The organism is Nocardioides sp. (assembly GCF_036405735.1).
Lineage (GTDB): Bacteria > Actinomycetota > Actinomycetes > Propionibacteriales > Nocardioidaceae > Nocardioides.
The window spans coordinates 1-57,671 of record NZ_DASWXC010000015.1; the positions used below are offsets into that span (position 1 = coordinate 1).

General features: G+C 71.5%; 49 protein-coding genes. 30 read left to right on the forward strand and 19 right to left on the reverse strand.

The annotated features are described in order from the left end of the window. Together VGE38_RS02565 and ilvA are read left to right on the forward strand one after the other, a co-directional pair. Window positions 1–450, forward strand: a 450-nt coding sequence (locus VGE38_RS02565) for an NAD(P)(+) transhydrogenase (Re/Si-specific) subunit beta (protein WP_331140969.1), incomplete at its 5' end; no start/stop codon positions are given. Between the two features lie 66 nt (window positions 451–516). Then, window positions 517–1,761, forward strand: coding sequence for a threonine ammonia-lyase IlvA (ilvA, locus tag VGE38_RS02570; protein ID WP_331140970.1), 1,245 nt, complete (start codon window positions 517–519; stop codon window positions 1,759–1,761). Between the two features lie 39 nt (window positions 1,762–1,800). Here the strand turns inward: ilvA and ppgK are convergent, their stop codons facing one another. Then, window positions 1,801–2,559 (reverse strand): polyphosphate--glucose phosphotransferase, encoded by a 759-nt coding sequence (ppgK, locus tag VGE38_RS02575; RefSeq protein ID WP_331140971.1) that lies wholly within the window; start codon window positions 2,557–2,559, stop codon window positions 1,801–1,803. Window positions 2,560–2,689: 130 nt separating this feature from the next. On the opposite strand from ppgK, the gene VGE38_RS17520 reads away from it, so the two are divergent. The 6 genes from VGE38_RS17520 to VGE38_RS02610 all read left to right on the forward strand — a co-directional run bounded on the left by VGE38_RS17520 (window position 2,690) and on the right by VGE38_RS02610 (window position 11,103). Further along, window positions 2,690–4,117, forward strand: coding sequence for a fatty acid desaturase (locus VGE38_RS17520; protein ID WP_349257073.1), 1,428 nt, complete (start codon window positions 2,690–2,692; stop codon window positions 4,115–4,117). 139 nt (window positions 4,118–4,256) lie between these two features. Further along, window positions 4,257–4,883, forward strand: a complete 627-nt coding sequence (locus tag VGE38_RS02590) for a TetR/AcrR family transcriptional regulator (RefSeq protein WP_331140972.1) — start codon at window positions 4,257–4,259, stop codon at window positions 4,881–4,883. Window positions 4,884–4,937: 54 nt separating this feature from the next. Continuing rightward, window positions 4,938–6,203, forward strand: a complete 1,266-nt coding sequence (locus tag VGE38_RS02595) for a M15 family metallopeptidase (protein WP_331140973.1) — start codon at window positions 4,938–4,940, stop codon at window positions 6,201–6,203. Between the two features lie 52 nt (window positions 6,204–6,255). Next, the gene (locus VGE38_RS02600) at window positions 6,256–8,226 is read left to right on the forward strand and encodes a M13 family metallopeptidase (protein ID WP_331140974.1); all 1,971 of its coding nucleotides are present in this window, start codon (window positions 6,256–6,258) and stop codon (window positions 8,224–8,226) included. Window positions 8,227–8,496: 270 nt separating this feature from the next. Further along, on the forward strand, window positions 8,497–8,946 hold the full coding sequence (locus VGE38_RS02605) for a pyridoxamine 5'-phosphate oxidase family protein (RefSeq protein ID WP_331140975.1): 450 nt from the start codon (window positions 8,497–8,499) through the stop codon (window positions 8,944–8,946). A gap of 45 nt (window positions 8,947–8,991) precedes the next feature. Next, window positions 8,992–11,103: a RecQ family ATP-dependent DNA helicase gene (locus tag VGE38_RS02610; protein WP_331140976.1), complete on the forward strand. Its 2,112-nt coding sequence runs from the start codon at window positions 8,992–8,994 to the stop codon at window positions 11,101–11,103. A gap of 176 nt (window positions 11,104–11,279) precedes the next feature. Here VGE38_RS02610 and VGE38_RS02615 read toward each other — a convergent pair whose 3' ends face one another. The 3 genes from VGE38_RS02615 to VGE38_RS02625 all read right to left on the reverse strand — a co-directional run bounded on the left by VGE38_RS02615 (window position 11,280) and on the right by VGE38_RS02625 (window position 14,732). Further along, a complete protein-coding gene (locus VGE38_RS02615) occupies window positions 11,280–12,242 on the reverse strand; it encodes a putative endonuclease domain-containing protein (RefSeq protein ID WP_331140977.1) in 963 nt (320 codons plus the stop codon). A 309-nt stretch (window positions 12,243–12,551) separates the two neighbouring features. Next, the gene (locus VGE38_RS02620; protein WP_331140978.1) at window positions 12,552–14,153 is read right to left on the reverse strand and encodes a DHA2 family efflux MFS transporter permease subunit; all 1,602 of its coding nucleotides are present in this window, start codon (window positions 14,151–14,153) and stop codon (window positions 12,552–12,554) included. A 90-nt stretch (window positions 14,154–14,243) separates the two neighbouring features. Next, complete coding sequence (locus VGE38_RS02625; RefSeq protein ID WP_331140979.1) at window positions 14,244–14,732, reverse strand: glutathione peroxidase; 489 nt, start codon at window positions 14,730–14,732, stop codon at window positions 14,244–14,246. 65 nt (window positions 14,733–14,797) lie between these two features. Between VGE38_RS02625 and VGE38_RS02630 the strand changes: the two genes are divergently transcribed. Both VGE38_RS02630 and VGE38_RS02635 read left to right on the forward strand, forming a co-directional pair. Beyond that, entirely contained in the window at window positions 14,798–17,557 is a 2,760-nt protein-coding gene (locus VGE38_RS02630; protein WP_331140980.1) for a DEAD/DEAH box helicase, read from the forward strand. Beyond that, window positions 17,554–18,222: an SWIM zinc finger family protein gene (locus tag VGE38_RS02635; RefSeq protein ID WP_331140981.1), complete on the forward strand. Its 669-nt coding sequence runs from the start codon at window positions 17,554–17,556 to the stop codon at window positions 18,220–18,222. Before VGE38_RS02630 ends, VGE38_RS02635 begins: the two co-directional genes overlap by 4 nt. A gap of 40 nt (window positions 18,223–18,262) precedes the next feature. Here the strand turns inward: VGE38_RS02635 and VGE38_RS02640 are convergent, their stop codons facing one another. After that, complete coding sequence (locus VGE38_RS02640) at window positions 18,263–18,829, reverse strand: SACE_7040 family transcriptional regulator (protein ID WP_331140982.1); 567 nt, start codon at window positions 18,827–18,829, stop codon at window positions 18,263–18,265. A 63-nt stretch (window positions 18,830–18,892) separates the two neighbouring features. Here VGE38_RS02640 and VGE38_RS02645 point away from each other — a divergent pair, with 63 nt between their 5' ends. The 6 genes from VGE38_RS02645 (at window position 18,893) to VGE38_RS02670 (ending at window position 26,210) form a co-directional block, all read left to right on the forward strand. Then, complete coding sequence (locus tag VGE38_RS02645) at window positions 18,893–20,461, forward strand: carboxyl transferase domain-containing protein (RefSeq protein WP_331140983.1); 1,569 nt, start codon at window positions 18,893–18,895, stop codon at window positions 20,459–20,461. A 97-nt stretch (window positions 20,462–20,558) separates the two neighbouring features. Further along, on the forward strand, window positions 20,559–22,340 hold the full coding sequence (locus VGE38_RS02650; protein WP_331140984.1) for an acetyl/propionyl/methylcrotonyl-CoA carboxylase subunit alpha: 1,782 nt from the start codon (window positions 20,559–20,561) through the stop codon (window positions 22,338–22,340). Then, window positions 22,333–23,292: a hydroxymethylglutaryl-CoA lyase gene (locus VGE38_RS02655; RefSeq protein WP_331140985.1), complete on the forward strand. Its 960-nt coding sequence runs from the start codon at window positions 22,333–22,335 to the stop codon at window positions 23,290–23,292. Before VGE38_RS02650 ends, VGE38_RS02655 begins: the two co-directional genes overlap by 8 nt. Window positions 23,293–23,326: 34 nt before the next feature. Continuing rightward, window positions 23,327–24,436 (forward strand): hypothetical protein, encoded by a 1,110-nt coding sequence (locus VGE38_RS02660; protein ID WP_331140986.1) that lies wholly within the window; start codon window positions 23,327–23,329, stop codon window positions 24,434–24,436. Next, window positions 24,433–24,999: a hypothetical protein gene (locus VGE38_RS02665; protein WP_331140987.1), complete on the forward strand. Its 567-nt coding sequence runs from the start codon at window positions 24,433–24,435 to the stop codon at window positions 24,997–24,999. The genes VGE38_RS02660 and VGE38_RS02665 overlap by 4 nt, the downstream gene beginning before the upstream one ends. Then, window positions 24,999–26,210 carry a hypothetical protein gene (locus tag VGE38_RS02670; RefSeq protein ID WP_331140988.1) on the forward strand — a complete coding sequence of 404 codons (1,212 nt, stop codon included), beginning with the start codon at window positions 24,999–25,001 and terminating at the stop codon, window positions 26,208–26,210. Before VGE38_RS02665 ends, VGE38_RS02670 begins: the two co-directional genes overlap by 1 nt. Before the next feature lie 3 nt (window positions 26,211–26,213). On the opposite strand, the gene VGE38_RS02675 is transcribed toward VGE38_RS02670, so the two are convergent. Then, window positions 26,214–26,909 (reverse strand): EcsC family protein, encoded by a 696-nt coding sequence (locus tag VGE38_RS02675; RefSeq protein WP_331140989.1) that lies wholly within the window; start codon window positions 26,907–26,909, stop codon window positions 26,214–26,216. Window positions 26,910–26,946: 37 nt separating this feature from the next. On the opposite strand from VGE38_RS02675, the gene aat reads away from it, so the two are divergent. Next, on the forward strand, window positions 26,947–27,630 hold the full coding sequence (aat, locus tag VGE38_RS02680; protein WP_331140990.1) for a leucyl/phenylalanyl-tRNA--protein transferase: 684 nt from the start codon (window positions 26,947–26,949) through the stop codon (window positions 27,628–27,630). Window positions 27,631–27,655: 25 nt separating this feature from the next. Here the strand turns inward: aat and VGE38_RS02685 are convergent, their stop codons facing one another. Further along, the gene (locus VGE38_RS02685) at window positions 27,656–27,997 is read right to left on the reverse strand and encodes a rhodanese-like domain-containing protein (protein ID WP_331141041.1); all 342 of its coding nucleotides are present in this window, start codon (window positions 27,995–27,997) and stop codon (window positions 27,656–27,658) included. After that, window positions 27,997–28,383 (reverse strand): ArsR/SmtB family transcription factor, encoded by a 387-nt coding sequence (locus VGE38_RS02690; RefSeq protein ID WP_331140991.1) that lies wholly within the window; start codon window positions 28,381–28,383, stop codon window positions 27,997–27,999. The genes VGE38_RS02685 and VGE38_RS02690 overlap by 1 nt, the downstream gene beginning before the upstream one ends. Window positions 28,384–28,470: 87 nt before the next feature. On the opposite strand from VGE38_RS02690, the gene VGE38_RS02695 reads away from it, so the two are divergent. Then, window positions 28,471–29,592: a HupE/UreJ family protein gene (locus VGE38_RS02695; protein WP_331140992.1), complete on the forward strand. Its 1,122-nt coding sequence runs from the start codon at window positions 28,471–28,473 to the stop codon at window positions 29,590–29,592. Next, window positions 29,589–30,653, forward strand: coding sequence for a cation diffusion facilitator family transporter (locus VGE38_RS02700; RefSeq protein WP_331140993.1), 1,065 nt, complete (start codon window positions 29,589–29,591; stop codon window positions 30,651–30,653). The genes VGE38_RS02695 and VGE38_RS02700 overlap by 4 nt, the downstream gene beginning before the upstream one ends. Before the next feature lie 5 nt (window positions 30,654–30,658). On the opposite strand, the gene chrA is transcribed toward VGE38_RS02700, so the two are convergent. Together chrA and VGE38_RS02710 are read right to left on the reverse strand one after the other, a co-directional pair. Further along, the gene (gene chrA / locus VGE38_RS02705; protein ID WP_331140994.1) at window positions 30,659–32,020 is read right to left on the reverse strand and encodes a chromate efflux transporter; all 1,362 of its coding nucleotides are present in this window, start codon (window positions 32,018–32,020) and stop codon (window positions 30,659–30,661) included. 53 nt (window positions 32,021–32,073) lie between these two features. Next, window positions 32,074–32,946: an Fpg/Nei family DNA glycosylase gene (locus VGE38_RS02710; RefSeq protein WP_331140995.1), complete on the reverse strand. Its 873-nt coding sequence runs from the start codon at window positions 32,944–32,946 to the stop codon at window positions 32,074–32,076. 206 nt (window positions 32,947–33,152) lie between these two features. Between VGE38_RS02710 and VGE38_RS02715 the strand changes: the two genes are divergently transcribed. The 3 genes from VGE38_RS02715 (at window position 33,153) to VGE38_RS02725 (ending at window position 36,168) form a co-directional block, all read left to right on the forward strand. After that, on the forward strand, window positions 33,153–34,283 hold the full coding sequence (locus VGE38_RS02715; protein WP_331140996.1) for a hypothetical protein: 1,131 nt from the start codon (window positions 33,153–33,155) through the stop codon (window positions 34,281–34,283). A 92-nt stretch (window positions 34,284–34,375) separates the two neighbouring features. Next, window positions 34,376–35,176, forward strand: a complete 801-nt coding sequence (locus VGE38_RS02720; RefSeq protein ID WP_331140997.1) for a glycerophosphodiester phosphodiesterase — start codon at window positions 34,376–34,378, stop codon at window positions 35,174–35,176. 32 nt (window positions 35,177–35,208) lie between these two features. Then, window positions 35,209–36,168, forward strand: a complete 960-nt coding sequence (locus VGE38_RS02725; protein WP_331140998.1) for a DUF5926 family protein — start codon at window positions 35,209–35,211, stop codon at window positions 36,166–36,168. 18 nt (window positions 36,169–36,186) lie between these two features. On the opposite strand, the gene VGE38_RS02730 is transcribed toward VGE38_RS02725, so the two are convergent. The 4 genes from VGE38_RS02730 to VGE38_RS02745 form a co-directional block, all read right to left on the reverse strand. After that, a complete protein-coding gene (locus tag VGE38_RS02730) occupies window positions 36,187–37,164 on the reverse strand; it encodes an adenylate/guanylate cyclase domain-containing protein (protein ID WP_331140999.1) in 978 nt (325 codons plus the stop codon). 8 nt (window positions 37,165–37,172) lie between these two features. Beyond that, window positions 37,173–37,556, reverse strand: coding sequence for a Crp/Fnr family transcriptional regulator (locus VGE38_RS02735; protein ID WP_331141000.1), 384 nt, complete (start codon window positions 37,554–37,556; stop codon window positions 37,173–37,175). A gap of 73 nt (window positions 37,557–37,629) precedes the next feature. Beyond that, window positions 37,630–38,232 (reverse strand): TMEM165/GDT1 family protein, encoded by a 603-nt coding sequence (locus VGE38_RS02740; protein WP_331141001.1) that lies wholly within the window; start codon window positions 38,230–38,232, stop codon window positions 37,630–37,632. A 36-nt stretch (window positions 38,233–38,268) separates the two neighbouring features. Continuing rightward, window positions 38,269–39,132, reverse strand: a complete 864-nt coding sequence (locus VGE38_RS02745; protein WP_331141002.1) for a prephenate dehydratase — start codon at window positions 39,130–39,132, stop codon at window positions 38,269–38,271. 23 nt (window positions 39,133–39,155) lie between these two features. On the opposite strand from VGE38_RS02745, the gene VGE38_RS02750 reads away from it, so the two are divergent. After that, window positions 39,156–39,587, forward strand: coding sequence for a DUF4446 family protein (locus VGE38_RS02750; RefSeq protein ID WP_331141003.1), 432 nt, complete (start codon window positions 39,156–39,158; stop codon window positions 39,585–39,587). Between the two features lie 16 nt (window positions 39,588–39,603). Here VGE38_RS02750 and VGE38_RS02755 read toward each other — a convergent pair whose 3' ends face one another. From VGE38_RS02755 to VGE38_RS02765, 3 genes are read right to left on the reverse strand one after another with little or no spacing between them, the layout of a single operon-like run. Next, complete coding sequence (locus VGE38_RS02755; RefSeq protein WP_331141004.1) at window positions 39,604–40,515, reverse strand: hypothetical protein; 912 nt, start codon at window positions 40,513–40,515, stop codon at window positions 39,604–39,606. Further along, window positions 40,512–40,790: a type II toxin-antitoxin system RelB family anti-toxin gene (relB, locus tag VGE38_RS02760; protein WP_331141005.1), complete on the reverse strand. Its 279-nt coding sequence runs from the start codon at window positions 40,788–40,790 to the stop codon at window positions 40,512–40,514. Before relB ends, VGE38_RS02755 begins: the two co-directional genes overlap by 4 nt. Window positions 40,791–40,844: 54 nt before the next feature. After that, window positions 40,845–42,416 (reverse strand): bifunctional phosphatase PAP2/diacylglycerol kinase family protein, encoded by a 1,572-nt coding sequence (locus VGE38_RS02765; protein ID WP_331141006.1) that lies wholly within the window; start codon window positions 42,414–42,416, stop codon window positions 40,845–40,847. 71 nt (window positions 42,417–42,487) lie between these two features. Here VGE38_RS02765 and serS point away from each other — a divergent pair, with 71 nt between their 5' ends. The 4 genes from serS to VGE38_RS02785 all read left to right on the forward strand — a co-directional run bounded on the left by serS (window position 42,488) and on the right by VGE38_RS02785 (window position 52,248). Continuing rightward, on the forward strand, window positions 42,488–43,762 hold the full coding sequence (serS, locus tag VGE38_RS02770; RefSeq protein ID WP_331141007.1) for a serine--tRNA ligase: 1,275 nt from the start codon (window positions 42,488–42,490) through the stop codon (window positions 43,760–43,762). Continuing rightward, window positions 43,762–44,610 carry an HAD family hydrolase gene (locus VGE38_RS02775; protein WP_331141008.1) on the forward strand — a complete coding sequence of 283 codons (849 nt, stop codon included), beginning with the start codon at window positions 43,762–43,764 and terminating at the stop codon, window positions 44,608–44,610. Before serS ends, VGE38_RS02775 begins: the two co-directional genes overlap by 1 nt. Before the next feature lie 7 nt (window positions 44,611–44,617). After that, window positions 44,618–45,106 (forward strand): GNAT family N-acetyltransferase, encoded by a 489-nt coding sequence (locus tag VGE38_RS02780; RefSeq protein ID WP_331141009.1) that lies wholly within the window; start codon window positions 44,618–44,620, stop codon window positions 45,104–45,106. Window positions 45,107–45,231: 125 nt separating this feature from the next. Next, window positions 45,232–52,248: an RHS repeat domain-containing protein gene (locus tag VGE38_RS02785; protein WP_331141010.1), complete on the forward strand. Its 7,017-nt coding sequence runs from the start codon at window positions 45,232–45,234 to the stop codon at window positions 52,246–52,248. An 896-nt stretch (window positions 52,249–53,144) separates the two neighbouring features. Here VGE38_RS02785 and VGE38_RS02790 read toward each other — a convergent pair. Next, a complete protein-coding gene (locus VGE38_RS02790; protein ID WP_331141011.1) occupies window positions 53,145–54,209 on the reverse strand; it encodes a sensor domain-containing diguanylate cyclase in 1,065 nt (354 codons plus the stop codon). Between the two features lie 92 nt (window positions 54,210–54,301). Here VGE38_RS02790 and VGE38_RS02795 point away from each other — a divergent pair, with 92 nt between their 5' ends. The 3 genes from VGE38_RS02795 to VGE38_RS02805 all read left to right on the forward strand — a co-directional run bounded on the left by VGE38_RS02795 (window position 54,302) and on the right by VGE38_RS02805 (window position 57,079). Then, complete coding sequence (locus VGE38_RS02795) at window positions 54,302–55,111, forward strand: HAD family hydrolase (RefSeq protein ID WP_331141012.1); 810 nt, start codon at window positions 54,302–54,304, stop codon at window positions 55,109–55,111. A gap of 34 nt (window positions 55,112–55,145) precedes the next feature. Further along, window positions 55,146–55,736, forward strand: coding sequence for a hypothetical protein (locus tag VGE38_RS02800; RefSeq protein WP_331141013.1), 591 nt, complete (start codon window positions 55,146–55,148; stop codon window positions 55,734–55,736). A 95-nt stretch (window positions 55,737–55,831) separates the two neighbouring features. Then, entirely contained in the window at window positions 55,832–57,079 is a 1,248-nt protein-coding gene (locus VGE38_RS02805) for an HNH endonuclease signature motif containing protein (RefSeq protein ID WP_331141014.1), read from the forward strand. A gap of 5 nt (window positions 57,080–57,084) precedes the next feature. Here the strand turns inward: VGE38_RS02805 and VGE38_RS02810 are convergent, their stop codons facing one another. Beyond that, window positions 57,085–57,639, reverse strand: coding sequence for a bacterial proteasome activator family protein (locus tag VGE38_RS02810; RefSeq protein ID WP_331141015.1), 555 nt, complete (start codon window positions 57,637–57,639; stop codon window positions 57,085–57,087). Window positions 57,640–57,671 lie beyond the last annotated feature (32 nt).

Sequence of the window (57,671 nt, forward strand, 5' to 3'; positions counted from 1 at the left end):
CAGGCGCAGTACCCGGTGGCCGACCTGACCCGCAAGCTGCGCGAGCGCGGCGTCGACGTGCGGTTCGGCATCCACCCGGTCGCCGGGCGCCTGCCCGGGCACATGAACGTGCTGCTGGCCGAGGCCAAGGTGCCCTACGACATCGTCCTGGAGATGGACGAGATCAACGACGACTTCGACGACACCGACGTCGTGCTGGTCATCGGCGCCAACGACACCGTCAACCCCGCCGCGGCGGAGGATCCCACCTCGCCGATCGCCGGCATGCCGGTGCTCCGCGTCTGGGAGGCCAAGGACGTCGTCGTCTTCAAGCGGTCGATGGCCGCGGGGTACGCCGGCGTGCAGAACCCGCTCTTCTTCCGCGAGAACACCCAGATGCTGTTCGGCGACGCGAAGGAGCGGGTCGAGGACATCCTCGCCGCGCTGACGAAGGTGCCCGCCGGGCGCTGAGCAACGCCGCGAGGGCGCGGAATCCCCGGTGAGCCGGGGATTCCGCGCCCTGCCAGACTGAGCGCCGTGACCGTCACCCCCGAGGGCATCGCCGCAGCCGCGGCGGCCACCATCGCGACCCGCACCCCGCTGGAGCGCTCGACCCGCCTCAGCGAGCAGTACGCCGCCGACGTACTGCTCAAACGGGAGGACCTCCAGCTGGGCCGGTCGTACAAGGTCCGCGGCGCGTTCCACCTGATGAGCTCGCTCGCACCCGAGGAGCTCGCACGCGGGGTGGTCTGCGCGAGCGCCGGCAACCATGCCCAGGGCGTGGCGATCGGAGCGGCCCGGCTCGGTGTCCAGGCCCACATCGTGGTGCCGACCAACACGCCGCGTCAGAAGCGTGACCGCATCCTCGCTCTCGGCGGCCGCAACGTCACCTTGGAGCTGGTCGGGACGACGTACGACGAGGCGTCGGCCGCGGCGCACGCCGAGTCGGAGCTGACCGGCGCGACGTACGTGCACCCCTTCGACGACGCGCGCACGATCACCGGCCAGGGCACCGTGGGGTTCGAGGTCACCGAGCAGGCGGCCGGCCTGGGACACGACCCGCTCGACGTGCTGGTCGTCCCGGTCGGCGGCGGGGGCCTGCTCGCCGGCGTCGCGAGCTGGGTCCGGCACGCGTGGCCGCAGACCCGCATCGTCGGCGTCGAGCCGGTCGGCGCGGCGAGCATGAGCGCGGCGCTGGCGGCCGGTCAGCCGGTCCCGCTGGACTCCCTCGACACCTTCGTGGACGGTGCGTCGGTCGGGACCGCCGGGTCGGCGACGTACCCGCTCGTCCGCGATCTCGTCGACGACGTCGTCGCCGTGGAGGTCGGCGCGGTGTGCGCTGAGATGCTGGAGCTCTACCAGGTCGACGGGATCATCGCCGAGCCCGCTGGGGCGCTCGCCACGGCGGCTCTCGGTCAGCTCGACGTGACCGGGAAGCGCGTCGGCGCGATCGTCAGCGGCGGCAACAACGACGTCTCGCGCTACGCCGAGGTCATCGAGCGGGCGCTGGTCCACCAGGGGCTGCGGCACTACTTCCTGGTCAGCTTCCCGCAGGAGCCCGGCGCCCTGCGCGGCTTCCTCGACCACGTGCTCGCCGAGGGCGAGGACATCGTGGTCTTCGACTACATCAAGAAGTCCAACCGCGAGACCGGCCCCGCGCTCATCGGCATCGACCTCGACCATGCCGGCGGCATCTCCGGGCTGCTGCAGCGGATGGCGGCCAGCAACCTGGTGATCGAGAAGATCCCGTACGACAGCCCGCTCTTCACCTTCCTGCACTAGAGGCTCGGGCAGAGCCCCTACCAACGGCCGAGCCCGGAGCTATCGGACCGCGCGGTCCGCAGACTCCGCGGCGTACAGGGCGGCGCCCACCACGCCGGCCCGGTTGCGCAGGGTGGCGGGGATGATCTCGGTGGAGAGGTCGAGCAGCGGCAGGAAGGAGGCGGCCTCCTTCGAGACCCCGCCTCCGACCACGAACAGGTCGGGGGAGAACAGGCGCTCCAGGGTGCGGTAGTAGCGGGTGAGCCGCTGCGCCCACTGCTCCCACGACAGCTCCTCGCGGGTGCGGGCGCTGTTGGCGGCCCGCGACTCGGCGTCATGTCCGTCGATCTCGAGGTGGCCGAGCTCGGAGTTCGGCACCAGCACGCCGTCGTACAGCAGCGCCGTGCCGATGCCGGTGCCGAGCGTGGTGAGGATGACCAGGCCGCGACGGCCGGCGGCCGCGCCGTACCGCACCTCTGCGAGCCCGGCGGCGTCGGCGTCGTTGACGACGTGCACGTCCCGCCCGGTCGCCTCGGTGAAGACGGCGTCAGCGTCCGTGCCGATCCACGCGGGGTCGATGTTGGCGGCCGAGTGCACCACGCCGTGGCGTACGACGCCCGGCACCGTCACGCCGACCGGGCCGTCGCGGTCGGGGAACCGCTCGAGCAGCTCGACGAAGATCTGGGCGACCGCCGCGGGCGTGGACGGCTCCGGGGTCCGGATCCGAACCCGCTCGGCGGCGAAGTCGCCCACCGCCAGGTCGACCGGTGCCCCCTTGATGCCGGTGCCGCCGAAGTCGATGCCGAAAGCGGTGTTCATCAGCCCACGATAGCCGCGCGCGAACGGCCGGCCCGCGCCGCGCAAGGGGTTCATGGGACACGAGTCCCACGAAACCCTTGCGAGCGTCAGTGTTACGTAGGACACTTCCTCGTAACGAGAAGGGGGCGACGTGAACCAGATCGCGAACAGCACTGTGGCGGCCGGCTCGACGGAGCAGTGGCGGGACAAGAAGCGCTATCTCTGGCTGATCGGGCTGGTCGTGCCGAGCCTCGCCTTCGTCGCCATGGGGATGCGCGAGCTGACCGGGTGGAGCGTGTGGCTCTGGCTCGGCCCGGTGGTCATCCTCGTCATCGTCCCCGCCATCGACCTGGCCTGCGGGCTGGACCGGTCCAACCCCCCGGACGACATGATCGAGGCGCTGGAGAAGGACCGGTACTACCGCTGGGTCGTCTACTCCTACCTGCCGATCCAGTACGCCGCGTTCGTCGCGGCGATGTGGCTGGTCGCGCGGGGTGACCTCGGCACCTGGGACAAGATCGGGCTGGCTGTGTCGATCGGCTGCATCGGCGGCATCGGCATCAACACCGCGCACGAGCTGGGCCACAAGAAGGAGAGCCACGAGCGCTGGCTGAGCAAGATCGCGCTCGCGCAGAGTGCCTACGGCCACTTCTACATCGAGCACAACCGTGGCCACCACGTCCGCGTCGCGACACCGGAGGACCCGGCCAGCGCGCGGGTCGGCGAGAACTTCTACCAGTTCTGGCCGCGGACCGTGTGGGGTTCGCTCAAGAGCGCCTGGCGCTTGGAGAAGCGGCGCTACGCCCGACGTGACCAGCACCCGTTCCGGATCGGCAACGACGTCCTCAACGCCTGGGCGATGACGGCCGTGCTGTGGGGAGCGCTGATCGCCTGGCTGGGCGTCGGCATCACGCCGTACCTCCTGATCCAGGCGGTCGTCGGCTTCTCGCTCCTCGAGGTCGTCAACTACATGGAGCACTACGGCATGCTCCGGCAGAAGGTCGGCGTGGGGGAGCGGGAGCGCTACGAGCGCGTGGATCCGAGCCACTCGTGGAACTCCAACAACATCGCGACCAACGTCCTGCTCTACCACCTGCAGCGACACAGCGACCACCACGCCAACCCGACCCGGCGCTACCAGACGCTGCGCGACTTCGAGGAGAGCCCGGTGCTCCCGACGGGGTACGCCGGCATGATCGTGCTCGCGATCGTGCCCGCGATCTGGCGGCGGGTGATGGACCCCCGCGTGCTGGCGCACTTCGACGGCGACATGAGCCGCGCGAACATCGTGCCGCGCAAGCGTGAGCGGATCCTCGCGAAGCACCCGCGCCCGGCAGTCCAGGCCGTCGCGTCGACCGAGACGCCAGGGCAGTCCTCGCCGGTCGGGCACGCGGAGGAGGTGCTGGCGGCCCGGTGCCCCGGCTGCGGGTACACCTACGTCGTCGACGAGGGCAACGAGCTGGAAGGGTTCGCGGCCGGCACCTCCTGGGCGGAGATCCCGGACGACTGGTGCTGCCCCGACTGTGGTGTGCGGGACAAGACCGACTTCGTCCCGGTGGAGCGAGCCGCCCTGGGCTGACTCAGGGGCTGATCGGGGCGCGCCCGGCGGGACGGACTCGGTGGCGCGGAGGACGCAGATCCCCCGCGTTGAGGGCGTGCGTCTGGTTACTGACAGGTATGCACCCGCGACGATGCTCCCTGTCCCTAGGATCGCGGCCATGACCGGCGCGCCCACGAGGAGAGACACCCGCGGGAGGATCGTCGACGCCGCGGCGAAGCTCACGATCGCGGTCGGCTGGTCCAACGTCACCATGACCAAGCTGGCCGACGCGGCCGGAGTGAGCCGACAGACGGTCTACAACGAGTTCGGCTCCAAGTCGCAGCTGGTCCAGTCGATGATCATGCGGGAGCTGGAGCGGTTCCTCACGTTGGTGAGCCAGGCGTTCGACGACCACCCCGGGGACGAACCCGACGAGCTGATCGCCGCCATCCGGCAAGGCGCCCACGACGTACTGCAGCAGGCCGCGGAGAACCCGCTGCTGGTCTCCGTGGTCTCCGCCACCCACGGCGCCGACACGGAGCTGCTGCCGTACCTGACCACCCAGTCCGACTGGTTGCTCGAGGGCGCCAAGGCGGTGCTCCACGAGCGCATCGGCGGCTACCGCACGACGCTCGGTCCGGCGGAGACCGACATCGCGGTCGACGTGCTGCTGCGGGCCGTGCTGAGCCATGTCATGCAGCCGACGGGCAGCCCCGACCAGATCGCGGACGGCATCGCCTGGATGGTGAGCCGCCTGCTCGGCACGGACTTCACGCTGCCCGAGGCGCGGTCGGGCGCCGCCTGAGCGCTCCGCTCCGAAGCCCCACTAGGGTGGGCCGCCGGGGAGGTGGGGATGCGAATGGCACACGGGACGAGCCGGCGGGGTGCCGCGACCGTGCTGGCCGCGGCGCTGACGACCGTGCTGACGACCGGGCTCGCGGGGTGCGCGGCCGGTGACGCCGGTCCGGGTACGCCGTCGGCGTCCTCGCCCGGCTCGACGACGTCGTCGAGCTCGCCCTCGTCCGGATCCACGCCCGCGCCGTCGGCCTCGTCGAGCTTGCGTCCCGCCGATCCCGAGCATGCGGTCGACCCGCCCGGTCCCCGTACCGGTCCGCTGCTCGCCGCGGACATCCTGGTGCAGGCGGCCGAGCCGTTCGCCGACGAGGTCGTCGACAGGGTCAAGGCCGCCAAGGGGGTCACCGGCGTCGCCCGGATCTCGATGGCGCAGGCCAGCCTCGAGGGCCGGGTGCTCAACGTGGTCGCCGCCGATCCCGGGACGTTCCGCAACTTCACGCCGCACCAGACGGCCGAGTCCCAGGTGGTCTGGGACCGCGTCGCCGGCGGCGAGATCGCCGTCGACAAGACGCTCGAGGGAGTGCTGCGGCCCGACGCCGACGGCTACCTCCGGCTCGGCGCCGCCGCCGACGCCCCGCGCATCCACGTCGGTGCGTGGGCGCCGCAGATCGAGGGTGCCGTCGACATCGTCATGAACCCGGCCTGGGGCGAGGCGATGGACATCCCGGAGGGAAACGCGCTGCTGGTCTCGACCACCAGCACCGCGCCGGACCGGGTGGTGAAGCCGATCCGGGACGTGGTCGGGCCGAACGTGTCGGTGCAGCGCCTCGACGTCGTCGCCCGCGAGGGCCTCGACATCAACGCCCCGCTCACCGCGGTGCCGGTCGGCAGCCTCGCCCAGGCGGTGGGCATCTACAACTACCGCGTCGTCGGCGGCCGGGTGATCCCCGACGCCGGCTGGGTGCGCAGCCATGTCCGGACCCGGACCGTGCCGATCCTCGGATCGGTCACCTGCAACAAGCACCTCTTCCCGCAGCTCACCGCCGCGCTGCAGGAGATCGTCGAGCTGGGACTGGCCGATGAGATCCGGCGCGACGACTACGCCGGCTGCTACTACCCACGCTTCATCGCCGGCAGCAGCAAGCTGTCCAACCACGCCTTCGGCCTCGCCCTGGACCTGAACGTCAGCACGAACGGCCGCGGCATCCCCGGCGACATGCATCCACTGGTCGTCGCGACGTTCAAGAAGTGGGGCTTCTCGTGGGGCGGCGACTGGCAGTGGACCGACCCGATGCACTTCGAGATGAACCGGATCGTCCGCCCCGGCTGACCGGGTGCTGGCGCACCCCCGGGCCGTCAGCGTCGCCGACTAATGTGGCGGCGTGAGCATTCTCGACGACGCCCGACCCGGCATGGACCTCTCCATCCGCCCGCAGGACGATCTCTTCGGCCACGTCAACGGCACCTGGCTCGTGGAGGCGGAGATCCCCTCCGACCGCTCCAGCTGGGGCCCGTTCGTGCAGTTGGCCGACGTCGCGGAGGAGCAGGTCCGCGCGATCATCGAGGAGTTGGCCGCATCGGTCTCGGATGGCTCGACCGGTGACGGCCCCGGTTCGGAGGCGCAGAAGATCGGCGACCTCTACGCCTCCTTCATGGACACCGACGCCATCGCCGCCGCCGGCCTGGCGCCGCTGCAGCCGCTCGTCCAAGCCGTCGAGGGCCTGCGGGACCTGCGCGACCTGGCCGCGTTCCTCGGTGAGTTCGAGCGGATCGGTGGCCGCGGTCTCTTCGGGTCCTACGTCGACAACGACGACCGCAACGCCGACCGCTACATCGTCAACCTGCTGCAGGGCGGCCTCGGGCTGCCCGACGAGTCCTACTACCGCGATGAGAAGTTCGCCGAGATCCGCGACAAGTACGTCGGCTACCTGACCACCCTGCTGACGCTGGGCGGCATCGACGGGGCCGACGAGAAGGCCCGCACGATCCTGGCCATCGACACCCGGCTCGCGCAGGGGCACTGGGAGCGTGCCGAGACGCGGGACGTGCAGAAGACCTACAACCTGATGACGCTGGCGGAGGTCAAGGCGGTCTGCCCGTCGTTCGACTGGGACGTCTACGTCACCAACCTCTCGGGCGCCCGGCACCACGACGCGCAGGAGCTGCTCGCCGAGGTCTGCGTCCGGCAGCCGTCGTACTTCTCCCACCTCGAGACGGTGCTGACCGAGGTGCCGCTGGAGCAGTGGAAGGACTGGCTGCTCTCGCACGTGCTGCGCGCGGCGGCGCCGTACCTCACCGACGAGTTCGTCGAGGTCAACTTCGACTTCTACGGCCGCACCCTCAACGGCACGCCCGAGCTGCGGGCGCGCTGGAAGCGCGGCGTCGCGCTGGTCGAGGGCGCGCTGGGCGAGGCGGTCGGCAAGGAGTACGTCGCCCGGCACTTCCCGCCGACCTCCAAGGCGATGATGGACGACCTCGTCGCGAACCTGCTCGCGGCCTACCGCGTCTCGATCTCCAAGCTGGACTGGATGACGGAGGAGACCAAGCAGCGGGCCTACGAGAAGCTCGAGACGTTCCGTCCGAAGATCGGCTACCCCGAGAAGTTCCGCGACTACTCCGCGCTCCAGATCCGCAAGGACGACCTGATCGGCAACGTCTACGCCGCGAGCTCGTTCGAGACCGACCGCCAGCTGGCCAAGATCGGCTCGCCGGTCGACCGCGACGAGTGGTTCATGCTGCCGCAGACTGTCAACGCCTACTACAACCCGGGCACCAACGAGATCTGCTTCCCGGCCGGGATCCTGCAGAAGCCGTTCTTCAGCCCGGACGCCCACCCCGCGGAGAACTACGGCGGCATCGGCGCGGTCATCGGCCACGAGATCGGCCACGGCTTCGACGACCAGGGCGCGCAGTTCGACGGGGCCGGCAACCTCAACGACTGGTGGACCGCCGCGGACAAGTCGGCGTTCGAGGAGAAGTCGGCCGCGCTGATCAAGCAGTACGACGCCTTCGAGCCGCGCGCCCTCCCTGGTGAGCACGTCAACGGCGCCCTCACGGTCGGCGAGAACATCGGCGACCTCGGTGGCCTGACGATCGCGCATACGGCGTACCTCATCGCCGAGCCGGACGCGTCGGTCGAGGACCGCCGCCAGCTGTTCCTCAACTGGGCGTACGTCTGGCGCACCAAGCGTCGCAAGGAGCAGGAGCAGCAGTACCTCACGATCGACCCCCACAGTCCGCCGGAGTTCCGCGCCAACATCGTCCGCAACCTCGACGAGTTCCACGAGGCGTTCGGATCCGAGCCCGGTGACGGACTCTGGCTCGACCCGGCCGACCGCGTCCGAATCTGGTGATCACCGCCCCGCGACCGAGCCTGCGAGGTCGCGGACCAGGCGGGGAGGTTGAGGAGCGTCGACGTTCCCGAGCGCAGCGAGGGGGCGTGACGCGTCTCGAAACCCAGTGGCCCGGTTGCCGCGCGGAATCCCCGGTGAACCGGGGATTCCGCGACTTCGGGGGCGTTGCAACGCCCCCGAAGTCGATGCGGTGCCCCCGGAGTGTGACTCCTGGGACCCGTGGCCAGCTGGCGCCGGTGCCGCGCACGATGGGCTGACAGACTTCGGCCCATGACCGGACCCCGCGACGCCGCCACCCGCAAGGCCGACACCCTGGCGATGTGGGCCACGCCGCACATCGACACGTGGGTCGCGACCGCCTCGCCCCAAGGTGACCCGCACCTGGTGCCGCTCTCGCTGGGCTGGATCGAGGAGCGTTTCGTCCTGGCCGTGCAAGCGACCTCGCGCACGGCACGCGACCTCGCGGCCACCGGACGGGCGCGGTTGGCAGTGGGCCCGACCCGCGACGTCACGATGGTCGACGCGGTGCTCGAGCGCCAGGTCGGGGTCGACGAGGACGCGGCACTCGGCGAGGCGTACGCCGCACAGGCCGACTGGGACCCACGCGGCGACGCGGCGTTCGTCTTCCTCGTGCTCCGGCCCCAGCGGGTGCAGGCGTGGCGCGAGTCCGACGAGATCGCCGGCCGGACGCTGATGCGGTCCGGTACCTGGCTGGTCTGATCCCGGCTCCACCGGCTGTCAGCGGCGGCTGGTAGACAGGTCGGCATGTCCGTCACCGCCGACATCGACCAGATCCGCGACCGCGCCGAAGCGCACCTGCGCGCCCTGGTCGGCCGCGACGACGCGGTGCTGCGCGAGGACCAGTGGTCGGCCATCGCCGCTCTGGCCGTCGACAAGCGGCGCGCGCTCGTCGTGCAGCGCACCGGCTGGGGCAAGTCGGCCGTCTACTTCGTGGCGACCCTGCTGCTGCGTGAGGCAGGAGCCGGGCCGACCGTCATCGTCAGCCCGCTGCTCGCGCTGATGCGCAACCAGATCGCCGCCGCCGAGCGGGCCGGCATCCGGGCGGCCACGATCAACTCCACCAACATCGACGAGTGGTCGGCCGTCGAGCAGCAGATCCACGCCGGGGAGATCGACGTGCTGCTGGTGAGCCCGGAGCGGCTCAACAACCCCGGGTTCCGAGACGCCGTGCTGCCCCGGCTGGCCGCGACCTGCGGCCTGCTGGTCGTCGACGAGGCGCACTGCATCTCCGACTGGGGGCACGACTTCCGGCCCGACTACCGCCGGATCCGGACCCTGCTCGACGACCTCCCGGCCGGCATCCCGGTGCTGGCCACCACCGCCACCGCGAACGCGAGGGTGACCGCCGACGTCGCGGAGCAGATGGGGCGCGACGTCCTGGTGCTGCGCGGCTCGCTGGACCGTGAGTCGCTGCGGCTGGGCGTGGTCCGGCTCACGACGCCCGAGCAGCGGCTTGCCTGGCTCGCCGACCACCTCGCCGAACAGCCCGGGTCCGGCATCGTCTACTGCCTGACGGTCGCCGCCACCCAGGAGATCGCCGACTACCTGCGCTCGCGCGGCCACGACGTCGCTGCCTACTCCGGCCGCACCGAGACCACCGAGCGGCAGGCGCTCGAGGCCGACCTGGCCTCCGGGCGGATCAAGGCGCTGGTGGCGACCAGCGCGCTCGGCATGGGCTTCGACGCCCCGCTCGGCTTCGTCGTCAACGTCGGCGCGCCGTCCTCGCCGGTCTCCTACTACCAGCAGATCGGTCGTGCCGGCCGCGGCATCCTCGGCGACGCGTCGGTGGTGCTGCTGCCGGGTGCGGAGGACCGCGACATCTGGGCGTATTTCGCCTCGCTCGCCTTCCCGCGCGAGGAGCTCGTACGCCGCACCGTGGACGTGCTCGCCGACGCCGGTCGCCCGCTGAGCACCCAGGCCCTCGAGACCCAGGTCGAGCTGAGCCGCAACCGGCTGGAGACGATGTTGAAGGTGCTCGACGTCGACGGCGCCGTCCGACGCGTGCAGGGCGGCTGGGAGGCGACCGGACGACCGTGGGTCTACGACGCCGAGCGCTACGCCCGTGTGTCGGAGGCGCGGGAGCGGGAGCAGCGGGCGATGCTCGACTACCTCTCGTCGGCCGAGTGCCGGATGCGGTTCCTGCGCGAACAGCTCGACGACCCGGAGGCCGCCGACTGCGGCCGGTGCGACAACTGCGGCGGCCTGACGCTGTCCAGTGCCGTCTCGGAGGCGGCGCTGGCCGAGGCCGATGCCCGGATCCACCGACCCGGCGTCGTCATCGAGCCGAAGAAGCTGTGGCCGACGGCCCTGGCCAACCTCGGCGTCGAGCTCAAGGGCCGCATCGCGACGCCGCCGCAGGAGGGCCGCGCGGTCGCCCGGCTCACCGACCTCGGCCACGGGCAGGCACTGCGGGACCTCTTCCGGGTCTCGTCAGGGTCGACCGGCGAGAGCGTGGACGGGTCCGTCCCCGTGCCGCTCGTGCGCGCCGTGGTCGAGGTGCTCGGCGACTGGCAGCCACAGGTCGACGCGATCGTCGTGGTCGACTCGCTCACCCGGCCGACGCTGGTGGGCGACCTGGCCGCCGGGCTCTCGCGCTACCTGCGCGTCCCGATCGCCGGCTCCTACGCCATCGTCGAGCCGGAGATCGCGCCCGGCCAGGGTGCCGCCAACTCCGCGCAGCGGGTCGCGGTGCTGAGCCGCCGGTTCCGGCTGCGCGCCGACATCGCACCCGGCGCCCGCATCCTGCTCGTCGACGACCGCGTCGTGATGGGCTGGACGCTGACCCTCGCGGCGAAGGCGCTCCACGACGCCGGCGCGGCCGCCGTACTGCCGTTGACGCTCGCCGTCGAAGCCTGATCCGCCCGTCCCACCGGGGCGGACGTCATACGGTCCGGTCGCTCTGGCGACCGCCTCGCATGACGTCCTCCGCTTGGGTCGGCGGACGTCATACGGTCCGGTCGCTCTGGCCACCAGCTCGTATGACGTCAGCAGCCGATCGGTCGCGACGAGCGATTCGTGACGCACGCTGCGGCTCAGGCCGCGTCGCTCCGCGTCCAACCGCGCGCCGCGAGCGCCTGCTCGATCTGGTCGAAGAACTCATCGGGGCACACACGCAGACCGAGGACCGGTAGTCGGAGCACGATGTCGCCGTCGAGGGCGATGGAGTTGTGGCGCAGTGAGTCGCCGACGACGTTGACGGCCCAGGCGTGCTGGATGCCGTCGACCTCGAGCGCGACGCCGAAGGCGCGCCAGCGGAAGTCGAGGTAGTAGGACCCACCGGGCGTTCGCCGCAGCGACTGCAGGTCCGGCTCGGGCAGCCCTCGCTCGCGGCACCCTTGCAGCACGTCGTGCTCGTTGAGGGAGCGCACGCCGCCGGCGAGGTCGAGCAACGTGGTGCCGACGAGGATCCGGCGTCGGTCCCGTCGGACCCGCAGCAGCTCGGCGCCGAGTTCGGCGACGTCGGCGATGGACTGCTGGACGGTCATCGTGAGTAGCAGCGTCGCCTGACGGTCCGAGGTGGCCCACAGCGCCGCCCGGATCGCCGCGACCGACGGGCGGGTCCGTGGGGGACCCGATCCATCCAGCAGGTCGTCGGCCGCCCATCGACGGGTCTGACGGATGTCGATCGTGCCGCCGCGGTGCCGGATCCGGGCGCCCCGCGGAACCGACACCCGGATGCGTTCGACCGTGTAGTGCTCGAGGCCCGCCAGCAGCAGGGCCGCCTCACCGTCGATGTAGCCACGCGGACCTGCCTCGAGTGTCGCGACCCAGCATTGTGCGTCATGGGTGAGCTCCCCCGTGAACAAGGCCAAGCAGTGGGTGCCGATCCTCCGCCAACGCTCGGCGCTGATCTGGGCGCGCACTTCGCCGCGAGTGAAGCCTTCGGCGTAGGCCTGGGTGCGGGTCACGATCATGGCCTGACCGGCGCCGACCTCGGTGAGGGCGGCGAGGCGCTCGGCTCGCGTCGGCAGGGAGATCTCCGCGTTCTCGGTCATGCGGCGAGGATCGCTCGCGCCGAGACGGTCCGTGCGTCGCCGACGGCTCACCTGTGGAGAGCGGTGTCCCGGAGGGTCCCGGTGGACGGAGGTCGGCCCGCCGTACGGCGAAGGAGGGCGGCGGGGAGGCCGGATCGCCGGCGCGGGACGTCATGCGACCTGGTCGTCCAGGCGACCACTTCGTATGACGCCCGCCCCGAGACGCCGGGAGAACGTCATACGCCCTGGCTGCCAGAGCAACCAGGGCGTATGACGTCCGCCGCGAGGAGGGACCCGCGAGGGCGGTGAAGCGGTGGCGCCGCGAGGGCGTCAGTGACCCACGTGGATCGTGGCGCCGGCCTCGCCGTGCTCGGCCTTGGTCTTGGGCAGGAACCAGGCCGGGATGAGGCAGACCGCGCAGAGCACGGTCGCGACCACGAAGGTGTCGCCGAAGACACCGGCCATGTCGCCGGGGATCTTGGCCATGACGCTGTCGATCTGCTCGGGCGAGACGCCGAACTGGGCGAGGATCGAGGACACCTTGCCCTGGTCGTTGCCCGCCTCCTCCAGCGCGCTGCCGAGCGCGACGGACTCCTGGTTCTTCAGACCGTTGGTGAGCAGCACGGTGAACAGCGCCGTGCCGATCGAGGCCGCGATCTGCTGGACGATGTTCATCAGCGTCGAGCCGCGCGCGATGGTCTGGTCGCGCAGGGTGGCCAGCGCGGCCGAGAACGTCGGCATCATCGTGGCGCCCATGCCGAGGCCCATGACGAACAGCGAGCCGAGCAGGAACCAGTACGAGGTCGACTCGTCCAGCGTCGAGAACATGAACATGCCGACGACGATCGTCGAGATGCCGCTGAGGACGATCTTGCCCGGACCCATCTTGTCGGCCAGCATGCCCGCGATCGGCATCGTGATCATCGCCCCGAGACCCTGTGGCGCCAGCAGTAGGCCGGCGGAGAGGTCGTCCTCGCCGCGCACGAACTGGAAGTACTGCGGGAACAGCAGGCCGCCGCCGAAGAAGGCGATGGCGAACAGCGACATGGTGATGACCGCGATGGTCATCTCCTTGTTCTTGAACAGCCGCAGGTCCATCAGCGGGTGCTTGTTGCGCTTGGCCAGCGCCCACGGGACGAACGCGACCGTCATGATCGTGCCGATCACGATCGGGACGATCACGCCGCGGGTCTGCCAGGTGCCGTGGTCGACCTGCGAGCCAGGGATCGAGGAGATGCCGTAGAGGAACAGCGCCAGGCCGGGGGAGAGCAGCACCATGCCGAGGAAGTCGAAGCTCTCCGACGGCTGCGGGTTGTCCTTGGGCAGCACCAGCCAGGCGTAGACCAGCGCGACGACGCCGATCGGGATGTTGATGAGGAAGACCCAGTGCCACGAGGCGATGTCGATCAGCCAGCCACCGAGGATCGGGCCGCAGATCGGGCCGAGCAGCATGGGGATGCCGAGCACGGCCATGACGCGACCGACCCGCTCGGGCCCGGCGGCGCGGGTCAGGATCGTCATGCCGAGCGGCATGAGCATGCCGCCGCCGATGCCCTGCAGGACGCGGAAGGCGACCAGCGCGGCAAGTGAGTCGGCGAGGGCGCACAGCGCCGAGCCGACGGCGAAGAAGAACACGGCGGCGAGGTAGAGCCGCTTGGTGCCGAAGCGGTCGGCGGCCCAGCCGGTCAGCGGGATCACGGCCGCCAGCGCGAGCGTGTAGCCGGTCATCGTCCACGCGGCCTCGGCCGCGTTGACGTTGAACTCCTGCTGGAAGACGCGCTGTGCGACGGAGACGACCGTGATGTCGAGGATCGACATGATGGAGCCGAGCACGACGACGCCGGCGATGATCCACACGCTCTTGTCGAGCTTGTCGGACCCGGCGGAGGCACCCGGAGCGACGGGCGGGTCCTGGGTAAGGTCAGAAGTCACCCGGGTAAAGGTAGTTGCCGCCACCGACAACTGACGAACCGTTAAAGGTGCCCGCCCGGTGGGCGGATCACGCTGTGACGTACCTCTCCGTCAGGCGAGGAGGGCGGTCACGGCGGCGACGATGCGCTCGTCCTCCGGCTCGACCTGCGGCGAGAACCGCGCCACGACCTTGCCGTCGCCGTCGACCAGGAACTTCTCGAAGTTCCACTGGACGTCGCCCGCCGTGCCGTTCTCGTCGGCGACCTGCGTCAGCTCGGCGTAGATGGGGTGCCGGCCCTCGCCGTTGACCTCGATCTTCTCCGTCATCGGGAACGTCACGCCGTACGTCGCCGAGCAGAACTCCGCGATCTCCTCGGAGGTGCCGGGCTCCTGGCCCATGAACTGGTTGCACGGGAGCCCGACGACGGTGAAGCCGCGCGGGGCGTAGGTCTCGTGCAGCCGCTCCAGGCCGGCGTACTGCGGCGTGAGCCCGCACTTGCTCGCGACGTTCACCAGCAGTGCCGGCCGTCCGCCGGTGAGCTCGTGCAGCGTGGCGGGCGTGCCGTCGAGGCGGGCGACCGGCTCATCGAGGATCGTCATGCCGCGAGCCTACCGACGCCCACACCGAGGGGAACGTCGGCGCCGGCAGGTACGTTCCAGGGACCATGAGCTTCGTCCCCCTCGCCGGCCCCGCGGTGCTCCGGCCCGCCGAGCGACCGCGCGAGGGCGTGGTGGCGTTCAGCGACGTGCGCCGCACCGTCGAGCTGCCGATCGCCGCCGCGATCCCCGTCCTCTCCAAGGCACACGCGCGCGAGGACGTGCACGCTTCCGTGGGTCTGCTCGCCGCGGCCAGCCTCTTCGCGCTGCGCATGGTCGCCGCGGGCAAGCTGGCGCCGGCCGAGCACGGCTGGGCGCCGGTCGTCGAGGGCGACGACGTGGAGCGGCTGCGGCTGCTGGCCGCGGCCCGGGCGTACGACGGCGTGGACGCCGCGACCGCCGAGGAGGTCGTCCGCGACATGCTCGCGGCGGTGGTCGACGCGATGCCGCAGAGCCCGCCGAACCGCACGCGCACCCTCGGCCCTCGCCACCTCGCTGCAGGCACCGCCGCGCGGCGGACGGCCGCCGCGCCCGCCGGACGACCCGCGACGCCTGAGCCGTTCACCGAGCGGCTCCAGGACCGCCTGGCCCGCCATCTGGCCCGCGACCGTACCGAGCTTCCGCAGGTGGTGGCGCTCTCGCTGCGGGTGGAGGCCGACGAGGAGTCGCTGGCGGCGGGTTCGGTCCGGCTGGTGCTGCAGGTGCACGACCTGGCCAACCCGCTCCACCTGTGCGACGCCGCGCTGCTGTGGACCGGCGACCCCGAGCAGCACGGGTTCGGCGAGCGGGCGCGTGCCCACGTCGCGGTGCTGCTGCGGGGGGCGGCGGAGTCCTGGCCGCCGCTGGAGCGGTTGCTCGACCTGGCCGTGCCCGACCAGATCACCCTCGACGGCGACGAGATCGGCTCGCTGCTCGAGGACGGTGTCGCGGCGCTGCAGGAGCGCGGCATCGACGTGCTGTGGCCACGCTCCCTGGGGCGCGAGCTGACGGCGACGGCCGTCCTCGACACGACCCGCTCGGCGGCGTCTCCGCGGGGCGAGGACCTGCTCAACACGGGGCTGTTCGGCCCGGAGTCGATGTTCGCCTTCAGCTGGCAGGTCGCCCTGCACGGCCAGCCGCTGACCGAGGAGGAGATGGAGCAGCTGGCGTCCTCGGCGGCGCCGGTCGTCAAGCTGCGCGGTGCCTGGACCGTGGTCCATCCGAGCATCGCCCGCAAGGCCCGCAAGCGGCTGCTGCGCAAGGTCGCCGCGGCCGAGGCGCTCGGGGCCGCGCTCACCGGCGTGGCGCAGGTGGGCGAGGCCGAGGAGCAGGTCGTCGTCGGCGCCAGCCTCACGAAGCTGCGCGAGCAGGTCGTGGGCGCCGGCAAGGGCGACCTCGTCGCCGTCCCGAACGCCCTGCAGGCGACGCTGCGTGACTACCAACGGCAGGGGCTGACCTGGCTGGCCGACCTCACCTCGCTCGGCCTCGGGGGCTGCCTGGCCGATGACATGGGACTGGGCAAGACCGTCACCCTCATCGCGCTCCACCTGCACCGCAACGCTGCCGGGCTCGCCGCCGGCCGGCCGACCCTGGTCGTGTGCCCGGCCAGCCTGCTGGGCAACTGGCAGGCCGAGATCGAGCGGTTCGCGCCCGGCGTACCCGTGCGCCGGTTCCACGGGACGGCGCGCGACCTGGAGGACCCGTCCGGGTTCGTGCTGACCACCTACGGCACCATGCGCAACGCCGCCGAGCAGCTCTCCGGCGTCGACTGGGACCTTGTGGTGGCCGACGAGGCGCAGCACATCAAGAACCCCCGCTCATCGACGGCCCGGGCGCTGCGGACCATCCCGAGCCACGCGCGGGTGGCGCTGACCGGGACGCCGGTCGAGAACGACCTGACCGAGCTGTGGGCGATCCTCGACTGGACCGTGCCCGGCCTGCTCGGCAGCCGCAACGCGTTCCGGCGTGCCTGGGCGGCCCCCATCGAGGCGGGCGTCCAGACCGTCACCCGGCAGTTCGCGGACCTGGTGGGGCCCTTCCTGCTGCGCCGCCGCAAGTCCGACCCCGGCATCGCGCCCGAGCTGCCGCCTAAGACCGAGACCGACCACCTGCTGACGCTCACCACCGAGCAGGTGGTGCTCTACGAGGCGTTCGTGCGCGACACGATGGACCGCATCGAGCGTGCCGACCCCGCCGACCAGATCACCCGCGCCGGCCTCGTCCTCAGCCTGCTGACGGGGCTGAAGCAGATCTGCAACCATCCCGCCCACTTCCTCAAACAGTCCACCGGCCGGCTCGCCGGCCGCTCGCAGAAGCTCGACGTGCTCGACGAGGTGCTCGACACCGTCGTGGCCGAGGGCGGCTCCGCGCTCGTCTTCACCCAGTACGTCGCCATGGCGCGACTGCTGGAGCGGCACTGGGCGGCCCGCAACATCGCTCACCAGTTCCTCCACGGCGGCACCCCGGTCCCCGAGCGGGAGCGGATGGTCGCGGCCTTCCAGGCCGGCCCCGAGGCCGGTGGGCCGCCGGTGTTCCTGCTGTCGTTGAAGGCCGGCGGCACCGGCCTCAACCTCACCCGAGCCGACCATGTCGTCCACGTCGACCGGTGGTGGAACCCCGCCGTCGAGGACCAGGCCACCGACCGCGCGTACCGCATCGGGCAGACCCGGCCCGTGCAGGTGCACCGGCTGGTCACCCGCGGCACGATCGAGACCAAGATCGGCGAGCTGCTGGCCCGCAAGCGCTCGCTGGCCGACGCGGTGCTCGGCCGCGGCGAGGCGGCGCTCACCGAGCTCTCCGACGACGAGCTCCACGACCTGGTCGCACTCCGGCGGGACGACCTGGCGTGAGCGCGACCGTGCACCCGCGGCGGGGGGCGCGTCGCGGCGCCGTCCGGGTGACGTCGTGGTGGTCGCGGGCGTGGCTGCGGGCGGTCGAGGAGGCGGCGTACGACGAGGCCGAGCTGACCGCCGGACGGGCGGTCGCCCGCTCCGGCCGGATCGGCGGCGTGATCGTCGACAGCGGGTCGTTCGTGGCGGCGGTCGAGGACCCGCGCGGGCTGTGGACCGTGTCCGGGACGCTGCCGGTGCTCGACGATGCCTCCTTGTCGGCGCTGGTCGAGTCGGTCGTCGCCACGCCCCGCCGGGTCGCCTCCCTGCTCGCCGGGGACCTGCCGCACGACCTGGTGGAGCACGCCGAGCAGCTGGGCGTGGAGCTGCTGCCGTACGGCGGCGAGCTGGCCGCCGTGTGCACGTGCGCGTCCTGGACCGACTCGTGCGTGCACGCCCTCGGCGTGCTCACCCAGCTCGGCTGGCTCATGGACGGCGACCCGTTCGTGCTCCTCCAACTGCGAGGCGTGCGCCGCGACGAGCTGCTCGCCCGGATCCACCGGCTCACCGCGCCGCCGGACGCCCCGGTTTCCGACCGCGTGGCCGATGTCGACGACGTCGACCTGGCTCTCGAAGCAGCACTGCGCGCGCAGCGGATGCTGGCCGAGCTGGACCCTGGCACCTGACATTCCCAACGCCATCCCCGCGGGGGAGCAGTTGGTGACGTCAGGTGCGCGCGATCCCCAGGGCGCGCAGCGCCATCCCGGTCAGCGCCGCCCGCATCTCCGGCTCGGGCAGCAGCCCGCTGTGCGGAGTGGAGTTGATGAGACCGAAGGCCGCGTGCGCCATGGCGCGCGAGGCGTCCTCGGTCAGCCAGCGATCGAGCAGCCGCAGCTGCGCGGCCCACAGGTCGACGTACTCCCGCTGCAGCGTGCGCACCCGCTCCCGACTGGCCTCGGGCAGCGAGGACCAGTCGCGGTCCTGGACGACGATCAGGGCGCGGTGGCGCAGCGCGAAGTCGACGTGCCAGTCCACCAGGGCGCGCAGTGCGGCCGCGGGCGTGGCGGCCGCCGTCACGCGCCCGCGACCCTCGGCGAGCAGCTCCTCGCTGATCGACTCCAGCATCGCCGCGAGGATGGCGTCCTTGGAGGGGAAGTGCTTGTAGAGCGCGGGCCCGGAGATGCCGCACGCCGCGCCGAGGTCGGTGACCGAGACGCCGTGGAACCCCCGGGCCGCGAACAGCTCGGCGGCGGTGTCCAGCACCTGCTGCCGGCGGGTCGGGGTCTCGGTCACGGGGCACAGGTTAACGGCCGTTCACCCCTTGCCCCGATGGTTAACGATCGTTAACCTCGCCGTGTGACGACACTGCGGCCGACCCTGGGTGAGCTCACCGAGGAGCTGCGCGAGCGACTCGCGACGGTCCGGCGCGGCGGCAGCGAGAGCGCCCGCCGCAAGCACACCGACCGTGGCAAGCTGCTCCCGCGCGAGCGCGTGGACCGGTTGCTCGACCCCGGGAGCCCCTTCCTGGAGCTGAGCCCGCTGGCGGCGTACGGCATGTACGGCCGGGGTCCCGAGGACGCGTACGCCGTCCCCAGCGCCGGCATCATCACCGGCATCGGCCTGATCGAGGGGCGCGAGTGCGTCGTGGTCGCCAACGACGCGACCGTCAAGGGCGGCACCTACTACCCGATCACGGTCAAGAAGCACCTGCGTGCGCAGGCCGTCGCGGCCGAGAACGCCCTGCCGTGCGTCTACCTCGTCGACTCCGGCGGCGCCTTCCTGCCGATGCAGGACGAGGTCTTCCCCGACCGCGAGCACTTCGGTCGCATCTTCTTCAACCAGGCGACCATGTCGGCCCGCGGCATCCCCCAGATCGCCGCGGTGCTGGGCAGCTGCACGGCCGGCGGCGCCTACGTCCCCGCGATGTCGGACGAGACCGTCATCGTCAAGGACCAGGGCACGATCTTCCTCGGCGGCCCGCCCCTGGTGAAGGCCGCGACCGGTGAGGTCGTCAGCGCGGAGGACCTCGGCGGTGGCCTCGTGCACGCCTCGAAGTCGGGTGTCGTGGACCACCTCGCCGATGACGATGCGCACGCGCTGGACATCGTGCGGTCGATCGTGGCCACGACCCGGGATTCGAGGGGCCATGAAGCGGGATTCGAGGGGCCAGCGGGCGGGAGTCAACAGTTCGAGGAGCCGGTGGAGGACCCGGAGGGGCTCTACGACGTACCGGTCGACTCGCGCACGCCGTACGACGTCCGCGACGTGATCCGGCGGATCGTCGACGGGTCGCGGCTGCACGAGTTCAAGCCGCTGTACGGCGACACGCTGGTGTGCGGGTTCGCGGAGATCTACGGCCGCCGGGTCGGCATCGTCGCCAACAACGGGATCCTGTTCAGCGAGTCCGCGCTCAAGGGCGCGCACTTCGTCGAGCTGTGCAACCAACGCGGCATCCCGCTGGTCTTCCTGCAGAACATCTCCGGCTTCATGGTTGGCCGGGAGTACGAGAACCGCGGCATCGCCAAGGACGGGGCCAAGCTCGTCACGGCTGTCTCCTGCAGCGTCGTGCCGAAGTTCACCGTCGTCATCGGCGGCAGCTACGGCGCCGGCAACTACGGCATGTGCGGGCGTGCCTACGACCCGCGGTTCCTGTGGATGTGGCCGAACGCCAAGATCTCGGTGATGGGTGGCGAGCAGGCCGCGTCGGTGCTGGCGACGGTCGCGGGACGGCCCGACGACGAGGGCTTCAAGGCGCCGATCCGCGAGCAGTACGAGACCCAGGGCAACGCCTACTACGCCACCGCCCGGCTCTGGGACGACGGCATCATCGACCCGCTCGACACCCGTCGCGTGCTGGGGATGGCGCTGCAGGCCACCGCCCACGCACCGGTCCCCGCGCCCTCCTACGGCGTGTTCAGGATGTGAGGAGCGTGGGCGCCCCCAGGTCGAGCGAGCGCCGCGACCGAGGCACGAGGTCGCGATGCGCGCGTCGAGACTCCGATGTGCTGAGGAAAGAGAGCCGATGAACACCGTCTTCATCGCGAACCGCGGCGAGATCGCCGCCCGCATCGCGCGCACCTGCGAGCGGCTAGGCATCCGGGCGGTCGTCAGCACCGGCGACTACCTCGACACCGACGCCCAGGTCTCCCAGGCGCTGGCGGCCGGTGCGCAGGCGGTCCACCCGGGCTACGGCTTCCTCTCCGAGAACGCCGCCTTCGCCCGCGCGGTCATGGCCGCCGGCCTGGTCTGGGTCGGCCCGCCGCCGGAGGCCATGGCGGCGATGGCTCGCAAGGACAAGGCCCGCGAGATCGCGGTGGCGGCCGGCGTACCGGTTGTGCCCGAGTACCGCTGGTCGAGCAGCGAGCGCAGCGAGCGTGTCGAGACCGCGAGCTTCCCGGTGCTCGTGAAGGCGGCCGCCGGCGGCGGCGGCAAGGGCATGCGGGTGGTGCGCAGCGCGGCCGAGCTGGACGAGGCGAAGGCCGCCGCGGCCCGGGAGGCCGCGAGCGCGTTCGGCGACGACACCCTGCTCATCGAGAAGTACGTCGAGCGTGGCCGCCACATCGAGGTCCAGGTCTTCGGCGACACGCATGGCAACGTCATCCACTTCGGCACGCGCGACTGCAGCGCCCAGCGCCGCCACCAGAAGGTCGTCGAGGAGGCGCCCGCCCCGACGCTCAGCGACGAGCAGCGCGCCCTGGTCCAGGACAGCGCCGTCGCGCTCGCCAAGCAGGTGGGGTACACCAACGCCGGCACCGTCGAGTTCCTTCTCGATGACGACACCGGCGAGGCGTACTTCCTCGAGATGAACACCCGGCTCCAGGTCGAGCACCCCGTCACCGAGGAGATCACCGGCCTGGACCTGGTGGAGCTGCAGCTGCGCGTGGCCGCGGGCGAGCCGCTGGGCGTCGACCAGGAGGAGGTCGCGTTCACGGGGCACGCCATCGAGGTGCGGATCTACGCCGAGGACCCGTACGCCGGCTTCCTGCCCCAGGCCGGCACGGCCACCCTGGTCGCCTGGCCGGCCGGCGTGCGCGTCGACCACGCGCTGGTCAGCGGTCAGGTCGTCAGCACGGCCTTCGACCCGATGCTCGGCAAGGTCGTGGTGCACGCCGAGGACAGGGAGACCGCCCGGCGCGCGCTGGTCGAGGCGCTCGACCGCACCGGCATCCTCGGCATCACCACCAACACCGGCTTCCTACGGCAGCTGGTGGCCTCGGAGGAGTTCCGGGACGCCGCCATCGACACCGCCTGGCTGGATCGCAACCCGCCCCAGCCCCCGGACCCGACCGAGGCACGCGAGCTGGCCGCCCGGATCTGGTACGACGCCCATGCGACCACGACGGGTCCCTTCGCCTCCGACGGCTTCCGTCTCGGCGGCCCGGCCGCCGACCCGGTCGTGCAGCTCGACGTCCCGGTCACGCTCGGACGTCATGCGCTCCGGTCGCCCGGGCGACCACCACGTACGACGTCCCGGCTGACCCGCGCCGGCATCGAGCTCGCCCACCACGGTCAGCGGTGGGTCTTCCACCGGCCCGATCCCTTCGACCGCACCCACGCCGCCGGGGCGGAGGGCACCGTCACCAGCCCGATGCCCGGCACGGTGCTGGACGTCCGGGTGGCCGAGGGGGACGCTGTCGAGGAGGGCCAGGTGCTGGGGGTGGTCGAGGCGATGAAGATGGAGCTCGCGCTCAAGGCGCCGTACGCCGGCACGGTCACCCACGTCGGCGTGCGGGCCGGTCAGCAGGTGACCCTCGGGGCGGAGCTGTTCCTGGTGGAAGCGGTGGAGGCGGCGACCGATGAGTGACCCGTCGACCGCCCTGCCGGCCGTCGTACCCGCCGCGGGCATGCCCGAGCGTGTGACGATCTACGAGGTCGGCCCCCGCGACGGCCTGCAGAACGAGACCGCGACGGTGCCGACCGAGGTGAAGGCGGAGTTCGTGCGCCGCCTGCTCGCCGCCGGTCTGCCCGTCGTCGAGGCGACCAGCTTCGTCCACCCGAGGTGGGTGCCCCAGCTCGCCGACGCCGCTGACCTGATGACCGGCCTCGTCGCCACGCTCGGTGAGGACGCGCGCGGCCTGCCGGTCCTGGTGCCCAACGAGCGCGGTCTCGACCGTGCGCTGGAGCTCGGCCTGCGCCACGTCGCGATCTTCGGCTCGGCCACGGAGACGTTCGCCACCAGGAACCTCAACCGCAGCCTCGACGAGCAGTTCGCGATGTTCGAGCCGGTCGTCACGCGGGCGCGGGAGGCCGGGCTCGACGTGCGGGCCTACGTCAGCATGTGCTTCGGCGACCCCTGGGAGGGCCGCGTGCCCGTCGACCAGGTGGTCACCGTCGGCAAGCGGCTGCTCGACCTCGGCGCCAGCCAGCTCAGCCTCGGCGACACCATCGGCGTCGGCACGGCCGGACACGTCACCGCGCTGATCGAGGCGTTCGGCAGCGCCGGGGTCGGCACGGACCGGCTGGCGCTCCACTTCCACGACACCTACGGCCAGGCGCTCGCCAACACCCTGGCCGGGCTGCGCTCCGGCGTGACGACGTACGACGCCAGCGCCGGCGGGCTCGGCGGCTGCCCCTATGCGAAGAGCGCCACCGGCAACCTCGCCACCGAGGACCTGGTCTGGCTGCTCGACGGCCTCGGCATCGAGCACGGCGTCGACCTGCGCCAGATGGTCGCGACGAGCGTGTGGATGGCCGGTCGGCTGGGCCGGCCGAGCCCCAGCGCCGTCGTCCGGGCGCTCGGCGGCGAGCCACGCTGACCCCGCCACCCGGCGAGGGGGCACAATCTCGGTCATGAGCGAGGTCAAGCGCAGAGTCTTCGTGCACATCGGGGCGCCCAAGACCGGCACGACCTACCTGCAGGAGCGGCTCTACCTGAACCGCGGCTCCCTGGGCGAGCACGGCATCCACTACCCCGTCGGCCTGCGCGAGGACCAGTTCTTCCCGGCGCTCGACGTGAGCCGGATCCGGTGGCCTGGCTTCCACGACAAGGTGGCGGGCGAGTGGGACGCGCTGCTGCGCCGGGTCCGTCACCACGACGGGACGGTCATCATCAGCCACGAGGTCCTCGCGGCGACCCGCCCGGAGCGGATCAAGGTCGCCATGAGCGACCTGTCGGCCGGCGGCGCCGAGGTGCACGTCGTGATGACCGCCCGCGACATCGCCCGCCAGGTCGCCGCCGACTGGCAGGAGGAGCTGAAGAACTACAGCCGGGTCAGCTTCGCCCGCCACCTGCGCAGGATCCGAGAGACCGACCCGCGGTCGAACAAGCTGTGGTTCTGGCGGGCACAGTCGATCCCGCAGGTGCTCAGCCGCTGGGGTCACACCCTCCCGCCGGAGCGGATCCACCTCATCACCGTTCCGCAGCGCGGGCACGTCCGCCCCGACATCTTGTGGGAGCGGTTCTGCGAGGTCATCGGCGCCGACCCGGCGTGGGGGTCGCGGACCGGCGTACGCCGCAACCAGTCGCTCGGCGTCGCGGAGGCCACGATGCTGCGGCGGCTCAACAAGCGACTCAAGGCCATCGGCGTGGACCGGATGGACCACCGCAAGCTGGTGCAGGGGACGATCGTCCACGAGACGCTGATGCACCGGCAGAACATGCGGCGCATCCAGCTGCCCCCGGACGCCTACGAGTGGGCCGAGGACGTCGCCCGGGAGTGGTCGGACTGGATCGCCGACTCCGGCATCGACGTCGTCGGCGACCTCGCCGAGCTCATGCCGCAGCGGCCGCCGGCCGACCAGCCCTGGGAGGACCCGGACCGGCCCGGGCCGCGGATGCTCAACCAGGTGACGATGGACGCCCTCGTGTCGGTCATCGAGGAGGCCGCCCGCCGACCCGATCCCGACATGACCCTGCCCGCCCGCGCGGCGCGCGCCGCGAAGCGGTTGCGGCGCCGATGAGCGCAGGAACCGATAGCGGCCCGGACAGCTCCGCACGGGCATGGGGCTGGGTGGCGCACCTGCGTGACGGCGGTACGACGCCCTGGCTGGCCTGGTCGACGACGGGCTCGACCGAGGCGTCGCCCGGGGACCCGCTGCCCGGCGCCCAGCAGCTGGAGCTGCTGCGCCGGCTCAACCTCGCGGGCGTGCGCTCGCCCGGTCTGGCCGACCGCGTGCTGGCCGCCGACGCGACCGGCCGCGGCCGTCCCGACCTCGAGCTCGTCGGGGTCGCGGAGCCGCTGCCCTACGGCTTCGCGCCGGTCGACCCCGCCACGCTCAGCGACGCCGAGCTGCTGCGCGTGGCGGTCGGTCTGGTGGCCGACGTCCTGGCGCGGGCACCTGACCTCACCAACCGCGACACGCCGGAGGATGGTGGGGAACGTCAGGTGCCCGGCCAGCTGGCCCGCCGAGTGCGACCGGTGCTCGCGCTGCTGGTCGAGGACCCCGACGAGCGTCTGGCCCTGTTATCCGCCGCCGGTGACCCGCTGGAGGCCGCGATCGCGTTCCTGAGGGAGCACGGCTGATGGCGAAGCGGATCTTCCTCCACGTCGGGACGCCGAAGACCGGCACGTCCTTCCTCCAGGACGTTCTCTTCCGCAACCGCGAGCTGCTCGCGCAGCACGGCATCGTCTACCCGGCCGACCGGTTCGATGCCCACTTCCTGGCCGCCGTCGACCTGCTCAAGCTGCCCTGGGGCGGGCTCGAGGCCGACGCCCGGGGCGCCTGGGCCGACCTCGCCGCGAAGGTGCGCGCCGCCGAGGGCACCGTGATCGTCAGCCACGAGATCCTCGCGGTCGCGAGCGCCGCCCAGGCCCGGCGCGCGATCGCCGACCTCGGCGAGGCCGAGCTCCACCTCGTCGTCTCCGCTCGCGATCTCGTGCGGCAGATCCCCGCGGAGTGGCAGGAGAACGTCAAGTACCGCTCCGAGATCTCCTACGCCCGCTTTCTCACCGCCCTCCGCAACCCGCGCCGCAGCGGCCGGGTGGCGTCGTGGTTCTGGACCGCGCAGGAGGTGCCCGACATCCTGCGGCGCTGGGGGGCGGCCGGCCTGCCGCCGGAGCGGGTCCACGTCGTCACCGTGCCGCAGCCGGGAGCGCCGCGGGACCTGCTGTGGCAGCGGTTCGCCAGGGTCCTCGGGCTCGAGGGGCTGCCGCTGGACCTGACGGCCGAGCGTGCCAACGTCTCCCTGGGCGTGCCGGAGACGGCCCTCGTGCGCCGGCTCAACCGGGCCACGCGGCACAGCCTCGCCCCCGACGTGCACCGGCCCTTCGTGCTGGAGCTCCTTGCGCACCGGACGCTGGCGCAGCGCACCGGGTCCCCGCGGCTCACGCTGCCGCGGCGCGAGCACCGATGGGTGCAGGAGACGACCGAGACCTGGATCGCCGCGCTCGAGAAGGCGGGGTACGACGTGGTGGGCGACCTCGCCGAGCTGCGTGGCGTACGTCCCCCACGCCGGCACGCCGATCCCGACAGCGTGGTGACCACGGCGCCGGACCAGGTCGTCGACGCGGCGGTGGACGCGATCGCCGCGCTCGTAGAGGAGGCCGCCCGGCTGCGCCGGCGGGAGGTCGACCTGGAGCGGGAGCTGGCCGACACGCGCCACCAGCTGGCGGAGGCCCGCAACGTCAGCGTGCGCCGTCGCGCCGCCGAGAAGGTCGTCGCCCGGCTCGAGCGCGGTGGCGCAGGACGGCGCGTGCTGGGCGCCTACCGGTCGGCCCGCGGTCGCGCCGAGTAGGGCTCAGGCCCGGGGCCGCTGGCGCAGCTCCTTGGCGGCGTACCGCCCGATCCGGTAGGTCACCCACCCGTCGGTGCCGGCGCCGACGACGCCGCCGAGCACCGGGATCCGCTTGCCGACCGTGGTCGCGAGCCGCTTGCCCGCCACCCGCGCGAGCAGCTCCGCGGTGACCTCGGCGGCCACGATGCGGTCCAGGTCGGGGTCGTGGGTGGGCGCGGTCGCCAGTGCCATCGGCGGGGCGGGGAGCCGCTTCTTGCGAACCTGCCGGTCGACCTTCTCCTCGCCCAGCAGCGTGGTGAGGATGGCGGCGCGCACGCGGGGGTCGTCGACGTCGTAGCCACGCAGGTGCGCGATCGCGGCGACCATGCGGCACTGGATCAGGGCCAGCCCGGTGACGTTGGCAGGGAGGCTGACAGCGGCCGTGACGAGTCCGCCGAGGTTGGTGGCGAACCCGCCCAGGCTCGCGAGGGCGACGTGGTTCTCGATCACCTCGCGCACGGCCTTGTCGACGTTGCCCTTCTGCTCGGCCAGCTGCTTCTCGGCCGCGGCGGCCGCCGCCGGCAGCGGGCCGGCGCCGACGATGGCGCGGTGCAGGGCGTGCTGGATCACGGAGTTCGACGCCTCGGGCGCCAGTGCGACCAGCTTGGGGGCCAGCGTGGTGCCGACCGCGGTGGCGAGCTTCTTCGTGGTTCCGGCCATACCTCGATCGTAGTGACGACCCGGTAACTTCGGCGGTGTGCCCGTCGAGCCGCCACCGTCCCCGTGGATCTTCGACGACCCCGCCGACGCCGAGCCCGACGACCTCGTGGCGATGGGCGCCGACCTCGCTCCGGGCACCCTGCTCGCGGCGTACTCCCGCGGCCTGTTCCCCATGCCCGGCGAGCCGCCGCTCGACGACGTGCTGTGGTTCAGCCCGGTACGGCGCGGCGTGCTGCCGCTGGACGGCCTGAAGGTCTCCGCGTCGCTGCGCCGCTCCTGCCGCGACTTCGAGGTCCGGGTCGACACCGCGTTCGCGGAGGTCGTCGCCGGCTGCGCCGACCCTCGCCGCCCGGGCGGCTGGATCTCGCGCGAGATCGAGGAGGCGTACGCCGAGCTGCACCGGCTCGGCTGGGCGCACTCCGTGGAGGCGTGGACCTCGGACGGCCGGCTGGCCGGCGGGCTCTACGGCGTCGCCGTCGGCGGCCTGTTCGCCGGGGAGTCGATGTTCCACCGGGAGCGGGACGGCTCCAAGGTGGCGCTGGTCGGCCTGGTCGACCTGATGCGCGACGGACCGGACGATGTCGTCGCGCGCCGGCTGCTCGACGTGCAGTGGCAGACCCCGCACCTGGCGACGCTGGGGGTGGTGGAGGTGTCGCGCCGCGAGTACCTCCGCCGGCTGCGGGTCGCGCTCGACACAGCGGCACCGCCGGCGTTCGCCTGAGCGGCTGGGTGGATGCGAGCGCCGCTCAGACGACCTGCGGCGGGGCCCCGGTCTCGCTGACCATCGGCCGGCCGGCCTCGGCCCAGTCCAGCATCCCGCCGGCCAGGTTGACGGCGTCGAGTCCGTGGTGGACGAGGTAGGCCGTCGCCTGTGCGGAGCGACCGCCCACCTTGCACACCACGAGCAGCTGGTCGTCGGGCAGCTCGCCCAGCCGCGCGGGCAGCTCGCTGAGCGGGACGTGCACGGCGCCGTCGATGTGGCCGTAGGACCACTCCACGTCCTCGCGGACGTCGAGCACGCTGACGCCCGCGGGCAGCGGGTGCGGCACCCCGTCGAGCGTCACCGTCGGGATCTGACCGGGCATCATCACGAGGGCTCCTTGTGCGAGGTGGCGGTTGATGGTCTGTCCTCCTGTGCCCCAGCGAGGCGGAGGTGTTCGGCGTGGGACATCGCTTGGTCGATGAGGTCGACGATGTGATCGTCGAAGAGGCGGTAGGCGACGTGTCGGCCCTGGCGTTCAGCAATGACGAAGCCGAGGTCGCGCAGGTGGCGCAACTGGTGAGAGACCGCCGATTGCTCCATGCCCACGGCGTCGGTGAGCTCGCCGACGGTGAGCGGTCCGTGGCGCAGGTGGTCGAGGAGGTGCAACCGGCTGGGGGTGGCCAGTCCCTGGAGGATGCTGGCGACGGCCTGCGCCGTGTCCTCGTCGAGTCCGCTTCGTGCCTGCGGTGTGCCGTTGCGCCGATGAGCCACGCGCCTATCCTACGCAAGATATGAACATCTCTTCATGTGTCCTAGGATGGAGCTGCCTCTTCCCCACGTTTCCGGGAGCACCACCTGATGACAGCGCGCGCCACCGCTCTGCGCGACCTTCGGCGGGACTCGACGGGTCGGCGTCTGCGGGCCTGCCTGGCTCTCGGAGGCGTCGCGCTGCTCTCGCTGGCGGCAGCGCCGCCCGCCTCGGCGCACGGCATCGGTGGCGACGCCGCGACGGCGTCGGTCGTCGGCTACGTCGGCATCGGCGTGGAGCACATGCTGCTCGGTTGGGATCACCTGCTGTTCGTCGCAGGCATCGTGCTGCTGTCCGGGAGCGCTCGCCGGGCCGCGAAGGTCATCAGCGCGTTCGTGATCGGGCACAGCCTGACGCTGATCACCGCGACCCTCGCCGGCTGGGAGGCCAACGCCCTTCTCGTCGACGTGGTCATCGTGCTCTCCGTCGCCTTCGTCGGCGGCTGGGGCATGTTCGGCAGACCCAAGCGGTGGGACATCTTCACCGCCCTGGTGTTCGGCTTCGGCCTCATTCACGGCCTGGGGCTCGCCACCCGCTTCCAGGCGCTCGGCGTGCCCGAGGACGGGATGGTGTGGCGGCTCATCGCGTTCAACGTGGGCATCGAGATTGGCCAGGTCACCGCCATCCTCGTGGTCGTCGTGGCCGCTGGTTTCGTCTCCACGATGGTCAAGCAGGGGCCGGAGTCGACGCTGGCGAAGTTGCCGTTCGTGGCCCTGTTCGCGGTCGGTGCGATGGTCGCCCCGCTGGTGGCGTATGACCAGTTCGGCGAGGTTGGTGGCGACGACGTCAGCGAGGTCGCGCTTCCCGAGGGCGCGGACTGTTCCATCACCGACCGCTCCCAGTCATTCCCGGCCGCCGGCGGCGGGCACACCGAGAAGGCGTTCTACGAGCCGGGCGAAGACGTCCCGCTGGAGAGCTTCGGGCACTCGCTCGGTGACGGCTACGTCATCGTCCTCTACGCGGAGGACCTGCCCGACGCCGACGTGGCGGCGCTGCGGGACTTCGTGGCCTCCGGAGACCCCCGGGGTGTTCTGGCAGGCACCGGCGAGGTGACCGACGGGAAGGTCAAGGCCGTCACCATGCGGCAGGAGATGACCTGCGAGAGCGTCCACGTCGGCGCGCTGCGCCAGTTCAGCCGGGCATGGATGGACAGCATCGGAGCCACCACATGAGCCGCAACCACAAGCACGACACCGACGGCCGCCACGCCCACGACGACCACGAGCACGGCCACCAGCACGGCGGCGGCCTGCGGGGGGTGTTGCGGGACTTGTTCCGGCCACACAGCCACGACGCCGCCGACTCCGTGGACACCGCGCTGGAGACCAGCGCCGAGGGCATCCGCGCCGTCAAGATCAGCCTCGTCGCACTCGGCCTCACCGCGTTGGCGCAGGCAGTGCTGGTAGCCGTGACGGGATCGGTGGCGTTGCTTGCCGACACCATCCACAACTTCTCCGACGCGCTCACCGCCATCCCACTCTGGGTCGCGTTCGTGCTCGGCCGCCGCGCACCGACCCGCCGCTACACCTACGGCTACGGGCGCGCCGAGGACCTGGCCGGCGTCTTCATCGTCGCGATGATCGCTCTGTCCGCTCTGCTGGCGGGGTTGGAGTCGGTTCGCCGGATGCTCGACCCGCAGCCGCTCAGCTTCCCGTGGGTGGTCGTGGCGGCCGGGGTCATCGGGTTCGCGGGCAACGAGCTGGTCGCGAGCTACCGCATCCGAGTCGGACGCACGATCGGGTCCGCGGCCCTCGTCGCGGACGGTCTGCACGCCCGCACCGACGGGTTCACCTCGCTCGCGGTCGTGCTCGGCGCAGTGGGGGTTCTCCTCGGCTTCCCGCTCGCCGACCCGCTGGTCGGGCTGGCCATCACCGTCGCCATCCTGTTCGTCCTCAAGTCCGCCGCCCGCGACGTGTACCGCAGGCTCATGGACGGGGTGGACCCCGAGGTCGTCGCCGCAGCCGAGACCACGCTGGCCGAGACCCCCGGTGTCGACATCGTCGAGTCGGTGCGAGTCCGGTGGGTGGGTCACCGACTCCGGGTCGAGGCCGCCGTCGCCGTCGACCCGGCGTTGACTGTGGTCGAGGGCCACCGCATCGCGACCGAAGCACACCACCGGCTCCTGCACGAGGTTCCGAAGCTGGCGGACGCGACCATCCACGTCAGTCCCAACGGCGCGGTGGGTGAGGAGCAGCACGCCGTCTTGGAGCACCACCGCACCCCGGCGCGCTGACCTCGTCAGGCGGCGACGGCGACCAGGTGGAGTGCCATGCCCGCGACCGCGCACACACCCAGCGTGCGGAGCACCGACCAGCCCCGCTGGAAGATGAGCAGGCAGCCCAGCGCGGTGACGGCGAGGGCGGCCCACTGCAGCGACCCGGGCACGGGGACCTCGAAGCGCAAGGGGCCGGTGGTGATGCGGGTGGTGTCGTCGAAGAGGGTGTGCAGGGCGAAGTAGACCGCGAGGTTGGCGATGACACCGACCACGGCGGCGGTGATGCCGGTGAGCGCCGCCGACAGAGTGCGGTTGTGCCGGAGCCGCTCCACGTACGGCGCGCCGAGGAGGATGAACAGGAAGCACGGCACGAACGTCACCCAGGTGGTCAGCAGAGCGGCGATGACGGCCGCGACCCAGGGGTCGAGGTCGCCGGGGCTCCGGTAGGCACCGACGAACGCCACGAACTGCACCACCATGATGAGCGGGCCGGGAGTCGTCTCGGCGAGCGCGAGGCCGCGCACCATCTCGCCGGGAGCCAGCCAGCCGTAGACGGCGACCGCCTGCTGCGCGACGTAGGCCAGCACGGCGTACGCGCCGCCGAAGGTGACCACGGCGGCGCCGGAGAAGAACAGGCCCTGGTCGACGTACACGCTCTGGCGACCGAACACCACCGCCGCCACCGCCACGGGTGCCGCCCACAACGTCAGCCCGAGCGCCAGGATGAGGACGGATCGCCGAGTCGAGGGCCGCTCGGCGTGGAGGGCGTCGTCGGAGATGAGCGGCGGCGGGCCGTCATCAGCGTTGGTGCTCGCCTTCGGCCTGGTCAGGTCCGGGCGGGCGCGGCCCAGCAGCCAGCCGGCCACGCCGGCAGTCGCCACCACGACCGGGAACGGCACCGCGAAGAACGTCAGCGCGACGAACGAGGCGACGGCGAGCGCCACGAACACCGGATGGGTCAGACCTTTCCTGCCGACTCGGATGACCGCCTGGACGACGATGGCGATGACCGCCGGTGCCAGTCCCAGGAAGAGACCCTCGACCAGGGTGGCGTCGCCGAAGGCGACGTAGATGCCCGACAGCGCCAGCAGGGCGACCACGCCGGGCAGCACGAACAGGGTCCCGGCGATGAGGGCACCCTTGACGCCGTTGAGCAGCCAGCCGACGTACGTCGCCAGCTGCTGGGCCTCCGGACCGGGCAGCAGGGTGCAGTAGGAGAGCGCGAACAGGAACCGCTGCTGGCCGATCCAGCGCTTCTCGTCGACCAGCATCCGCTGCATGACCGCGATCTGTCCCGCTGGTCCACCGAAGGTTTGGAGCGACACGGCGAACCACGCCTTGGTCGCCTCGCGCAGCGGGATGACGTCGCGGCGGGGCGTGCTCATGCGGGTGCTTCCCTCACGTCGACTCTGTCCAGGCACCGGAACGGCCCGCCCGGCTACTTCAGCAGCTTCGAGAGCCGGCGGTCCGCGAGCGGCTTGCCGCCGGTCTGGCAGGTGGGGCAGTACTGCAGGCTCGAGTCGGCGAAGCTCACCTCGCGCACGACGTCGCCACAGACAGGGCACGGCTGCCCGGTCCGGCCGTGCACCGCGAGGTGCGACTTCTTCTCACCCTTCAGCTCGCTCGCCGCCAGGCCGCGGCTGCGGTCGACGGCGTCGCCGAGGGTCGTCCGGATCGCGTCGTACAGCGTCTCGAGCTCGCCCTCGGTGGCCAGCACGTGCTCGGCGGGCCGGAACGGGCTCATCCGGGCGGCGTGGAGGATCTCGTCGGAGTAGGCGTTGCCGATGCCGGCGATGGTGCCCTGGTGGCGCAGCACGCCCTTGATCTGCTTGCGGCCCTGCGCGGCGAGGATGTCGCGCAGGCGGTCGATCGTGAAGTCCTCGGTCAGCGGGTCCGGCCCGAGCGTGGCGATGCCGGGCACCTGCTGCGGGTCGTCGACGACGTAGATCGCCAGGCTCTTGCGGGTCCCGGCCTCGGTGACGTCGAGACCTGTCTCGTCGTCCAGCACGATCCGGGCGGCCAGAGTCGACTTCGTGCTCGGCTTCGGGGGTACGCCGGGCACCTCGTCGCGCCACCGGACCCATCCGGCGCGGGCCAGGTGCAGCACCAGGTGGAGTCCGCTGGCCTCGAGGTCGAGGAACTTGCCGTGCCGGGTGACGTCGTCGACCAGCGTGCCCTCGAGCGCCTGCAGCGGCGGCGTGTAGGTCTTCAGCGCGCTGAACTGCGCCAGATGCACCTTGGTGATCGCCCGGCCGTCGAGCCGGGTGCGCAGGTCGAGCGCGAGGGCTTCGACCTCGGGCAGCTCGGGCATGGGGCTGAGTCTAGGTGGGCGCACGGACCTGGGATCGGGAATCTGCCGGGCGACCGGGCCACGAACCTTTACATCGGGCGCTCAACGGAATCGTGGGCGGGTCGTCGCCCGACATCGTCAGGAGGCGGCTCCGCATGAACGTCGTTCGCAGACTGATCCTCGTCGTCGTCGCCGTGGTCGGCATGCAGGGCCTCGTATACCTACCGGTGTACGCCGCGGAGGAGCTCGGCTGGCGTGGCCCGGAGGTCGTTGCCTACGACGTCGGACGCACGGAGATTCCTTTCCGCTTCCATGCACCACCGAGTGGCACCACTCCGACGTTCTACCTCGACGACGTGAAGACGAGCCCGTTGTTCGACCACGGCTACGTGGTCGTGGTCGAGCCAGGCAAGCTCAGCGAGGGGCCACACACCTTGCGAGCCGAACGAGCGGACCTCCTGCCGGAGATCACGACCATCACCTTCGTCGTCGACCACACGCCTCCGCCCGCGCCGGTCATCGTGGGAGGACCCAGTCTTTACTCGTCGGTGGGAGGCGGCGGGGCCGCCATGACCTTGGGCGGTCTCGATCCCGACGCCGAGCCGCTCTGTGTCTGGTTGAACCGGGGGGACGTCGTCCCCACCCGTCGCAACTTTCTGTGGCATGACCCGTACGACCCGACGATCGGCGTACGCGGGTGCGATCTGACGAGTCTGCCGCACGACGGCAAGTGGACCTTCTGGGCAACGGCGACGGACCCGGTCGGCAATGTCAACGCTGCGCCGGTCCAACGCACCTTCTTCTACGACACGACTCCTCCGATCGTCAGGCTGGGGGACCTGCCGGCGGAGGGCTCGGTTTTCACCATGCGCCTCATGCCGTCGGTGTTCGTCTCCGACGAGTCGCAGTGGAGCAGCCTCGGTCCCTCCTTGGTGATCCGATGCCGCCTGACTCGCGAAGGCTGGTCCGGCGAGATCATCAACTCCTGCACAGGAGGAGTGCCCACCGACGGTCGGTGGACCGTCGAGGTGTGGGCGACCGATCCCGCAGGCAACGTAAGCGTGCCGGTCCGGCGCTCCTTCACTGTCGACGCGACCCCGCCGGTGCTGCGGGTCCTGCAGCGCCCGAAGGACACGGTCCGACTGCGCGGGAAGCGAACCGCGCGAGTCCGGTTCCGCTTCGGTTCCGACGAGGCGGTGACCTACTACTGCAAGCTCGACAAGAGGCCGCGGCGGGCTTGCGGTGCCACGTTCCGGGCGAAGGTCGGACCGGGGAAGCACGTGCTTCGCGTGACGCCGCGCGACAGTGCGGGCTTGACGGGCGCTTCACGTCGCGTCGTCTGGACTGTCGTCGGCTGAGCCGGGTGGTTCCGGACGATGCTGCCCTGGCACCGGCGAAGTACGGGCCCGATCGTCCGGAACTACCGGGGCACACGTCACAATGGGTACCCATGAGGCCCCAGGTCGTCGCGCACCGCGGCGCCAGTCACGACATCGCCGAGCACACCCTGGGCGCGTACGTCGCCGCGCTGGACGCGGGCGCCGAGGGGCTGGAGTGCGACGTCCGGCTCACGGCGGACGGTCACCTGGTGTGCGTGCACGACCGCACGCTGCGCCGCACCGCCGGCACCCGCGGCGTGGTGAGCGCGATGGAGCTGGCCGACCTGGCCGAGCTCGACTTCGCCCGGTGGAAGAACCCGTGGAACGACCTGGACGACGAGGCGCCGGACCGCGACGAGAAGCTCGACAAGGTGCTGACGCTGCGTAGCCTGCTCGAGACCGTCCGCGACTACTCCGCGCGCACGGGGCGGCGCGTCGAGCTCGCGATCGAGACCAAGCACCCCACCCGCTACGGCGGACTGGTGGAGCGCAAGCTGGTCGAGCTGCTGGCGGAGTTCGGCCTGGACCGGCCGGGCGCGCCGGTGCGGGTGATGAGCTTCAGCTACACCGCGCTGCAGCGGGTCGAGCGGCTGGCGCCGGGCATCCAGCTGGTGATGCTGGTCGACCGCGCCCAGTACTGGCCGATGCTGCGCCGCGTCATCGGCCCGGACTGGATCGTCGGTCCCGGCATCGACGAGCTGCGCGAGCACCCCAAGCTGGGCCGCCGGATCAGCCGGTCCGGCCACGACATCCACGTGTGGACCGTCAACACCGAGGAGGACCTGCGCACCTGCGTCGATCTCGGCGTGAAGGCCGTGATCAGCGACCGGCCGGCGTACCTGCTCGACCTGCTGGACCCGCCGAACACCTGAGCCGGGCGCGACATGCCCTAGGGTCACCATCCGTGGCCAAGAAGTCTCGCTCCAAGAACGCCGGCACCGCCGAGAAGCTCCCGCTGTACGACGGCCGGGAGGTCGGCCCGCGCGAGGCGTGCCCCTGTGGCTCCGGCAAGCGCTACAAGGCCTGCCACGGTGCGCCCGGTGGCGCGGACCTGTTCGTGCCCCGGCCCTTCGCGGGTCTCCCGGGCGAGTGCGACCTGGTCGCGCTGCGCGAGCTGGTGCCGTCGGCGACCGTGCCGGTGCGGATCAAGGGGCACGAGGAGCGGACGGTCCTGCTGACCACGCTGCTGCCGCTCGCCGCGCCCGCGATGGCCCGCGACAGCGGCCAGGTGTGGGCGGGTCTGCAGGTGCAGCACGCGTACGGCGACCCGTCCCGTGAGGTCGCGGCCGCCCTGCTGGTCGCCCTGGAGGCGACCGGGCCGGGCATCGTCGGTCTGCCCGGCAACCCGGGACCGGGCCCGCGACTGCAGGACCTGATCGTCGACGAGACCCTCGAGATCACCGTCCACGAGGGCTTCGACTGGTGGGTCTCGGACGTGGACGAGCCGGAGAGCTTCGCCGAGGCGCTCGAGCAGGCCAACGACGCCGCCATGCCGACGGCCCGGCTGACCGGCGTCGAGGCGGCCTACTGGACCAACGTCGGCACCAAGGAGCACCTGCGCTGGGTGATGCCGGAGCCGGAGGAGCAGCTGCTCAGCGCGCTGGCCCGGCTGCACGTCGCCGGCAAGGACGTCCTGGTCGAGGACTCGCGGCTCGTCGGCATGTTCCGCGCCCACGGCCTGCTCGCGCCGGTGTGGGACCTGCCGGTCGGCACCGGTGCGGAGGTCCTCGAGGAGCCCGCTGCCCGGTTCAAGGCGGACCTGGACGCCGCGCTCGCGGCGCTGGCCGCGGGCGAGGAGCTCAGCGCCGAGGAGCGCTCGGCGCGTGCCGGCCTGGCCAACCGCCAGGTCACGATCCGCGCCTGACCGGCGCCGCGGGGGCGCTCAGGACTCGACCCGGCGCAGCACCCAGGGCTGCAGGCGGGAGTAGCCCTTGACCGAGGTGCGCCGGATCCTGGCCAGGGAGTAGCCGCCGGTGAGCGCCTCGGCGGCGCCCTCGTCGACCAGCACCGCGCCCGGCTTGGCGATCGTCGTCAGCCGCGAGGCGATGTTGACCGTAGGCCCGAACACGTCACCGAGCCGGGCCACCACGTCGCCGTACGCCAGGCCGGCACGGACCGCCGGGAAGCTGTCCTCGGGGTCGGCGCCGCGCTCGGTGGCCGCCAGGGCGACCTCGGCCGCGCCGACGGGGTCGTCGCAGACGAAGAGCACCGCGTCGCCGAGGGTCTTGATGAGCCGGCCGCCGTGGTCGACGACGAGCCCGGTGCACCGGGCCTCGAACTCCTCGACCCAGCCGACGAGCTCCTGCTCCGACAGCTCCTTGCTGCGGGCGGTGTAGCCCACGATGTCGATGAAGCAGACCGCCATCGTCGCGGCCGGCTGGCCGGGCGAGTCCACGGTGAGCAGGCGGGAGGCGGCGTTGGCCAGGTGCCGGCGCCAGATGTAGCTCTGCAGCTGCTCCACGCGCGGCATTACCTCGCCGGTGAGCGCCGCCACCTCGTCGGCGGCGTCGCCGGGCCGCTCCAGCGCCACGTCGGCCAGCAACGCGGTCTGCCACTCCGCGAGCCGGGCGAACGAGCGGCCCCAGGTCCGCACCAGCGCGGACTGCCGGTCCTCGCTGAGCACGCCGAGCTGCATCAGGTCCCGGGTCTGCTCCAGGGCCGTGACGTCGGCCGACGTGAACGCCACCTCGTCGTCGGCGGCGTGGGGGAACCCGAGCAGCCGCCACAGCTCCATCGCGACCGGCAGCGGGACGCCGGCCGCGGCGGCGACCTCCGCACGGGTGAGGGTCGGCGCCTCGCCGAGCAGGAAGAGCTCGACGAGCTCGGTCGCGCCGGAGAGGTCGGCCTGGCGGGGGTCCACCGGCCCGGTCAGGAGGTCCCGAACCGGTCCGCGGCCACCGTCTCCAGCGCCTCGTGGAAGCGGGGCATCTCGACGTCGAGCCGGGTCAGCGCGTCGGCGGAGAGGTGGATCAGCTCCAGCGGGGACAGCGCGACGATGCTCGCCGTACGCAGCGACCGGTTGACGACCGCGGCCTCGCCGACGATGTCGCCCGGGCCGAGCTGGGCGATCTCGCGGCCGTTCTGCCGCACCGAGACCGTGCCGGACAGGATGATGTAGGCCTTGTCGGCGGGCGTGGACTCCCAGATCGGGGACCAGCCCTCGGGCAGGTTGACCCGGGTGCCGGAGGCGCTGATCTTCGCGATCTCCTCCGGCGTGAACAGGGAGAAGAAGGACTGGGAGTTCGCCGTCACGCTGGACCCCTTCGATCGGATGGGAGGTGGGAACCCGCCCAACGACCGAGGGGCCTCACGGGTACGCCGGCCGTCAACCGAGCACCTCGATGATGGTGACCACGCCGAGGATCAGACAAGCCGCCGCGCCGATGAAGTGCAGCACGTGCAGCCGGATCCAGCGCAGCAGCGTGCGGCCGACCAGGACGGCTAGACCACTCACGGCCAGCAGCGCGCCGAAGGCGCCGGTGAAGACGCTGACCGGGTCCTCGTAGCGCGCGACCAGCGAGATCGTCAGCAGCTGGGAGAGGTCGCCCCACTCGGCGGCGAAGAGCACCAGGAAGCAGGCGAGCACCTGCTTGAGGCCGTGCGCCTCCTTCGCCTTCGCCGCGATCTCCGCGCCCTCGGCCTCGGGGTCGGCGTTGCGGTGGCTCAGCCCCTCGCGGAGGAGCACCACCGCGCCGAAGAGGAACAGCAGCGCGGCGATGGAGCGGACCAGATCGGTCGGCAGCAGCGACGCGGCGGTTCCCAGCCCGACCGCGACGGCGGTCTGCACGAGGAACGCCAGGCCGACGCCGATCCACACCAGGAGCGGGCGGTACTTGGTCGAGAGGACGAGCGTCGCCAGGAACGTCTTGTCCGGCAGCTCCACCACGAAGATGGCGGCGAAGGTCAGGGCGATGACGGCGATGTCCACGGCGTCATCCTCCCAAGTGGCTGCCGGCGTCCGGGATCAGGGTTGGGTGCGGAACGGATCGGCGGGGTAGACGCCGAGGATCTTGACGTCGGTGGTGAAGAAGGCCAGCTCCTCCAGCGCCCGCTTCAGGCCCGGGTCGTCGGGGTGGCCGTCGACCTCGGCGAGGAACTGGGTGGCGGTGAACTCCCCGCCGACCATGTAGGACTCCAGCTTGGTCATGTTGACGCCGTTGGTGGCGAACCCGCCGAGCGCCTTGTAGAGCGCGGCCGGGAGGTTGCGGACGTTGAAGATGAACGACGTCACCACCGGGCCGTTGCCGGTCGGCGCCTCGACCAGGTCGCGGGAGAGCACGACGAAGCGGGTGGTGTTGTGCTCCTCGTCCTCGACGTCCTCGGCCAGCACCTCCAGGCCGTAGATCTGCGCGGCCAGCGGCGGCGAGATCGCCGCCATCGTCGGGTCGCCCGCCTCGACCACCTCGCGAGCCGCCCCCGCGGTGTCGCCGGAGATGACCGGCTGGAAGCCGTGGGTCCGGATCAGTTTGCGGCACTGGCCGAGCGCGTGCACGTGGCTGTGGACGCTGCGGACTTCGTCGATCCGGGTGCCGGGGAGGCCCATCAGGTGGAACCGGATCCGCAGGAAGTGCTCGGCGACGATGTGGAGGTTCGACGCGGGCAGGAAGTGGTGGATGTCGGCGACCCGGCCGGCGATGGAGTTGTCGATCGGGATCATCGCGAGGTCAGCGCTCGGCGCAATCCCGTCACCGCCCTCGACCGCTGCGAAAACGTCCTCGAACGACGCGCAGGGCACGGCTTCCCAGTCGGGGTAGTGCTGGACGCACACCTGGTGGGAGTTGGCGCCCGGCTCGCCCTGGTAGGCGATCCGCTTCACGGGAGAGGTCACGCCCGCAGTCTAGGGTCGGGCCCATGCTGGTCCTGTCGCTTCTCAGCCTGCTGATCGCCGTCGGTGCCCTCGTGCTGGCCGGCATCGCCTACCGCGACCGCCACGCGTCCGTCGATCGGTCGCCGGCCGGCGTACCCGACGAGGTGCGTGCCGACGTGCTGGGGCTGCGCCAGGAGGTGGCGGCCCTGACGGCGGAGAGCAGGGACGCGCTGCGTCACCTCGCGGTCGTGCGCTACGACGCGTTCGGCGACATGGGCGGGGCGCTGTCGTGGTCGCTGGCGCTGCTCGACGACGGTGGCGACGGGGTGGTGCTCACCAGCATCCACGGCCGCTCCGAGGCCCGGTCCTACGCCAAGAGCGTGCGGGCGTGGGCGTGCGAGTCCCAGACCTCCCCCGAGGAGGACGAGGCGATCGCCGCCGCCCGCCCGGCGTCCCAGCGCGCGCCGCGCGGCTGAGCCGCACCGGCGCCGCTCAGGCGGCGCCGCAGGTGACGCAGTGGCTGGAGCCGACCCGGCGGCCGCTGCCGCACGTCGTGCACGCGCCGACCACCTCGCGCCCGCAGCCCTCGCAGTGCGGCCCGGTGTCCGCGCCGGTCCCGCGCACGGGGTAGCCGCAGTAGGGGCACTCGCCCCGGCGGACCCGGCGGCCGGGGAGGCGGCGAGCGAGGTAGCGCTGCAGCACCGCGAACGCCGCAAGAGTGGCGGCGACGCCGACCAGCGAGAGCACGATCGGTCCCAGGTCGAGCGGGTCGACGTAGTCGGTGACGTAGTCGGTCGCGAAGACCAGCGCCAGCACGGCACCGGTCGCCACGACGCCGAACCCGAGCGGCAGGTAGCGCGGCTGGCGGCGGCGCAGCCGCCCGATGAGGAGGTACGACGCCACGACCCAGCCGGCGACGAACAGGAACCGGATGCCGGCGATGAGCCACTCGGAGCCGCCCTCGGGCGGGTCGCTGCCCCAGACCGCGTCCTCGACCGCCTTGGCGCGCCGGTCCGCCTCGGCGGCGTCGGCCCGCGCCTGGGTCGCGGCGGCCGCGGCGGCGTCGTACTCGCTCTGCGCCGAGCGGTAGGCGGCCTCCGCCTCGGTGAGGTCCGCGCCGGTCTCGGCGGCGACCTCGTAGTCGCTGCGGGCCACGTCGAGCCGGGTCCGCGCGAGCTCCAGGTCGCCCTCGGTCCGCTCGCGCTCCTCCCAGGCCCGGTCCCGGTCGTCGAGGACCTGCTGCTGGGCCGTGGTCGGCCGGCCGCGGTCGTCGTCGCGGACCCAGTCGGCGACCTTGACGTAGAACCAGACCGAGCCGACCAGGAGGAAGGCCGTCAGGACGACCGCCAGCAGTCGCTCGCTCCGGGTGGACTCCAGGTCCTCCGCGTCGACGTAGGTGCTCATGACCCCTCCTGGGTGCGGCGGTCGGCTGCCCGACCGGGTGGCTGGGTGCGCGGACGAAACCGGACCTCGAGCGCGCAGTCGAGGGCCGCGGCGACCCGCAGCAGAGTGTCGAGCCGCGGTGGCCGGCTGCCCGACTCCAGCCGCGCGATGGCGGACTGGGTGGTGCCGCACAGCGCGGCGAGCTCGCGCTGGGACAGGCGGCGGGCGAGCCGCTGCTCGGTCACCTGACCGGCGAGGGCGACGTAGAACTCCTCGTCCTCGGTGTCCGGTCGCATGAGAGGAAGCTATCGCATTGGTGCTATGTCGTCCATAGCACCAATGCGATCAACTCAGCGGGCGACGCGGACCAGCAGCCGGCCGTGCACGTTGGTCATCCGCAGCTCCTTGCCCGGGCCGATCGTGTCGCCGTCGAGCTGGCGCGGGGTCTCGCGGTCCGCCCGGATCACGACGGAGTGGCCGCGCATCCGGTTGACCAGCTCGTCGGTCCGGGACCGCTTGGTGAGCACCCGGAAGGCGAGCGGGAGCCAGGAGACGAAGCGCTGCGGGTGCAGCAGGACGACGTCGAGGAGGCCGTCGTCGATCTCAGCGTCCGGCAGCAGCGGCATGCCGCCCTGCAGCGACCCGACATTGCCGACGACGACGGTGCGCGCGCGGTGCTTGGTGAACTCACCGCCGTCGACGGCGACCTCCACCTTGATGGCCGGGAACATCAGCGCCTTGAGTGCCGACAGGACGTAGGCCACCCAGCCGATCCGCTTCTTGATGTCCTCGTTGACGCCCTCCATGATCGCGGCGTCGAAGCCCATGCCCGCCATGACCAGGAAGTGCGACGGCTCGATGCCGTCACCCTCGACGGCGACCATGTCGATGGCCCGGTCCTGCCCGGTGAGCGCGACGTCGATCGCGGCGCGCAGGTACAGCGGGATCGCCAGGTTGCGGGCGAGCAGGTTGCCGGTGCCGGCCGGGACGATCCCGACCGGGATGCCGGTGCCGGCGAGCTCGGCGCAGACCTCGCGCACCGTGCCGTCACCGCCGCAGACGATGACCAGCTCGGCGCCCTCGAGGGCCGCCTGCTCGGCCTGGCCGGTGCCGGAGTCCTGAGGCGTCGTGAAGTACCAGCGCGGCTCGTTCCAGCCCGCCTCGACCGCCATCGCGTTGACGATCGACTGGAACTGGCCGACGCTCTCGACCTTGATCGGGTTGAGCACGACGGCGCACCGCCCACGCTGGGCGAAGACCTCGGGGAGCGGCGGTGCCTTGAGCGCGTGGCTGCGCGGCAGCGGGGAGTAGGCCAGCAGCACCAGCAGCACGATCGCGACGCCGAGGAGCAGACCGCCCAGGACGTCGGAGAGATGGTGGCGGCCCAGCAGGAAGCGGTCCCAGCCGATCACGCCGGCCAGGACGACACAGCCCATGGCCGCCGTACGCCGCAGGCCGGGACGCCGCACGAACATCTGGAGCAGGACGATGCAGCCGCCGGCGAACGCCGCGGCGTGCAGCGCGTGGCCGCTGGGGTAGGACAGGCCGGTGTAGGTGTCGACGACGTCCTGCCACAGCGGCCGGTCGCGGGAGACGAGGTTCTTCAGCGCCGGCGAGGTGACCGTCGCGATCAGCTGGACGAGCACGAAGTAGACGGCGGCGCGCCGGTGGTTCTTCCAGTAGAGCAGGGCCGCCAGGACGAGCGTGTAGGTGAGCATCGGGATGGTCGCGAAGGCGTCCTCCACGAAGAGCCCGAACCCGTGCCAGAACCCCGATCCCGGGCCGAGCACTGCGTGGCCGAAGCGCTCGTCGAGCCGGATCAGCGGACCCCACTCGGTCTCGACCATGACGGCCAGCAGGGCGGCGGCGACGACGCACGCGGCCGCGGCCGAAATCAGCTGGAGGCGGGGGCGGGTCAGCACGGGAGAACAGTATGCGGGAGGCGGAAGCCACGCTCCTGCCGGACGGACGGCCCGGCCGATAGGCTCACCGTGTGATCGACCCCCGCATCCTCCGAGACGACCCCGACCGCGTCCGCGCCTCCCAGGAGAAGCGCGGGCTCAGTGCCGCGGTCGTCGACCGGGCGCTGGAGGCCGACGCCGCGCGGCGCGCCGCGATCGTGGAGTTCGAGGCCAAGCGCGCCGAGCAGAAGCAGGTGTCCGCGCTCATCCCAAAGGCCAGCCCCGAAGAGAAGCCGGACCTGCTCGCCCGCACCAAGCAGCTCTCGGCCGAGGTCAAGGAGCTCGAGGCGGCGCAGCGGCAGGCCGAGGAGGCGTGGGTCGCGGTGCTGAAGAGCATCCACAACGTCACCGCCGAGGAGACGCCGGCCGGCGGCGAGGACGACTTCGTGGTGCTCGAGCACGTCGGCACGCCCCGTGACTTCGCGGCCGAGGGGTTCGAGCCGCGCGACCACGTCGAGCTGGGCCGGCTGCTCGGCGCCATCGACCTCGAGCGTGGCGCGAAGGTGTCCGGCTCGCGGTTCTACTACCTCACCGGCGTCGGCGCCGAGCTGGAGTTTGCGCTGATCAACCTCGCCATGGAGCAGGCCCGCGACGCCGGCTTCACGCAGGTCATCGCCCCGGCGCTGGTCCGCCCGGAGGCGATGGACGGCACCGGCTTCCTGGAGCAGGCGGAGGAGAACGTCTACCGCATCGAGGGCGAGGACCTCTACCTCGTGGGCACCTCGGAGGTGCCGATGGCGGCGTACCACTCCGACGAGATCCTTGACCCCGCGTCGCTGCCGCTGCGGTACGCCGCGTTCTCGTCGTGCTTCCGCAAGGAGGCCGGCTCGGCCGGCAAGGACACCAAGGGCATCATCCGGGTCCACCAGTTCGAGAAGGTGGAGATGTTCGTCTACACCACGCTCGAGGAGTCCTACGCCGAGCACGAGCGGCTGCTGGGCTGGGAGAAGGCGTTCCTCGACAAGCTCGAGCTGGCCTACCGCGTCATCGACGTCGCGGCCGGCGACCTCGGCAACTCGGCCATGCGCAAGTTCGACTGCGAGGCCTGGATCCCGACGCAGGGCAAGTACCGCGAGCTCACGTCGACCTCGAACTGCCTGGACTTCCAGGCGCGCCGGCTCGACATCCGCGGTCGCTTCGAGGGCGGTACCGCTCCGCTGGCCACCCTCAACGGCACGCTGACCGCGATCACCCGGGCGATCGTCGCGATCCTCGAGACCCACCAGCAGCCGGACGGCTCGGTGCGGGTGCCGAAGGCGCTCCAGAAGTGGCTCGGCCGTGAGGTGCTGGAGCCGGTCGTCCGCTGATGACAGCGCTGAGGAGACCGGAGCCCGACTGGCAGCCCAAGGTCGTCGCGCTCGACATCGACGGCACGCTGCTGAAGTGGGTCGACGGGACCGGTGCGGCCGAGGAGGAGCTCCCGGCCGCCGTCCACGCCGCGGTCAATCGAGCGTACGACGCCGGGGCCCACGTCGTGCTCGCGTCGGGCCGCTCCCCGCACGGCATGACGATCATCGCCGACGCGCTGGGCCTGCCCCGCGACGGCGACGAGCGGCTGTGGATCGTCGCGTCGAACGGGACCGTGATCCTGCGCTACCCGCCCGTGGACGTGGTGCACGAGGAGACCTTCGACGCCCGTGAGGCGGTCGCAGCGATCCTCGAGCGCCATCCGTCCGCGCTCGTCGCCGTCGAGGAGCGGGGCGTCGGCTACCGGCTCAACGGGCCGTTCCCGCCCGGGGAGCTCACCGGCGACATGATCGTCACGCCGGTCGAGGAGCTCGTTGCCCAGCCGGTCTCCCGCGTGATCATCCGCGATCCGTCCTCCACCGCGGAGGACTTCGTCCAGCTGGGGCGCGAGCTCGGCCTGGCCGGGACGTCGTACTTCGTGGGCTGGACCGCCTGGCTCGACCTGGCGCCCGTGGGTGTCTCGAAGGCGTCGGGCCTGGCCTACGTCGTCGACCAGCTCGGCCTCGAGCCCAGCGACGTGCTCGCCATCGGCGACGGCCGCAACGACATCGAGATGCTCACCTGGGCCGGCCGCGGCGTGGCGATGGGGCACGCGCCCGACGACGTCAAGGAGATCGCCGACGCGGTGACTGGCACGGTGGACGACGACGGGGCGGCGACGGAGCTGTCGTACTGGTTCCCCGCATGATCGCCCGATGAGCCTGCCGGCGAGCATCGCCACCGAGCGGCTGACGCTGCCGCTGTGGGACGCCGCCACCGTCCGTCTGGTCCGCGAGGGCGGCCGCCGCGACGGCTGGCACCGCGACTTCCCGCGCGAGGAGGACCGGGACGCCGCCTCACTGTGGCACGACGACGACCCGTGGGGGCCGCGCTCGATCGTGCGCGGCGTGACGACGCTCGGGTCGGTCGGGTTCTTCGGCCCGCCCCAGCCGGCCGCCGACGGCGTCCCGGAGGTCGAGGTCGGCTACGGCCTGGTGCGCGAGGCGTGGGGCTGGGGCTTCGCCACCGAGGCGTTGCGGGCGCTGCTGCGGCACACCGACGCGGCCGGCGTACGCGTGCGTGCGTCGGTGGCGCCGGAGAACGCCGCCTCGCTTCGGGTGCTCGCGAAGTGTGGCTTCACCCAGCTGCGCGGGCCGAACGAGGACGGGGAGCTGGTGCTGGCCCGGCCGCTGCCTGCCGCCTGACCGGACGAGGGAGTTCCCAAGGACCTTGGTCCTGTCTTTACCTGTCTTCACTCTGGCATCCCACGTAAGCCTCTACGGTCACACCGATTCCCCTCCCCCACAGCTCTCTCGAGGAGACATCGGTGATGTCAGACCGTCGGCGGACGGTGCGGCTCGTTGCCGCACTCGCTTCCGCGTCCCTTCTCTACTCCGGTCTCCAGGCGATGTCGCTGGCACCGGTCGCCCAGGCCGTCCCGCCGACGGGACCGGTCAGCGCCGCGGAGCTGCCGCTGCTGGACTCGGCGAAGCCGAGGAAGCAGGACACCGCTGGCGCCTGGGGACCCGCCGGTGCGGAGTCGAACTCCGTGACCGGCGTCGAGCCGGCGGCTGCTTCCGAGCCGGTCTCCGGGCAGGAGCTGATGGCGGACTTCGACCCGGAGGCGGTCCGGGTCGTAGAGCGAAGCGAGTTCGGTGAGATCCTCGAGGGCCCCGGCGGTGTGCAGGTCGGTCGGGCCACGCCGGAGCCGTTGGCGATCGCCGCCGCCTCTGCGCGGGACCCGAAGCGAGCCGCGGCGGCTGTCGACGCCGAGCTGCGGGGGCTGGCGCGCGACGCCGGCCGTTCGGCGGCCAAGGCCGAGGAGGGCTCGGTGCGGTCCGGCACCGTCGACGGCTTCGTCCGCGCGAGCACCGAGGTCGTGGACCTCGACGAGCTGGCGGACTCCGCTGCCTCCGGCCTGGGAGGCCGCGCGGCTGCTGGCGGGTTCGGCGTTGCTGCGCACCCGCTCGACCCGGTGTTCGCCTCGGTGACGGGCGGCGCCGACGACGTTGTGCTGTCGGTGGCGGCAGCCGGCGACGACGCGTCGTCGCGACGTGCCGAGCGAGTGCGGTTCGGTCTCGCGGGCGCTGGTGAGTCTCGCGCCGAGGTCACCGGCTCGAAGGTCACCTATCCGGACATCGAGCCGGGTGTCGATGCGGTCTACGAGGTGACGGCCGGCTCGGTCAAGGAGACGCTCGTCGTCGAGGATCCCGCCGCGGCTTCCGATGGCGTGTGGGAGTTCGGTCTCAGCCTGCCTCAGGGCCTTTCCCCGAAGCTGGTCGACGGTGACGTCCTGCTTCGGGACGGCGATGGCACGACGGCCATCACGATCCCCATCCCGTACGTGTGGGACTCCTCGGGGACCGACGAGCGCGCGGCGGCGGACGTCAACGGCCACTGGGAGGTCGAGCACGTCTCGGGCGCCCGGGAGGCGCGCGCGAACCAGCCGTCGCGGTGGACGCTGCGGCTCGTCGTCGACGGTGCCTGGCTGGAGGACCCCGCGCGGGTCTACCCCGTGATGGTGGACCCGACGGTCTCCTACGGGCCGAGCGGCTACCGATCGCTGTCGACCCAAGGCGTGGTGGCCGTCGACCCGAACATCCGGATCGGCAACACCCGGACGACGACGGGCATCTGGCGAACCCGTATCGCCTATCCCTACGAGCAGCTCTTCGGGCGTCAGATCACCAACGCGTGGGTGCACACGGTGTTCCTGGACGGTGCCGTCACCCTGCAGCCGGTCAGGATCCGGCAGAGCACCGGCGTGGCGTACGACGCCGTCGGCTCCGAACTCTGGGCCGAGGCACAGTTGGCCGGCGGTGACACGCACCTGCTGGGGCAGCTGTACTCCAGGTTCCGGGCGCACATCGACGCTCGGGTCGGTGGCTTGGTCCTGGCGTACATCGGCTCGGCCGAGGCCGAGTACACCTACAAGTACATGCGGCACGCGATGTACTTCGACGTCAACACCCCACCGACGATCTCGTCGGCGTCGATCGTGGTTACCGACTCGGGCAACACGGCTCGCTCGGTGACTCCGACGATCAACGCCACTGCTAGCGACGCCGAGGGTGACGAGATCCTCTACCAGTACACGGTGGGGTCGGTGGCCAACCCCGACCAGGACGTGGCGTGGATCTCGGGCTGGATCCCCTCCAGCTCGGCCACCGTCCCGGCAGGGATGCTCGAACCCGGCAAGCAGTACGGGTTGCGTGTCCATGTAACCGACTACTGCCTGTGGTATGTCACCGATCCCCAATGTGGGTATCCGGCGGACACCAAGGCGGTGACCTGGGTGACCCCGCCGGCCTTCACGACCAACCGGCCGCCGTCCACGCCGACCAACCTGGAGCCTTCGGGGAAGGTCGCGACGCTCACGCCGACCCTGTCCGTAGCAGCGGCCACCGACCCCGAGGCTCGTCCGATCCGGTACCGGTTCACGGTCGCGACCGGTACCGACGGTCTCACCGGCGTGGTGGTCGACTCCGGTCTCCAGTCGGCGCCGTCGTGGTCGGTCCCCACAGGTGTGCTGAGCGATGGCATGAAGTACACGTGGACCGTCCGCAGCTATGACGGCACGGACTACGGTCCGGCCGCCGCGGCGAAGACCCTCGATGTCGACCTCCGGACCGGAGACCCGGGCGCTTCGCCGGCGGAGTCGGTCGGGCCGGTGACGGTCAACCTCACCTCCGGCAACGCGATCGTCGGCACTGGCTCACCGGCGTTCTCCACCGCGGGCGGCGACGTCGGTCTGTCGTTCGTGTACAACTCACAGCGGTCCCATGTCACCCACGGTCTGCGCGCGACCTACCGACCCAAGCCGGCCGGCGGGGTCGCGGGCGGGGCGGTGCTGTCGCGGATCGAGCCGTCGATCAACGTCGACTGGGGCAATGCCTCGCCCTATCCCGCGGCGCTGCCGGCCGACGGGTTCGAGGTCAACTGGCAGGGCTTCCTGAAGTTGCCCGACAGCATTGCGGGCGGCGACTTCGTCTTCGGTGCTCGCCACGACGACGCCTTCAGCCTCGAGGTCGACGGCACCTCGAAGCTGGCCGCCGCCGGCATCGGAACCCACTGGTCGACGACGCCGGTCGCGTTGACCCCGGGGACCGCGGTCGAGGTGGATGCCACTCTGACCGAGGTCAGCGGTGCTTCCTACGCGACGTTGCTGATCCGGCGGGTCGACGGGACCGACATCGTGCTGCCCAACGGGCAGACGGCTCCCTACCTGGTCGTGCCGCCGGACTGGCTCACCGCCACGGCGCCGGCCCCGCTGCCCGTGGGCTGGACGCTGGGTATCGACATCGACGGCGAGGCGCCGTACGTCAACGCCAAGGTCGCGGACAACTCGGTGACGCTGACCGACGTCAGCGGAGACCAGGTCGTCTTCAGCAAAAAGGAATCCGGCGTCTGGGAGCCCGAGGCCGGCGTCTACGACACGCTGGTGCTGGGTGCGGCCGGCACTCCCGAGGCCGGCACGGTGACGGTCCTGAGTGAGGACGGATCGCGCACGGCCTTCCGCGCCGACGGCGCGCTCGACTCCTATGTTCCCGGTGGTGACGCCGACGTGGCGGGCGCGCCCAGCCTGGCGCCGACCTACAGCTACACGGGCAACCCCGGCCGGTTGACCGCCATCACCGACGCGTCCGACCCGACCCGCAAGCTGCGGCTGTCCTACGGTCGCGCCGGGGATGAGCCCTGCTACGAAGGCGCCGTTCGCCCTGACGGCACGGCACAGGCGCCGCCGCCCGGGATGCTGTGCCGCATCAGCTATCCGGACGACACCGTCAGCCTGCTCTGGTACGACGACCAGGGCCGGCTCGCACGGATCGCCGACTACTACAAGAAGACGTCGACGGGCTCGTTGGCTGCCTCCATGGTCGAGGTGACCGACTTCGCCTACGACGGCGACGGGCGCATCGCGCGGGTGGTCGACCCGCTGGCGAACGACGCCCTCGCAGCCGGATCGGCTGCCGGAGCCCTCGACCCGACGGTCGTGGACACCGAGATCACCTACTCCGGCTCCGGCTGGCAGGGCAAGGCCACGAAGGTCGTGCTGCCGAGCCCGACCGGCCTGACCATCACCCCCCGTTCGGGCAGCGCCATCGCCTACGTCCAGCCGGCGAGTTCCACCACGGACGGCACCACCACGGTGCGCCGATTCGGTGGCAGCGCCGGCACGAGCGGCACGAGCGCCTACGGAGCCGCCGAGCGGACCGTCAGCTTCAACAACCTATGGCAGGCCACCAAGGAGACCGACCGCACCGGCGTCTCGACCGAGGCGACCTGGACCCCGAAGGATCAACCGCTCACCGTCACCGATGCCGCCGGCCGGCGCACGGGAACCGTCTACGACGCCTTGGACCGCCCGATCCAATCGAACGGGCCGGCAGCGAAGGAGTGCATCGACGGCGCCGGCAAGATCGTCGCGTCGGGGACCCCTGGCTGCGCTGCTCCTGCCAGCGTTCCGCAGACCACCACGGCTTATGACAACGGTCTCTCGGGTCTCCACCTGGACTACTACGGCAACGACCGCCTCGGCGGAACCCCGGCCGCGAAGGCGCTCGGCTTCACCGGCGGGCTGAACGCCTCTTACGCCGGCTCACCCGCGGCCGGCGTACCGGCGGCTCCGTGGTCCGCACGTGCCACCGGGTACGTGCAGCTGCCCGCGACGGGGCTGTACACGCTGCGGCTTGCGGTCGACGACATGGCACGTCTCACCGTCGGCACCCAGAGCTACGACCTCTGGGGTGCGGGCAAGGTGCGCGGCGAGACCGACCCGCACCTGCTGTCCTTCACGCACGACGGTGACCCGGGTGCTTGGGTGCCAATCCGGATCGAGTGGGCCAACACAGCCGGTGCGAGCGCGTTCAACCTCAAGTGGACCTATCCCGGCCAGACGACGCCGGTCCTCGTCCCTGCCAGCCGGCTCAACCCCGGTTACAACCTCCCCACGAGCACGGTCGTGCAGGACAGCGGCGGCACCACCCCGACCGCGACGACCACCAGCGCGTACGGCGACCGCCCGTGGCTCGGCCTGCTCACCACCACCTACTCGCTGAACAACACCAACGGCCCCGAGTTCCTGACCACGAGCTTCACCTACGACGACCACCGTCGTCGGCTGACGCGCAAGCTGCCCGGCGGCGGCGAGTGGACCTACGGCTACTACGCCGCCGGCGAGGCACCACCGGCCAACCCGTGCGCCGGCGTGGCGGCGAACCAGGCCGGTCGGCCCTCGACGGTCACCGGACCGGTTGCGGCCGACGGCAGCAGTCAGCGCACCCAGTGGGTCTACGACGTCATGGGACGCGTCGTCGGCACCCGGTCCGGCACGACCGCCGCGCCGAGCGGCTGGACCTGCACCGCCTACGACACCCGTGGGCGTGCCACCAGCACCACCTACCGCAAGAACGACGGCACCATCGAACGGACCGTCACCTACAACCCCGCGGTCGGTGGCAACCCGCTCAAGGTCGCGGTGACCGACCCCGCCGGCACCATCACCACCGTGGTCGACCTGCTCGGCCGCACCGTGAGCTACACCGACGTGCATGGTTTGGTGACCACCACCGCCTACAACCAGTTGGGTCAGGTGGTCAGCACCACCACGGCGCCTCCGGCAGGCTCGACCAGCGCGACGGTCAGCCAGCAGTTCACCTACGACGGGGCGGGCCGTCTGCTGACGCACAAGCTCGACAACAAGCCCATCGCATCGCTCACCTACGGTGCTCCGGGCAAGGAGCTCAGCTCCATCGCCTATCCCGCCGGCACGGACAGCGCGGGCAACGGCACCAGCCTGGCCGCCATCGGTCGCGACCACACCGGCGCCACCACCCAACTGGAGTGGGCGCTCGCGGGCGGCGCTGCGTTGGTCGATGCGGTCACTCGCTCCCGGTCGGGACGGATCCGGACCAACACCCTGACCCTCGACGGGGTCACCCACGGTGAGTCGACCTACGGCTACGACATGGTCGGACGCCTGATCAACGCCACCGTCGGGCGCCGGGTCGACGGCGCCCTGGCGAGCCACTCGCTCTCCTACGGCTTCGGCGCGTCGGGTGCTTCATGCACCGGTGTGGCCGGCGTGGCCGCGTACGCCGGCAAGACCGGCAACCGCACCAGGAGCACCGACACCTTCAACGGTGTCACCACCACGATCGAGTCCTGCTACGACACCGCCGACCGGCTGCTCAAGGCGACGACCAGCCAGGGTGGCGTCGCCGCGTCGACGCTGACGACGGCCTACGACACCCGCGGCAACACCACAGGTCTCTCCGACACTGTGGCCGGCGGTCAGACACTGGTCTACGACGGCGCGAACCGGCACGCGAGCACCAGCACGACGCCGACGTCTGGGAGCGGTGTCCAGGTCGGGTACTCGCGTGACGCGACCGACCGGATCGTCGTACGCACGACGAGCGGTCAGTCCGGTGAGCCTGCTCAGCTCAAGTACGGCTACAGCGGACCCGGCGACACGGCCGACTACACGCTCGATGCAGCCGGCAACGTCGTCGAGCACACCCTCTCTCTGCCCGGCGGCGTGGTGCTGACCCGCACCGTTGGCGGATCGGAGGCGCCGAAGCAGACCTGGGCCTACCCCAACATCCACGGCGACATCGTCGCCACCACCGGTGCCGACGGTGTCCTTGACGGAGCGGTCAAGGTCTACGACCCGTTCGGCCAACCACTCGACCCCAACACAGGCGCCATCGGAACCAACACCGCCAACGACGCGGCTGCCGACACCAACACCGGCAACCTCGACAACGGCTGGCTCGGTCAACACCAGCGTCCCTACGAGCACCTCGGCAACCTCGCCGCCATCGAGATGGGCGCCCGCGTCTACCTCCCCGCCCTGGGCCGATTCCTCTCGATCGACCCGATCGAGGGCGGAAATTCCAACGACTACATCTATCCTAACGACCCGCTAAACAGCCTGGATCTGGATGGAAAGGTGTGCGTGCTCAATCTCGGGCCCGATTGCGGACGTTGGGTGAAAAACCGGTACGGGCATCGTGTCTTTATCAAGAACAAGATCGCTAACAAGATTTCGACGAAGCACAAGATGGACGTGGAAGAAGGATTGCCGTACTTCATCAAGAGAGCTGAACGCGACTACTTTGTGAGGACGAAAAAGGGGTACAAGGCGTATTCTTACGTCGCGGAGCACATGGTTCGCCAGTCGGGGGGCGGTTGGGTTGGAACCGGTGAATTGCAGCGCGTCATAATTGTGGTCAACTGGCATGGGCGGGGGAAGAATCGTGGTGAACTGGTCACGGCGTACTGTGAAACCCCAAGCGGCCACGTTTGCCCGTATTGGATGCGCGGGCACCCGGTTTCCGAGTAGGATCATGGTTCATGAACGGGAATTCTTCGACGGATGAGACGCCGGCTGGCTCGGTGCTCGCGGCGGTCTTGTCCGGCCTCGTTGGACATCGAGCCCAGGTCGAGCCGGTCGCGTCTTGGATCGAAGGCGAAGACGTTCTCTGTATCGTTTATCGCTCCTCCTATGTCGATGGGATCGTCGGCCTACGACGTGTCATCGAATTGGACGTTCCACTTGATGCGGTCGTCTCCGACATCTTGGAGGGGGATTTCGGCGAGCCGATGGGATCGGATGCTGAGCACATCTGGTTGGACGATGAGGGGCGCCGATGGTGGAGTGGGCTTCGGCCTGAATGGCGCTATGAGGCTAACTCAGCACGCGCACGATCGTTGCGGGGTGATGCGAGAGGGTAGGTCGCATCTATGGATGCGCAGGGCACGGATGTGTGCAAATCGGACCGGCGGATCATAAGAACACGACTCTACCGGCAACGGGATAGCGGGGTCGCTGTCGAGGTGACGTGGCAACTTGTGCGATGGCTTGCCACTCGTGTCACACGTTCAGTCGCGGATCTAAACCGCGGCGCTCGCAAGTTCCGTTCCATCTGAACGTCGTAGTTCGAACAAGGGTTGAGTGCGGTCGGCGATCCTATGAGGTGGTCGCCGAAGCCTAGGTGACGTCGACGGAGCGATCCCACTTACGGCCGCCGGACCAGGACCGTCGAAGCCCGGGTCGTGGACGAGCGTCCTCGTGGCCGCTTCGAAGGCCGGTGTCTCGAGCGCCGACAGCCGATCCCTCAGCTCCTCCTCGGACGTAGCTACCGCCCGTTGCCCGTCGACTCCTGGCATGGCCCCAAGGATCCATCGCACACGGTCGCGCGCCGGTAACGCGCGGCGCGGCTCAGCGAGCCGATCCCCTCACCACCAGCTGGGACGATCCGCCCATCGCGAGGCCTGGGGCCGCTGCGGCGCGGGAGGACTGACGGCCTTGCGGCGTTGCTTCTCGGCGTACATCAGCGCGTCGGCGCGGGCCAACAGCGCGTCGACGCTGAGGTCGTCGTACGGCTCGACCTCGCACAGACCGATGCTGGCCGAGACGCCCTGGGTCTGCGCGAGCCGGCTGAGCATGACCTGACGCAGCCGTTCGATCCCCGGCCCGCGGTCGACGAAGAGCGCGGCGAACTCGTCGCCGCCGAGCCGCGCCACGATGTCGTGCTCGCCGGCGATGTCGGTCAGCGCCCGGGCTACCGCCTGGATCGAGGCGTCGCCGACGGCGTGGCCGTGGGTGTCGTTGAGCGCCTTGAGGCCGTCCATGTCGAGGTAGGCGATCACGGCGGTGCTGCCCGTGTCGCGCACCCGGTCCAGCAGCGCGGCCGCCCGCTCCCAGAACCCGCGCCGGTTCAGCAGCCCGGTGAGATCGTCGGTCGACGACAGCCTGCTGAGCTCGCTCTCGACGTGGACGCGCTGGCTCAGCTCCTCGCGGATCCCGACGTGCGCCATGGCCACTGAGGCGGAGTCGGCCAGCGCCTGGAGCAGGCGCATCTCCTCCGGCGTCGCCTCGTGGTGGTCGGCCCAGTAGCTCCCGATCGCGCCGATCGGGTCGATCGAGCGGATCGGGACCAGCGCCAGGCTGTTGACGAACGTCGGACGGTAGAGCTCGTGCGGGACCCGGTCGTCGGCGTACACGTCGGGGATGACCACGGTCTCCTTGTGGCGGATCGACCAGCCGCTGAGGGAGGTCTCCAGCGGAAACCGCTGACCGCGCCACAGGGGGCCGATCGCGTCCTCGTCGACGTAGTAGCACTGGTCGCCGTCGCGCAGCACGAACGTCGCGCCGTCCGCGTCGGTCAGCCGCCGGGCCGCCGTACGGGTGATCGCGACGACCTCGTCCAGCGTGTGCGCCATCGCCAGCTCCTGGACGGCGCGCAGCAGCAGATCGAGGCCACGGATGGCGTCCGGCGAGGACGTCGGGGTGTCGACCATGGGCAGTCCTGGAGGAGAGGTGGGCGCCCATGGTAGGGGCATCCACCCCCGGGAATGGGCGGGAGTCGCGCAACTGGTCCAGACTTCGGCGTGTGGGAAACGCAGCGCCGCAGCTGGTCGCGACCGACCTGGACGGGACCCTCGTTCGCTCGGACGGCTCGGTGTCGCCGTACAGCGTGGAGGTGCTCGCCGAGCTCGACCGCCGCGGCATCCCCGTCGTCTTCGTGACCGGCCGTCCGCTGCGGTGGACCGAGGAGGTCTTCGAGTACGTCGGCAGCCACGGTCTGGCCATCGTCTCCAACGGCGCGCTTGTGTGGGACGTCGCGCGGCACGAGCCCTGGCTGGAGCGGCCGATCGACCCCGCGGTGGCCCTCGACGTCGCGCGCGAGCTGCGCGCCACGATCCCGGGGGTGGGCTTCGCGATCGAGACCCTCGAGGGCTGGGCGATGGAGCCCGGCTACCCCGGCCACCGGGCCGACGACGACCGCGGCTTCGCCGCGCAGCGGGTGGCGCCGCTCGAGGAGCTGCTGTCCGGGCCGGTCCTCAAGCTGCTCGTGCGCGGCGGCGGGCTGGCCGCCGACGCGTTCGTCGACGCCGCCGTGACCGTCGTCGGCGACCGCGTCAACGTCACCCACTCCTCCTTCCCGCTGCTCGAGATCAGCGCGCTGGAGGTCACCAAGGCCTCGACGCTGGCGCTCATCGCCGAGCGGCTCGGCGCTGCTCCCGAGCACGTCGTGGCGTTCGGCGACATGCCGAACGACCTGCCGATGCTGACCTGGGCCGGCCTGTCGTACGCCATGGCCGACGCGCACCCCGCCGTCCTGGCGTGTGCCAGTCACGTGGCGCCCGGACACGACGACGACGGCGTCGCGCGGGTGCTGGCCGAGGTGCTCGGGCTGTGAGCGGCTGGGTGCGGTCTGCTCTGATGGGGGCGTGATGCGTCGTCTGCTCGCTGTGCTCGTGCTGCCCGTGCTGCCCGTGCTGCTCGTCCCTGCCCTGGTCGTCGCCGGGGCGGCCACCACGCCGGCGTACGCCGCCTGCGTGCCGCAGCCCATGGCCGTCGCTGCCGCCCGCGCTCCCGTCGTGTTCTCCGGCACGGTGACCGGCAGCACGCCGGTGACCGGCGGGTTCGTGCAGACGGTCACCGTCGACCGGCTCTACCGTGGCGACGTCCCGGTGGCCGACGTGCGGGTCCGTACCGGTGCCGGGGAGTGCCAGGCCAACCAGCTCGCGACCGGGAAGCCGTACCTGTTCCTGGTCGTGCCGGCCGGTGACGCCTGGCAGGCGCGGGGTCTGCGCGGGGCGCAGTCGTTGACCCCGGCGCTGCAGGCGGAGATCGTCCGGCTGACGGGCAGCGAGGGCACGCCCGTGACCGCGACCGAGCCGGCGCGGGAGATCACCTACACCCAGGTCGGCTCCGAGCGGCCGCGCCCGCTGCTGCGGGCCGCCGCGCCGGGCCTCGCGTTGGCGCTCGCCGGGCTGCTGGGGTTGCTCGTCGTCGGACGGCTCGCGCGCCGACGGCACTGACGGCACCACGCGGGTCGTTCGAACCGGGAAACGGACTGTCGGTGGGTCCCACTAGCGTGCCTGGTACTGGATGAAGCACTCTCTCGGGACCCGCCATGACGATCGCGTTCGCACCCAACACCCCCGTGCTGCTGGCGTGCGTCGAGGTTCTGGAGGAGGCCCTCGACGCGGTCGCCGAGTCCGACCCGATCTTCCTGGCCACCGACGAGAAGGCCGATGCTCTGCGCCGGTTGGCGAAGGTCGACGCCCGTCTCGCCGAGCTGCGGATGCGGTTCCTCGTCGCCTCGGGTGACGTCGACGACGCCGTCGGTGCCCGTGACGTCGCGGCCTGGCTGGCGGCCGAGACCCGCCAGGACCTCCCGGCACCCAGGGGCGAGCAGCAGCTTGCCGTCGCCCTCGACAGGGAGGACGACGTCCTGCGCAGGGCGCTGCGCGACGGCCACGTGAACCTCGCCCAGGCCCGGGTCATCGCCACGGCTCTGGACGACCTGCCCGACGACCTCGATCCGGCGATCCGGCAGTTGGCGGAGAAGACCCTCGTCGCCGAGGCCGAGCACCTGACCCCGCATCAGTTGCGGATCGCCGGCCGCCGCATCCTCGACGTGGCAGCCCCCGGCATCGCCGAGGCCGAGGAAGCCCGGCGGCTCGCCGCGCAGGAGGCTCATGCCCGAGCCAGGACCAAGCTCTCTCTCAAGCGCCTCGGCGACGGCACCACCCGGCTGGCCGGCGTCATCCCGGACGCAGCGGCACACCGGCTGGAGACCTACCTGCAGGCCTACACCAACCCGCGGGTCGGTGGAGCGCGTGTCGAGCCGACCGATGCGTTCACCGGCTCCTACCCCCGCCGCCTCGGCCAGGCGTTCTGCCAGCTCCTGGAGACGATGGATCCCAGCCGCCTGCCGGTCCACGGCGGAGACGCCACCACCGTCATCGTGACGATCGGCCTGGAGCAGCTCCAGCACGACCTGGGTGTCGGGAGCCTTCTCGACGGCGACCGGCTCAGCGCGGGCGAGATCAGGCGCCTGGCCTGCACCGGCACCATCATCCCCGCGGTGCTGGGCGCCCGATCCGAGGTGCTCGATCTGGGCCGTGGACAACGGCTCTTCGGGCGCGCTCAGCGCAAGGCGCTGCTGCTACGCGACACGACGTGCCGCGCCGAGGGCTGCACGATCCCCGGCAGGTGGTGCGAAGCCCACCATTGGCTGGCCTGGACCCACGGCGGCCGGACCGACCTCGCCAACGCCGGGCTGCTCTGCTCGCACCACCATCACCGCGCCCACGACCCCGGCTACCTCAGCAGCCGCCTGCCCAACGGCGACGTCAGGTTCAGCAGGCGGCGGTGAGTGGCTCAGAGGTACATGCCACCGGACTGGCCGGGCTGCGGCTCGGTCGGCGGCTGCTCCTCCTGCGGCTGCTGCGCGCTCATGCCCGGCGGCAGACCTCGGCGGATCTGCTCGAACTGCGCACGCGCCGCTGCCTGCTGGGCGTAGATCGCCGTCTGGATGCCGTGGAAGAGGCCCTCCAGCCAGCCGACCAGCTGCGCCTGCGCGATCCGCAGCTCGCTCTCGGACGGGACGTGGTCCTCGGTGAACGGCAGCGAGATCCGCTCCAGCTCCTCGACCAGCTCGGGCGCGAGACCCGCCTCCAGCTCCTTGATCGAGGAGTGGTGGATCTCCCGCAGGCGCGTCCGCGAGGCCTCGTCGAGCGGGGCGGCCTTCACCTCCTCGAGGAGCTGGCGGATCATCGACCCGATCCGCATGACCTTGGCCGGCTGCTCCACCAGATCGGTGATGCTGCGCTCGCCGTCGTCGTCCTGGGCCTGGTGGGCGAGGGACAGTGGCTGGCCGTCGGCCCCGACCACCACGACGCGCTGCTGGCCCTGGGGCTGCTGCTGCTCGGTCATGCCCCCACCCTAGCCAGGGCCGCCCGACGCCC

What these genes read in the sequence shown, in the direction of transcription:
- VGE38_RS02665 (WP_331140987.1), top strand. Translation starts at nt 24,433, where the DNA reads ATGAGCGCAGGAACCGATAGCGGCCCGGACAGCTCCGCACGGGCATGG.
- VGE38_RS02630 (WP_331140980.1), top strand. Translation starts at nt 14,798, where the DNA reads ATGAGCTTCGTCCCCCTCGCCGGCCCCGCGGTGCTCCGGCCCGCCGAG.
- VGE38_RS02780 (WP_331141009.1), top strand. Translation starts at nt 44,618, where the DNA reads ATGAGCCTGCCGGCGAGCATCGCCACCGAGCGGCTGACGCTGCCGCTG.
- VGE38_RS02655 (WP_331140985.1), top strand. Translation starts at nt 22,333, where the DNA reads ATGAGTGACCCGTCGACCGCCCTGCCGGCCGTCGTACCCGCCGCGGGC.
- VGE38_RS02610 (WP_331140976.1), top strand. Translation starts at nt 8,992, where the DNA reads ATGTCCGTCACCGCCGACATCGACCAGATCCGCGACCGCGCCGAAGCG.
- VGE38_RS02710 (WP_331140995.1), bottom strand. Translation starts at nt 32,946, where the DNA reads ATGCCCGAGCTGCCCGAGGTCGAAGCCCTCGCGCTCGACCTGCGCACC.
- VGE38_RS02650 (WP_331140984.1), top strand. Translation starts at nt 20,559, where the DNA reads ATGAACACCGTCTTCATCGCGAACCGCGGCGAGATCGCCGCCCGCATC.
- VGE38_RS02720 (WP_331140997.1), top strand. Translation starts at nt 34,376, where the DNA reads ATGAGGCCCCAGGTCGTCGCGCACCGCGGCGCCAGTCACGACATCGCC.
- VGE38_RS02660 (WP_331140986.1), top strand. Translation starts at nt 23,327, where the DNA reads ATGAGCGAGGTCAAGCGCAGAGTCTTCGTGCACATCGGGGCGCCCAAG.
- VGE38_RS02785 (WP_331141010.1), top strand. Translation starts at nt 45,232, where the DNA reads ATGTCAGACCGTCGGCGGACGGTGCGGCTCGTTGCCGCACTCGCTTCC.
- chrA (WP_331140994.1), bottom strand. Translation starts at nt 32,020, where the DNA reads ATGAGCACGCCCCGCCGCGACGTCATCCCGCTGCGCGAGGCGACCAAG.
- VGE38_RS02595 (WP_331140973.1), top strand. Translation starts at nt 4,938, where the DNA reads ATGGCACACGGGACGAGCCGGCGGGGTGCCGCGACCGTGCTGGCCGCG.
- VGE38_RS02625 (WP_331140979.1), bottom strand. Translation starts at nt 14,732, where the DNA reads ATGACGATCCTCGATGAGCCGGTCGCCCGCCTCGACGGCACGCCCGCC.
- VGE38_RS02775 (WP_331141008.1), top strand. Translation starts at nt 43,762, where the DNA reads ATGACAGCGCTGAGGAGACCGGAGCCCGACTGGCAGCCCAAGGTCGTC.
- VGE38_RS02755 (WP_331141004.1), bottom strand. Translation starts at nt 40,515, where the DNA reads ATGAGCACCTACGTCGACGCGGAGGACCTGGAGTCCACCCGGAGCGAG.
- VGE38_RS02790 (WP_331141011.1), bottom strand. Translation starts at nt 54,209, where the DNA reads ATGGTCGACACCCCGACGTCCTCGCCGGACGCCATCCGTGGCCTCGAT.
- relB (WP_331141005.1), bottom strand. Translation starts at nt 40,790, where the DNA reads ATGCGACCGGACACCGAGGACGAGGAGTTCTACGTCGCCCTCGCCGGT.
- VGE38_RS02605 (WP_331140975.1), top strand. Translation starts at nt 8,497, where the DNA reads ATGACCGGACCCCGCGACGCCGCCACCCGCAAGGCCGACACCCTGGCG.
- VGE38_RS02590 (WP_331140972.1), top strand. Translation starts at nt 4,257, where the DNA reads ATGACCGGCGCGCCCACGAGGAGAGACACCCGCGGGAGGATCGTCGAC.
- VGE38_RS02670 (WP_331140988.1), top strand. Translation starts at nt 24,999, where the DNA reads ATGGCGAAGCGGATCTTCCTCCACGTCGGGACGCCGAAGACCGGCACG.
- VGE38_RS02805 (WP_331141014.1), top strand. Translation starts at nt 55,832, where the DNA reads ATGACGATCGCGTTCGCACCCAACACCCCCGTGCTGCTGGCGTGCGTC.
- ppgK (WP_331140971.1), bottom strand. Translation starts at nt 2,559, where the DNA reads ATGAACACCGCTTTCGGCATCGACTTCGGCGGCACCGGCATCAAGGGG.
- VGE38_RS02615 (WP_331140977.1), bottom strand. Translation starts at nt 12,242, where the DNA reads ATGACCGAGAACGCGGAGATCTCCCTGCCGACGCGAGCCGAGCGCCTC.
- VGE38_RS02675 (WP_331140989.1), bottom strand. Translation starts at nt 26,909, where the DNA reads ATGGCCGGAACCACGAAGAAGCTCGCCACCGCGGTCGGCACCACGCTG.
- VGE38_RS02750 (WP_331141003.1), top strand. Translation starts at nt 39,156, where the DNA reads ATGCTGGTCCTGTCGCTTCTCAGCCTGCTGATCGCCGTCGGTGCCCTC.
- VGE38_RS02700 (WP_331140993.1), top strand. Translation starts at nt 29,589, where the DNA reads ATGAGCCGCAACCACAAGCACGACACCGACGGCCGCCACGCCCACGAC.
- VGE38_RS02685 (WP_331141041.1), bottom strand. Translation starts at nt 27,997, where the DNA reads ATGATGCCCGGTCAGATCCCGACGGTGACGCTCGACGGGGTGCCGCAC.
- VGE38_RS02695 (WP_331140992.1), top strand. Translation starts at nt 28,471, where the DNA reads ATGACAGCGCGCGCCACCGCTCTGCGCGACCTTCGGCGGGACTCGACG.
- VGE38_RS02810 (WP_331141015.1), bottom strand. Translation starts at nt 57,639, where the DNA reads ATGACCGAGCAGCAGCAGCCCCAGGGCCAGCAGCGCGTCGTGGTGGTC.
- VGE38_RS02800 (WP_331141013.1), top strand. Translation starts at nt 55,146, where the DNA reads ATGCGTCGTCTGCTCGCTGTGCTCGTGCTGCCCGTGCTGCCCGTGCTG.